The organism is Chryseobacterium sp. AG363, from assembly GCF_003610675.1.
Classification (GTDB): domain Bacteria; phylum Bacteroidota; class Bacteroidia; order Flavobacteriales; family Weeksellaceae; genus Chryseobacterium; species Chryseobacterium cucumeris.
The window spans coordinates 519,044-576,714 of sequence record NZ_RAQF01000003.1; the positions used below are offsets into that span (position 1 = coordinate 519,044).

A 57,671-nucleotide genomic window follows, 5' to 3' on the forward strand; every position below is an offset into this window, starting at 1 on the left:
CACGCAGTTTTCCCTGGTTGAGGGTGAGGCATACCGTCATTTCAAATTTGTCAGGATTAAGATTGTTGAGAAGTCCCAGTAATACTTTTTCCACGCCTCCCATTTCCATGGAACGGTGCCTGAACAAAATTTTTATTTTTTTTTCTAACATTATCCGAAGATTGATTGTAACGTAATTTTTATTTTTTTCTTAATACGGAAAGGCAGCTGATGCTGATACTGAAGCAGATCGAATATTTCATCTGCACCGGTATAATGTTCAGGAACTTTCTTTCCATTGATAGAGCTGAGCCCTCTTCGTTTCATGGTATTAAAAATCACCTGGGCAAAATATTCGTGGGATTTCTTTTTATTGTCATTCTGTGAAATTCCGCCCTGATGCGTTCTGTAAAGATAGTTCGTTTCATTAATAAACTGAACGTTTCCTTTTTCATACATTTTAAGATATAAATCCTGATCTTCCCCTATTTTCAGATTGGGATTCATTTTTTCCGTCTGTTCATAAACTGCTTTTCTGAAGGTTACAAAATGAGCAATCTGAATCGGGAAATTGAAAAAATAAGGATCTCCACTCGGTACCTGCATCGCAGATCTGAATGGAGCTATTGGATTCAGGTTCTGGTCACATGTCATAAACCTTGAATAGGTAAGGACTGTATTTTTTTTAGTCTGAAAAATCTCCATACATTTTTGAATAGCGGTTGGAGCAATGGCATCATCAGGATCCAGAAAACCACAGATTTCACCTTCGGCCATTTCAATCAGCTTACTTTTTGTTACACCTACACCGGAATTTTTTTCATTTTCAAAAAACCTGAATCTTTTGTCATCTGAAATCATTTCCCGGATTATTTTCTTCTCGTTTTCAGAAGAAGCATCATCTAAAATTACCGCTTCCCAGTCTGTATATGTTTGTTGAAGTATACTTTCAAAACAGTCTTTAAAAAAGATGGCATTGTTATAGTGTGCAATAAGAATAGAAAACTTCATTATTGTTCCTTGAATATTAAATCTTGATGATTAATTACAGTCGTATTTGATGGAATGTCTTTGTAAATAGTACATCCGGCTCCAATAATACAGTTATCTCCGATGGTAACTCCTTTTAAGACGGTTACATTACTTCCGAGCCAACAGTTACTACCGATCTTGATAGGAGCGGTGGTGAACTCAGATGAGAACAGCTTAAATTCCGGATGAGTCTGATAAGCATGATTGTGGTCGTAAAGCTTAACATTTTCCCCAAACAAAGTGTTGTCACCTATTGAAATGCTGTCAAGACAATTGATGGAACAAAAATTATTCATAAAAAAATGATCTCCGATTTCTAAAACGGCATTCTGCTGCACAAGAATATGTACATAATTTCTGAAACTCATGGAATTCCCAAGTGTAACATTTTTTAAATTGTCGTGCAGAACAAAATGATTACTGATCCCAAGCTTTATCCCTTTAAAAGAAACATTAGGGTGTTTTTTGAGACGAGAAATCTGGCTTTTCCGTTGAATTTTTGCTAAAATTTCATCAAGCATACCTGGATTTATTTTCACATTTGTAGTTTACAAATATAATTTGTTTTAAATAATTATAATAATAAATCTTATTTTTGTGCCTTAAAAATTAATACTTTATACCAAATAAAACAACTTTTCAGGTTGAGGTTGCTGAGTTTTGATAAAGTAAATCATTTGGTGTTCTGTGAAAATAAGTCAGATTACATTTACCCGATTTGTTGCCGCAATGGCAATTGTTATTTCTCATTTCAATAAAGATCTGTTCTTATACAAGATAGATTATATTTCCAATCTTTTTTTAAGGGCTAATGTAGGAGTAAGCTATTTTTTTATTCTTTCGGGGTTTATCATGATTATTGCTTATCACAGGAAAGATAAAATTGATTACCTGGAATTTTACAAAAACAGGTTTGCCAGGATCTATCCGCTTTATATGCTCGGACTTTTGCTCTATTTTATGACAAGATATGAGATGTTCGATTGGTATAAACTGATCTTATATGGTTTGGGTATCCAGAGCTGGATTCCGGGTGAAGCGATGATCCTGAATTTTCCAGGGTGGTCTATTTCCGTAGAGTTCTTCTTTTACCTGCTTTTTCCGTTTTTATATAATTATTTTTATGCCAGGAAAAACAAAATGATCTGGGTGTTTGCCATTGGTCTCTGGCTGATTACACAGGTGTTTTCTAATCTTTATCCGGTGTATGGAGCTTATGAAGGACCTCATACGAAAAGCCATGAGTTTCTTTACTATTTCCCTTTCTGGCATCTGAATGAATTCCTGATTGGAAATCTTGCAGGAATATATTTTGTGCAAAATTACAGGCAGAAAAATTATGATTACCACGTTATCGCAGTCTTTTTTCTGATTCTTCTGTCACTGATGTTTGTCCCGCTATTCTATCATAATGGTTTGATGGCTTTACTCTTTGTACCTGCCATTCTTTTAATTTCGGCAAATAACGGGAAAGTAAGCAGGATATTTTCATTAAAGCCGCTGGAGTATCTGGGGGAAATTAGTTATGGAATATACATCACTCATATTCCTGTGCTTTACCTTGTAAGGGAATTTTTACAATGGCAGAAGTGTACGCTCGGCATTGATATGGTATTTCTGATTTACATTATCGTTATGCTGTTGAGTTCCGCGGTCTTTTACCAGTTAATAGAAAAGCCGATGCGAAACCTGTTAAGAAAGATTCATTTTTCAAAGCGTTAGTTTTCAAATAATTTTTTTTTAACTAAATATTTAGTTAAATGTAGTGTCAGAACAAGTCATTTCTGAAATTGATATTGTACAGCCCTGAACGGATGCTTTTATAATCCGTAAACAAATACTTTGTGATCATCCCCCATTTTTTCAGAAGGGGAGCATTAGCAATCTGAAAGCTTCTGTAAACACGTTTGATATGAAGTTTAATATCTTCAGGAATGGTATTTTCATTTTCTGCCCACTGGTTCACTTCCTTCCATAATACAACGCGGGTTGAAGCCGGTTTTACTTCTCTGGAATCTACTTTGGTAATTCTGTTGTTCTCATGAACTCCTCTCACCGCTACAGCTTTGTCAAGAATTCCCGGATACAGATTCAGATAGTAGGAGAGTCGGAATAAAAATTCGGTGTCCTGATGAAGCTTTAAATGGGTTTTGAAAAAATACTCCATATTTTGTAGAGAACTTTTACGGATCGTCAGGGCATCAATACTGAAAAGTCCAAAAGTTCCTCTCATATTCAGTTGGCCCGGGAATACATCTTTAGGAGGATATTCTTTATACACTGTAGTGAGGCGGTCTCCAAAAACCTTATAATACTGTTCTCTGGCTTTTTCAGAATAATAATGAACTCCTATAGCCCCATAAACTCCATCTACCTCGTGATTGAGAAAAAGCTTTTTTTCGGCATCAAAACGGTTAGGAAGATAGTAATCATCTGCATCAAGGAAAGCAATGAAATCTCCTTCTGCCTTTTCCATTCCTAAATTTCTGCTGGCACCTGCTCCATGGTTTCCTTTATCAGGATGCTGATAAAGTTTTACCCTGTCATATTTTTCAGCGAGTTCCCGGCAAACCTGCAGGGCATTGTCCGGAGACTTGTCTTCTACCAGTACCACTTCATATACCTCTTCGAACTGAAGCGCGGAATCTACAGCCTGAGCGACATATTTTTCAGCATTGTAAACGGGAATGATGACTGAAATTTTCATTTTTTTCGGATTATGCTTTTAATTTAATTTTTAAATAATGGGTAACCTTTTTCTCTACAAAATAGTACAGAAGAGAGGCTACAATAATAACTAAAACAATTTTAAGAAGAAAAAAAGCAATGTTTAGATAACCTTCAACTTTGAATCTTTTTAAAACAATTTCTACAAAAGGATGTGATAGGTATAATGAATAGGAAATATCTCCCAGAAATATTAAGAATTTGTTTCCTTCAAAATGGAAAATATAATCAAAAGTCAGGAAAGAAAAAACAAACGTGGAGATCATTGCCAGTTTTACCCAATCATTGCCAATAGGAATGATGCTGAGTAAAACGAGTATAAATGAGGTTATTCCTATTACAGAAACTATTGCTGCCCATTTCTTTGGAACTGTATATTGGTTCAGTAAGAGAGCAAAGAGAATTCCTACAACAAAATAAAGATTGAGAGAATGGGTTACCATTTTCAGATATGGACTGTCAAAATGTACACAATATCCCAACATAGTTGTCAGAATGAAAAATCCTACGATGAAATAATACCTTTTTTCTTTAAAAAATAATGATAGCCCGAATATGAGATAAAAAAACATCTCAAAATTTAAAGACCAACCCAGGAAAAGCACGGGAAATTCCTTCTTTGTGGGAAGGAATAACAATGAATGGATAAGCTCATAAAGTCCTGCGCCATGAAAATAGAGGAAAAAACTGCCTCCGGGTATCATTATAGCAAAGGTCAAAAGATAATATAAGGGGACAATTCTGATCACCCTTCTTTTGTAAAATAAAGTGATCTGCTGAAAAGAATCTCTACTGAAATTTATTCTTTGCGTTGTGAAAGCCATGATAAATCCACTGATAATAAAAAACACGGGAACACCGATACTTCCTTTATTAAAAAGAATATCACCAAGATTCAGCCCGGGTAAGTTTATCGTTTCACGGAAATGAAAGCAGCATACCAATAATGCTGAAATTCCTCTTAAAATCTGGATATTATTAAGCTTCATAACAGATGAAAATCCTATCTTTTAAGAATTTTTTAAAGGTATTTATAGTTTTTAAATAGGCCTATTTGATATAAAAATTTTAATAACCTTGATTTTTTCAATTTGTCTATTTTGTCTAAAGAGTTCTTTGCGCTGAAATATAAATTAATTTTATCGATTAATTCTTCCGTCTGGAATTCAGAAAAATGAAAATTTTCTACAAGTGTTTTTCTTCTTTCTTCTTTTCTTAAAGACTGTGATTTGGGATCGGAGCTGATACCATCCTTATAAAAGCGGGATATAGATTGTTCAATAGGTCTATAAGTACAATTGTATTTGAAAATAGAAATTAAAAACCATTTCCAATCTGAACAAATTCTCAAATTTTCATCATAGAGACCTACTTTTTCAAAAGCACTTCTTTTTATAAATGTACTGGGATGCCAAATTGTTTCTTCAATCAAATCTAAAAACGAAATATTTTCTTTAGTAGGCCTAAGAACATCTTGATTTTCATCATCTACAATTAAATTACCGGAGATAATATCATCTGTGTGCAGTAATGGAGTTACTTTTTCTATAACTGATTCATTTAGCAGTTCGTCTCCACTGTTCAGAAAAAGAAGATATTCTCCAGTCGCTTTTGCAATTCCTTTGTTCATCGCATGATAAATCCCTTTATCAGGTTCACTTACCCAATAGTTTATTTTGGATTGATTACTTTCTATAAGTTCTTTGCTTCCGTCAGAACTTCCACCATCAATTACTATATATTGAAAATCTTTACCGGTTTGCCGAAATACACTATCCAGAGTTTTTTGTAAACCATTTCGGTTGTTGAAGTTTATCGTTATGATTGTAATGGATTTATTGAGCATATTTTTGAGTGTTTTTTTGTAAAATCTGTTTGTTATTGCGAAATAAAGGATTCTATATTGAATATGATTTTTTTAAATTATATTGTTTTTAAATCACATTCAATCATTTCTTTGCAAAGAGATTTTACGGTGTATTGTGGTTGCCAGCCGAGAATAGTTTTTGCCTTTGTAGGGTCACCAATCAGCAGGTCGACTTCTGTTGGACGATAATAATTAGGATCAACTTTTACAACTGTTTTACCTAATGGGAGTTGATAATTCGGGTTATTACAGCGTAATACCTTGGCAATTTCATTTTCCTGACTTCCTTCAAAAACCAGTTCTATTCCTACTTCTTCAAAAGCCATAATGAGAAAATCTCTTACCATGGTAGTTTCTCCTGTTGCTAAAACGAAATCGTCAGGTTTCTCCTGCTGCAACATTCTCCACATTCCTTCCACATAATCTTTAGCATGTCCCCAATCTCTTTGAGCATTTAAATTCCCCAGATATAAGCAATCCTGTTTGTTTTTTGCTATGTTAGCTACTGCCATAGTTATTTTTCTGGTAACAAAAGTTTCCCCTCTTCTGGGAGATTCATGATTAAATAAAATACCATTGCAGGCATACATTCCATAGGCCTCCCTGTAATTTTTTGTTATCCAAAATCCATAAATTTTTGCTGCACCATAGGGAGAACGTGGATAGAAAGGAGAGTTTTCATCATAAAAACCCTTTTCATTTTTATTGGATGGCATCCCGCCGTATAATTCTGAGGTAGAAGCCTGATAAATTTTCGTCTTATGGGTTAATCCTAAAATCCTGATTGCTTCTAATAAACGCAGTGTACCTAACCCATCTACGTTTGCAACATATTCGGGCATATCAAAACTTACTTTCACATGGCTCATGGCACCAAGATTATAGATTTCGTCCGGTTGTACCTCTTGTATGATTCTGATGATATTGGTAGAGTCTGTAAGATCTCCGTAATGTAATTTGAAATGCACGTTATTTTCATGCTGATCCAAATACAGATGATCAATTCTTTGAGTGTTAAAAGAGGAAGCTCTTCGTTTTACGCCATGAACTTCATAGCCTTTTTCTAATAGGAGTTCTGCCAGATAAGAACCATCTTGTCCTGTGATTCCTGTAATAAGTGCTTTTTTCATCATTTGTTTAAAAATTTTTCTTGATAAACTTGTTTTATTCCATCTTCCAGAGATATATCAGGAGACCAACCCATAGAATTAATTTTAGAGGAATCCATTAGCTTTCTGGGAGTACCATTGGGTTTTTCTGTATCCCAAACTATATTTCCTTCATATTGGGCAATATCTTTAATCTGCTTGGCCAGTTCTGATATAGAGATTTCCCTGGATGAACCTATATTCAGGTGACCGCTTTCATTGTAATTATTCATCAAAAATACACATGCTTTTGCAAGGTCATCTACATGTAAAAATTCTCTAAAAGGGCTTCCATCTCCCCACAAAACCACTTCCTTTACATTGTTTTGTTTGGCTTCAAAAAACTTTCTGAGCATAGCCGGCAAAACATGAGAATTATTTAGGTCATAGTTATCATTAGGCCCATAAAGATTAGTTGGCATTGCGGAAATGAAGTTACAATTATATTGATCCCTGTATGCATCACACATTTTTATTCCTGCAATTTTTGCTATGGCATAAGGTTCATTGGTTTGTTCTAAAAATCCACTTAATAGGTATTCCTCTTTTAAAGGTTGAGGTGCAAGCTTGGGGTATATACAACTGGAGCCTAAAAAAAGTAATTTCGTTACTCCATGTAAATAACTCTGATGAATTACATTAGACTCAATCATAAGGTTATCGTAAAGAAAATCAGCTCGGTACGTGTTGTTGGCGTGGATTCCTCCTACTTTGGCTGCAGCAAGAAAGACATATTCGGGCTTTTCGGTTTCAAAAAATGTTTGTACACTTTTTTGATCTGTAAGGTCTAATTCACTGGAAGTTTTGGTAATAATATTATTAAAACCGTTCGAAGTTAAGTTTCTTAAAATGGCACTTCCTACCATACCTCGGTGTCCGGCAATATATATTTTAGAGTTTGGGTTCATAATTGTAGTTGTAACGAATTTTATAATAAATTATTTTTAATAAATTATTGAAGCTTGATTTCAAAATTTCAGGAAAAGATTTATTTTTTTTAGGTAAACTATTTTTTAAAATTACATATTTACAATCTATTTTTGAGATTCTTTCAATATCATTTTCAATGATTTTTTGATGATAATTTTGATATAGCTCTTTCAGGGAATCTGAATTTTCCAAAGAATATCTGTCATAGTATTTTGCTAAGGTTTCGGGATTTTTATATTTAAAATTTGAAAAATGATAAAATACCAGAGGAGAATTATCCGGCATGCGGTATTTATTGTCTTCTGTAGCTACCAATCCTATTCTTTCATGCAGATTCCAGGGAGCGGCATTATACCCCATTTTACTGAGAATTTTTACATTTTTGAAGAAAACAGGGGAAAAATTCATCCAGATCTGATCTACAAATAACCCTTTTTCCGGTTGATTATAGCAAAGAGATAACAATCTTTCTTCCCACCAATCAAGAAGTTTTTTGGCATTTTCAGAATGGCCTCTTAATCCTATAAATCCCAGATTATATATACCAAAATTAAGAAAAGTGTTTTCTACAGGTTTATAGCCATCTAAAGGAATAGAACTCAGAATATGAGGGGTGAGCAAGATATCTGCGTTATCTTCAAATTCTGCATTCAGGATTGATAACTGATCAAATATTTCAATATCCGGATCGAAGTAATATATAAATTCCGTATTGGGATTTTTTGCTAATAAGTACTTGAAAAATGATGCTTTTACAGAGGTGTTAAATTCTATAATGTCATATTTCATCCATAATTCATCAAAATTCTTTATTCCAATATCTTTCATTTCTACAATTTCACATTGGAAAGAATCATAATCTATTTCGCTAGATTTTTCATCGCATAATCCTATTACAAATTTGAAGTTTTCACCATATTTATTAATAGAATTTTTTAAAACTTTAGCTTGTGCTAAATAGTTATTGGAGCAGATTGTGAAAGCTATATTCATAGGATTTTGGAAGTAAAAGTTGTTGAAATGTCTTTGTATATTGTAAAAAATAATTTACTTTCTGGAGTTTGATATTTTTCTATTTTTAATCTTTATTATTTTGTAAGACTTCTGAAATGAATTTATTTCCTAAGCTTCGATATTAAACGAAATAATTTTTTAGATAAATCTAATAGCCCCAGATCTTCAGTCATTTTTTTTAAAGCCAAAAGGAGTTTAAAAGTTTTTGATTCTTTTAAATTTCTTATTTCAATGGTTAATTCATTCACTTTGTTATAGTTAATGTCTAAGTGTTTTAAAAGTAATTTATTGAAGTCAGAGTTGGAAATCACTTTTTCAGCTTCATTATAGAAAAGCATCTGATATAAAATCATATGTTTCCTGTCCCGTGACATACTCGTTGCATGCTTCCTATACAAAGCCAGAGGAGCATTTAAAAAAATGAAATCGATGTTTTTTTGTGCAATTTGAATCCACAAAAGCCAATCTTCTTTCGCTTTTAGATTTTCATTAAAACGAATAGTTTCAAAAATAGACTTTGGAAACAAACCACAATGAATGGGAATTGTAAATGTGAGGTCCCATTGATACAGGATAGATTCAAAATTCAGTAAATCCTGAGATAGCTTGCAAAAGGGAGGCAATAACTCTTGCTTATTAGAATCGTCAAATAAACAAAAATTTGACACTATTATTGCTTCTTTGTCTTGTATCAGATTGAATGAATCTGAAAACTTGGTTTGAGCTAAGATATCATCTGCATCTAAAAACTGAATATAATCTCCGGTTGTGACTTCCAGAGCAGCATTTCTTGCAGAAGATAAACCTCCGTTTTCTTTGTGAAGATATTTAAAACGGCTATCTTTTTTTACCCATTTATCGGCTGTCTCTGCTGTATTATCAGGAGATCCGTCATCAACAATGATACATTCCCAATTTTCATAGGTCTGATCCTGAATAGACTGCAGGGATTCATCCAGAAAACGTGCTTGATTATAACAGGGGACAATGACAGATATTTTGGGATTCATTTTCATTTTTAATCAATTATTTTTTACAATGTGTTTTTTTAGATATATAGTGGTCACTATCTTTTTTGATAATGATTTCTGACACTTGGTACAAGGTACAAAATTATTTTTTCAGGAATAATCATGTTATAAGTAGGTTGAGTATAGCTTTTTCAAGTATTCCGTTGGAGATATTCCTGTAAAAAAGCTTTCAGTAAGTTCATTGAATTCAATAGTATAAAACGAACCTTCATCACTATCATCATACACAGCCTCTTTACCGAGATGACTCTCGAGCTGGCACAGTATTTCTGACAATGAATACTGATAAGGATAAGCAAGATTGATGATCGTATTGTTAAGGTCCATCATATTACTTCCTACAAAAGAGCCAATATCATCTATTCCGATCAGGATTCTTCCTGCATTTCGATGAAGAGTAAATCTTTTTTCCGAGATAACAGCATTACTTAGGAAATTGATCAGTGTATTGGGATTACCACCATGTCCCACTGCATTTCCTACCCGGAAGATAATATAGCTGACACAGTTTTCTGCAATGATCTTTTCTGCATTAAGTTTATGCTTTACATAAGGACTTTCCGTTTTGGAGGGATCATAAACACTGCAGGTAGAAAAATAAATAAGTTTTTTATGTGGATTTTCCTCAATACAGGAATGGAGAAGGCGTATTTCTCTTTCGAATGCTGAGGGATCCTTTTCAAGAGAATTGGAAACTCCCGATGCGAAAAAGATAACCTCATCTTTGTCATAAAATCTTACGGCATTTGCCAGCATTCCGTTACCAATAATCATATGCTTCTTGTATACTTAAGATGTTAGTTGTATCTCTTTTAAATCTTTCATGGTGATCAATAGATTTTAGAGCTTTTTAAAGATTTTAAATAACCCAATTTTATTTCCCAGTTTTGCCCATCTTGAATTTTTTACATGGTTTAATTGGTTGAGTACCTGTTCATATTTATTTTTCGGAACATAGCTTTGAAGAAAAAGATCTTCAACACTGATGTTTCTTCTTTCTGCCATTTTTATCAGCGCTACCCAATGCCAGAACAGTGCTTTCTCAGCATTTTTAGTCGTAGAAATACCACTATCATGGATTCTGTATAAGTATAGATCTTCATCAATATATTTTACAGGAGCTGTTTCGCACATTTTCATGTACCAGTCTTTATCTTCAGCAATTTTTAGAAACGGATCAATGCCGGAAGTCTTTTCGTATATCTTTTTCTTAAAAGTAGCAAAATGTGAAATCTCGCCGTTAAAATTATAGTAAGAGTAATTCAGCTCAGTAATCTGTTTCGCTTTATGGACCGATTTAGGATTAAGATGTTCATCGCAAAATACAAAATTGGAATATACCATACCCACTTCGGGATATTCAGAATATGCCTTTAAAATAACTTCCAAAGCATGAGTCGTTAACCCATCATCAGGATCTAGAAAACCACATATTTCAGATTCAGCAAGTTCTATTAATCTTCTTTTTGTATAACCGATTCCCTTGTTTTGGTCATTCTGATTGATTTTAAACCGGGAATCATCACCTATGATTTTTTTTATGACTTCAAGAGAATCATCAGTAGAGCCATCATCCAAAATTACCGCTTCCCAGTCTGTTTCTGTCTGAGCAACTAAGCTTTGGTAGCATTTTAAAAAAAAATGACCATTATTATAGTTGGCGATAAGTACACTGAATTTACTCATTTCGACTGTGTTTGTTCAAGATTTTTTTTAATGCATTCAAATACCCAAAACCGTGTTTTCTATCTGGTTCCAGGATGTTCCCTTCTGCCCATTCGTTCCAGGATTTTATAATTAAAAACTGTTCCGGATAACCCTTTTTATCTTCAAGATATCCTATAGCCTTTTCTACTTGCTGTTCAAACAGTTCCGGGGAATTGTTAGCTAAAATGATTCCTCTGTAGCCGCTTCTTGGAGTATTATCCCAATTGGGCAGGATACATGGATAGGTAGGAATATTGCTTTCTTCAAACTTTAAGTCGTTTACTACTGCCTTAGCATCCTGAATGTTAACTTTAGGCTGTTCTTTTTTCTTAATTCCTATTAATCCTTTTATCCTGTTTTTATAATATTGAGAGTGAGAAATATATTCTTTCTTCGCAATATGAGGTATCCAGGCCTTTTGAAATGCATTGGAGATCTTACTGTCATATCCCATAGATTTAAAATCCAGGTCATCACGGAGCTTATTGGATGCCATGATGTATAGATCATCAAATCCGTTTTTCCTGGCGAGCTCTCTGAATTTTGTAATATAGTGAGGATCCCCGTCATTTAAATGATTCGGATCATAGATAATGAAAAGAGGCTTTTTGTCTACTTTGATATATCTTTCATCTTTGAAGAAAGGCAGAAGATATTCGAAATGGGCAATTAAGTCTTTTTCATTAGGATAGATTTGTTCAGCAAGTATTTTTTCTGATAACCCATGCCATATTCCTGACCATGTTTCGTTGGCCCAGCAGAAACAAAAAGGGAAATCTGGTTTTCCTGATTGTAATACATCATTTGCCACGCGTTCCAGCAATTGTTTGCCGTTGCCAAACCAGTAGTGATAATAGATAAATCCATGTACTCCATAGTCTTTTGCCATCTGAGCCTGCTGTTCTCTTACTTCAGGAACACGCAGATCATAATACCCCAGATCTCCAGGATATATAGGTTGTTCGTGTCCTTCAAATAGAGGTTGGGCTTTGCTAACATTCGTCCATTCAGTAAATCCTTTACCCCACCATTCGTTATTTTCCGGAACAGGGTGGTATTGTGGTAGATAAAAGGCAATTGGTTTTATTCTTTTCATAATTGATTGGAAAATATTTTCTTAACGGATTCCAGATATTGTGTTCCGAATTTTAAGTCGGGTTCCAAGTGATTTCCTTCTGCCCATTCATTCCATGCATTGATAAAGACAAAGTTTTCATCTTCGGAATAGGGGGTGAAATCTGACTTAATATTGGAAAGCCACTTCTCAAAATATTCCGGTGATGAATCTTCGAGTATCAGAGTAGGGTTTTCTCCTCTTCTGGAAGTATTGTCCCATCCGGGGACAATAGAAGGATAGAGTTTGCAATGAAAATCTTTTTGACGGATTAAACTTTCTCCCATCCACTTATATGGAACGGAATTGAATTTCTTCTTTACTTCTTTTTTTATAATACGTCCCTTAATCTTGTCTATAATAGTTCTTTTTGGCGGGATTTGTCTTTCCTTAATCTCTTTGAAAACACTTTTTCTACGGATTCCAAAAGGTTCAAAATCAATTGCTGCATCAAAACCGTAAACTAACTGATCCCAATCTTCCTGATAAGAAAAAACCATATGACATATATACAATTCCATTCCTGCCTCTTTTGCTTTCTCACGCCAGCATTGGATGGTTTTCTGTACATTAGGTAAGATATTAGGTTTATAAATTACAATAATAGGCTTATTGTTGACTCTAATATATCTTGAATCCTTTAAAATAGGAATTAAAAAATTGATATGTTCTTCATTGTCCTGATCGGAATATTTTTGCTCAATCAATACTTCATGATCATTACCATCCCAACGTCTGGTCCAGTTTTCATTGGCCCAGCACAACATGAAAGGTAGGTCTTCTTTTGGATTTTTTAATTTCTTGTCAATTGGCTCATGCATTAAGCGTTTACCATTAAACCAATAGTGATAATAACAAAAGCCATAAATTCCGTATTCTTTGGCTAGCACTTCCTGTGCCATTCGGGCTTCTTCCAGCCTCAGATCATAAAAACCAAGGTCTGCGGGAAGATGTGGCTGGTAGTGGTTTTCAAATAAGGGTTTTGCTTTAGCTACATTTGTCCATTCTGTAAACCCTTTACCCCACCATTCATCATTTTCCGGGAACGGATGATATTGTGGTAAATGTATAGCGATTGGTCTTATTTTCATATTGATTTGCTTAAATTATCTATTAAATAAATATTTGATCGTTTGTTTCAAGGGTAAGACTTTTACCCATGAAGGATTGTTAAAGGAAAGTTTTATAACTTTTAATTTTGAAAAAAATCCTAAACGGTTAGTATAAGAATAGTGCTCGGTTGGCTTTGACTCAATAACTGATACCAATTCTTCATCTCTTCCATCCACATATTTTTCATGTTGAGGGATAGCTCGGATATTATGTTGTTTATTTTTACAAGAATCCTTAATCTTCGCTAGTTTTCTATTCCAACCTTGTGATGAATAGTTTTCCTGTAAATATGTTAATTGCTGTCTGGTGATGAGTTTCTTATAATTTTCATCTTTGATAATTCTCTCAACTTCTAACTCCCAGCTTTTCAGATCTTGCGGGTAGAATATTCCTTTTTGGTTATTATCATCAAAAACCTTATAAACGCTTGCAGGATTATAATGCAGCACAAAAGGAACTCCAGCCATTGCTGGTTCCAGAAGTGATGTGAAAGATGGTATAGGAAACCCTTCTAAATATAAGTCTGCAGTTTCAATGTATGGGTTAATATCTCTTGTAGGATGAATGAAAATTAATCGTTCATGGGTATAAATTTTCCTGTTGGGATTATTTAGTTCAATACCTACGATAGTAAAGACGACATGTTCAAATTTTTTTACAATTTTTAATGCTTCCTCATAGAAATTATATTCCTGATTGGGTTCATACTTCGATGCTCTGCCAATTGAAATAATATTGAATGTATTTTTCTCCGTCTTTTTTAATGAATATGACTCATCTACAGGTATTGGTAAAAAAAACTGATCTTGTACTGGAATATTTCGGTTTTCAGAATCCTTTAAAATGTTTGATTCTCTTATCTGAAGCAGAAAATCTGTAACAGGTGCACCCAGCCAATAGGTATGTTCAGCATGATTTAGGAAAAAGACAGGACTTTTTAATTTTTGAGAAGAAAAAACCAAAGAAGGGATTACATCATGTGGATGAATGTGCAAAATAATTCTGCTGAAATAATTCTCCTTCAATGTATCTACTATTTTTTGAGCTTTTTCAATGATGTTTAATTTTTGATCATAAACAAATAGATTATGATCAATATTATATTGATAAGATTTGGCTATATCAGAGACTTCCTGGAAATTCTGCCAGGTACTCAGCAGATAATGTTTACTGTTTTTATCATTTTCCATCCAGCTGAAAATAAGTTTTGAATGTCCCCCAATACTGCTGATTTCGGAAAAAAGATGTAATGTTTTATCCTCTGCGGTATCTTGAATATTTACATTGTCAAAATCTAAGCTTTTAAGAGCAATATTTCTGATGATTGATTCAAAACAATTAGAGGTGTAATATCCGGGAAAATTATACCATGCAGAATATGATGTTTTTTCTATATACATCAAACAATCATTAAACTTCTCTTCGTCAAAAAGAAGTTTAGCAATTTTTAATGTTTTAAGGAAATATTTTTTATTCTCTAATAGTCTTGACATGGACTAAAACTTATTTATAATCTCAATAATTTTATTTATTTCTTCAGTATCCATAACAGGAGAAATTGGTAGACTCAATACTTCAGCATGAATCTTCTCACTAATTGGAAAAGACAGATCATTCCAGACTTTATATGCTTCTTGCTTATGAGGTGGAATAGGATAATGAATTAGAGTCTGCACTCCATTTTCTGTAAGATAAGACTGCAGTTCATCTCTTCTTTCGGAGCGGATAACAAATACATGCCATACATGTTCATTTTCATCAGCAGGATATTCTGGGAGAATGACTGCTGGGTTTTTTATTTCGTGAATAAAACGTTTTGCAATCTCTCTTCTTATTCTATTTTCGTTGTCAATATACTTTAATTTAATATCCAAAACGGCAGCCTGAATTTCATCAAGCCTTGAATTTAATCCTTTATATATATTGACATATTTTTGATTAGAGCCATAATTGGCTAATGCTCTGATTGCTTTCATTAAATCATCATCATTCGTAGTGACAGCACCTGCATCCCCTAAGGCTCCTAGATTTTTGCCCGGATAAAAGCTGAAACCAGCTGCATCACCTAGATTTCCTGATTTTATTCCATTCCATTCTGCTCCGATTGCCTGTGCATTATCTTCTATAATTTTGAGGTTATGCTTTTGGGCAATTTCTTTAAGTGAATCAGAAAATACAACTCTGCCCTGAAGGTGGACGATGAGAATACCTTTGGTTTTTGAAGTTATTTTTTCTTCAATTTTAGAAATGTCAATATTATAGGTGTTAATTTCCGGCTCTACTAAAATTGGGACTAAGCCATTATCTGAAATAGCTAAAATAGAAGCAATATAAGTATTGGATGGAACAATAATTTCATCTCCGATATTCATTACTCCTAATTCTATATAGCCTCTCAAAATGAGTCTTAAGGCATCCAGGCCATTAGCAACACCAATAGTATGTTTAGCTCCTATATACTCTGAAAGATTTTTTTCGAAGTTTGAAAGCTGGTTACCCATGAGATACCACCCGGAGCGGAAAACTTCTAAAAGTTTGGCTTCTATCTCGTTTTGATATTGTAAGTTTACCTTTTGTAAATCAAGAAATTTAATCATAGTTTAAAGTTTAATTGAATAAAAATCTAAGGCAATTCCTCTTGCTCCCATATTTTCTTTCTGCTGAATGAGCCCTTCGTTTAAATATTTGCCTTGGTTTTCTGTAGAAATTCCAAAACTGTAATATTTTCTATCATTGAATTTTTCCAAAAGAAAATGATTTATAAAATCTAATGCTCCTGCCTTTCTTCCTTCTGGAGATGCTGCCATATATTGAGTATGAATGACATTTCCGAAATCAAAAATAACAATACCAGCTAAAATCCTGCCATCCTTATTGGCTTCGAAAAGTCTTATATTTTCTGGAAATTTTTCTTTTAAAAGAGTGATTTCCCCTATTGTATGTACGGGTTTTGTGTCAAATTTCTGAAGAACAGAGGAAAGTAAGTTCCAATATTCTTCAAAGTTTGTATTTTCTGTAATAATTACGTTATTTTCTTTACATTTTCTTACTAATTGCCTTTTTGTTTCTGAAAATCGGATAGGATGAGAAAGGTCAATAACAGATGATATATCTCTTCTAAAAAGGTTAGCTTCATTACGGAAAAGAGCATATAAATCTTCTTCAGAGGGACATTTATGAAAAATATGAGGAACAGTTTTGTATATTATTTCATTGAAAGAAAGAGCAGAATAATATTTCTTTACTTCAGCAAAAATCTCTAGAACGTCAATTGCCTTTATAGCATGTGATAAGATTAACGACCCAAAAGTTAAGCCACCATGAGAAATAATCTGTGTTCCGGATTCATTTGCAGGTAATAACGCTACAATTTTATTATTCTTAAAAATGAGTAGTGAATGGTCTTTGAAACGGTCAGAGTGATATTCCATAAAATCTCTGTCAAAAAAGAAAAGTCCGTTTTTACTTTCAATTATGAAATGATTCCATTGATCATAATAATCTTTTCTGTATTTTTTTATTTCAATAGCCATCTTATAAATTTATGGACATGATTATGTTAGAATCTGCAGAATCTTGTTTTACAAAACCTGCTTTCTCATAAGCTTTTATAGCTCTGGTATTTTCAGTTATAACCTTTAAATAAAGACTTTTTAAATTAAATTCTTCTTTAGCAAATTTAAAAATGTGTTTGAAAATTTCAGCACTTAATCCTTTTCCCCAATATTCCTTTTCTCCAATATATCCGAAGTATTCGGCTGCCCCATCATCAATATTTATATTTTTAAGACCGACAACTCCGATAATATGATTGTTGTAGCGGATACCTTTGACCCAATATGTTGGATTTTGATTGAGTGAAGCAAACCATGTTTGCTGATCATCTTTTGAAAAATCAGGAGTACTTGTTAAATGTTTAATTTCTGGCTCATTGAGCCAATCCCAGGATTTACTAAGTATTTCCGGAGTATATTCTACAAGGGTAAGTTGATGAAAGCTTATGAAGTCTTCATAATTTCTGATATAATCTTTTTCATTATAAGTATGTGAAGCTAGTACAAGGCAAATAGCTCCTGAAGAAAAATTAATTTCTGAAGCCCAGATCCCGGGAGGAATATGTAGCCCTAAATAAGGACGGTTAAGAAAAACCTGTCTCTTAAATTTTCCATCATCTAAAGAAACTTCGAAACTGCCACTTGCTGCAATCAGAAATTGATGACATTCTTTATGGGAATGAGCTCCTCTGCTTTCACCTCCGGCAATATCATATAAATAGAAAACTCTTTTTACATTAAAGGGAAAAGATGAATTGTTTTCAACCACTGTAAGGTTGCCTTCATCAAAACTGATTTTACCTAAATCAATAACATTACAGTCAAATACAGAAATATTATTTTTCATCAGTCAGTATTTTAAATTCTTTGAAATCTCTTATATAGTCACTTTCATTGTACTCTCTGTCGGATACAATAAGAGCTAGTGAGTTGGTCGAAAAGTTTTCCAATCTTCGCCAAAACATATTAGGAATATACAGTCCATAGTAAGATCTGTTTAAAGAAAATCTTTGCTCCTCTTTTCCATTATGGATTACAACATCAAAACTTCCTGAAAGCGCAATAATAAATTCTTGCTGTTCTTTGAAGGCATGGCTTCCCCTAACTTCTCCGCCGGGAACATCATATACCCAGTATGTTCTCTCTATTTCAAAAGGTAATTGATTAGGGTACTCAAAAAAGGATAAATTTCCTCTTTTATCATATATTTTAGGAAGTTTTATTATTTTAGGAATCATGGCGTTTGTACTTTGTATTCAAAAGTGGGTCTTGTTACTCCGGGATAAATATGCATCATTGTTCCAACTTTTACATTTTCTACTTCAAATCCAATAAAGTTATCAACCCCCAACAGGAGAATTTTTTGATCCTTTCCAAAATAAAGTCTGAAATAATAATTTCCGGCATTTAAAAGTCCGGCTGGTATATCAAATTCTACAGTATATTCTCCAATTTTTGAATCACTATTAGAAACAGGGTTTCCAACGTGGAAAATTACCAACTCTTCATAATTTTTCAACTCAAATGTTGTATCGAGTGTAATATTCGGGCAGTAATTATGAAATACAAGTTTCACATGTACTCCGGAATCAATATCTAGTAACTCTCCTTTAATAGGACTTACGAGAAATTCTTTTATTCTTATATTTTCATTCCCAATGGCTTCGTCAAGATTGCCATTGTAAATGTAAGAACTTTCTGTTGCACTGCTTTTTTGATATTCAATGATAGTACTAAGGATATCACCTTGGTAATTAATCTGACCCTGGTTTAAAAGAATTCCTTTTGAACATAATTCTTTAACGGCAGTCATGTTATGACTAACAAAAAGAATAGTTCGTCCTTCTCCTCTTGTTACATCATTCATTTTACCAAGACATTTTTTCTGAAATTCTGAATCCCCTACCGCTAAAACTTCATCTACGATAAGGATTTCAGACTCTAAATGAGCTGCTACTGCAAACGCCAGGCGGACATACATCCCTGAAGAATATCGTTTCACGGGAGTATCTATATATCTTTCAACGCCTGAAAAATCAACAATTTCATCGAATTTCCTTGTAATCTCTTTTCTTGTCATCCCAAGAATAGCTCCATTAAGAAAAACGTTTTCCCGTCCCGTCATTTCCGGATGGAAGCCTGTTCCTACTTCTAACAGTGATGCAATTCTCCCTTTTGTATATATTCTTCCTGTTGTAGGTTTTGTAACTTTACTTAAAACCTTGAGCAGAGTTGATTTCCCCGCACCATTTCTGCCGATAATTCCAACAGCATCTCCTTGTTGGATTTCAAAATTAATATCACGAAGAGACCACACATAGTCGGATAATCCTTTTGTTGTTCTATCATTGGCTTCACCAATTTTCAGATAAGGATCTTCTTTTCCTCTTACTTTATGCCAGAACCTGTTAAGATCATGAGAAAGAGTACCTGTTCCGACTTGTCCAAGGCGGTATTGTTTGGATATATTTTCTGCTTTTAAAGACAGCATATTCTTAAATGATTTAAAATTAATAAAAAAGTTTACCAACAAAGGTTATACAGTATCCATAAAGGTTTTTTCAACCTTATTGAAGACAACAATTCCTATCATTAAAAGGATAAGAATAATAACAGTACTAATTCCCAGCATGGTGGGAGAAAAGTCTCCAACGCCTATCCAAGCATATTTAAAACATTCAAAAATACCGGTTAAAGGATTATAATAAGCCAGGTTTTTAAAAAATCCTGGTAATGAGGAAACAGGATAAATAACCGGAGTTGCATACATATATAAACTTACACCAAAGCCCAGTAGCATTGCAAGATCTTTATACTTTGTAGTCAGTGAAGAAAAGATCATCCCAACTCCCAAGGCAAAAAGTGCCATTAAGAATATTAGGAAAGGAGTTGCAAGAATCCAGATATTAGGATGAACTTCTCCTTTACTATAATAATATGCCCAGGCAAGAATGAATAAAATAAGCTGTACTCCAAACCGCATCAGATTAGAGATAACAATGGATAACGGAGTAACCAGTCTTGGAAAATAGACTTTTCCGAAGATGCCGGCATTCCCGGTAAAAGTAGAGGAGGTGGCCAGTAATGAGGAAGAAAAGTAATTCCAAAGAGTAACACCAGCCAGATAAAAAAGGAGCGGTGGAGCTCCATCTGTAGGTAATTTGGCAATTCTTCCAAAAATAACCAGATAGACAATGGTCGTTAAAATGGGATTGATAAAAAACCAGATCGGCCCTAAAATAGTCTGCTTAAAGCTGGATACAAAATCTCTTTTTACAAACATATAAACAAGATCTTTGTATCTCCAGACTTCCTTTAGCTTCAAGTCAAATAACGAATGATCGGCATCAATCGTTTCTGTCCACTTTTGTTGTGGTTCATTCATCTGTGTAAGTTTTTGCAAATTTATAATAATTAATTATTACCGTGTATATTAGTTTATAAATTTTCATAGTCAATAAAACTAAAAATCAACAACTAATATATTGATATTTGTCGGTATGAACAAAAACTATTGGCCATAAAGCCAATAGTCTATGAATTTTATAAATTATATTTGTTATTTTCCGATAAGTTGTTTCAGGTATTCGCCGTATCCACTTTTGCCATATTTGGTAGCCGTTTCAAGCAGTTTTTCTTCACCAATGAATTTATTTCTGAAGGCAATTTCTTCTATACAGCCAATTTTAAACCCTTGTCTTTTTTCGATGACACTTACAAATTCTGAAGCGTCGTGAAGAGAATCAAAAGTTCCTGTATCCAGCCATGCCGTTCCTCTGTTCAGAACAGCTACCTCAAGCTTTCCATTGCTTAAATAAACATTGTTGATATCTGTGATTTCCAGCTCACCTCTTGCTGAAGGTTTAATATTTTTAGCGATTTCCACTACATTGTTATCGTAAAAATAAAGACCTGGAACGGCATAGTTTGACTTAGGGTTTAAAGGCTTTTCTTCAATAGAAACAGCTTTCAGATTTTTGTCGAATTCCACTACACCATATCTTTCCGGATCTGCTACGTGGTAGGCAAAAACAACTCCTCCTTCAGGATTGGTTTTATTTTTCAGTAAGGTTCCCATTTCAGAACCATAGAAGATATTATCTCCCAATACCAGCGCTGCAGGGTCGTTACCAATAAATTGCTCGCCCAGAATAAAAGCTTGTGCTAAACCGTCCGGGCTTGGCTGTACAACATATTCTATATTACAGCCGATTTGCGAACCGTCGCCTAAAAGTTTGATGAAACCTGCCTGGTCGTGTGGAGTTGTGATGATCAGAATATCTTTGATTCCTGCTAAAAGAAGTGTGGAAAGCGGATAGTAGATCATGGGTTTGTCGTAAACAGGCATCAGCTGCTTGCTTACGGCAATAGTTAGAGGGTAAAGTCTTGTTCCGGAGCCTCCGGCTAATATTATTCCTTTCATGTTTTGGTGCGTATTACGCTATTTCTTTTGTGTTATAAATCGATTTATTTTGCTACTTCTGGTGTGTTATAAAAGACTGAAATGAATGATGTCAGATTCTATACTTGTTCCTTTAATAGCTGGAGATTTAGCTGTATTGCTTGCTGTAGTAATCCTGATAATTTCCTGAAGTCACATTTTCAAGCCATTCTTTATTTTCAAGATACCAGTCGATGGTTTTTGCTAATCCTTCTTCAAAGGTAACTGAAGGTTTCCAGCCTAAATCTTTATTCAGTTTTGTTGCATCAATAGCGTAACGTTTGTCGTGACCCGGTCTGTCTTTTACAAAAGTGATCAGTTTTTCTGAATAGCCTTCCGGTCTTTCCAGCTTGGCATCCATTTGTTTGATCAGTTCTTTGACAAGATCAATATTCTGCCACTCGTTGAATCCTCCGATATTGTAAGTCTCACCGGTTTTTGCTTCATTAAATATCTGATGAATCGCCTTGGCATGGTCAATGACAAACAACCAGTCTCTGGTATATTTTCCATCACCGTAAATAGGAAGCGGTTTCTCGTTGATGATATTCGAAATACAAAGGGGAATGAGCTTTTCAGGGAAATGATTCGGGCCGTAGTTGTTGGAACAGTTCGATACGATGAAAGGCATTCCATAAGTATTTCCGTAAGCTCTTACCAAATGGTCAGAAGCTGCTTTGGATGCGGAATACGGAGATTGAGGGTCGTAGGATGTCGTTTCTAAAAAGAATCCTGTTTCGCCTAAACTTCCATATACTTCGTCGGTAGAAATATGATAGAAAAGATTATTTCTTTTTTCATCCGGGAATCTGCCGTGGGTATGATCAGGATTTAATGTCCAGAATTCCTTACAAAGATTCAGAAGATTAGCGGTCCCGTTTACATTCGTGTTGATAAATGCCATTGGATCTGTAATACTTCTGTCTACATGACTTTCTGCGGCTAAATGTACAACCGCATCCGGATTGTATTTTTTGAAAACTTTTCTAAGTTCTTCCGGTTTTGTAATATCTGCTTTTTCGAAAACATAATTAGGTTCATTTTCAATGTCCTTTAAGTTTTCCAGATTTCCGGCGTAGGTAAGAGCATCAAGGTTGATGATTGTAGTATCCGGATTGTTTTTTACAAATTCTCTTACAACATGGGAACCGATAAACCCGGCACCTCCTGTAATGATAATGTTTTTCATTGATTTATTTTGAGATGGTCTTTCTTCCTATACTTTTATAATGAAATCCGTTTTGCTCAGGGATTTCCAATGGATACATATTTCTGCCGTCAAAAATGACTTTGTTTTTCATTTTTTTAGCCATCAGTTCAAAATTAGGGTTTTTGAATTCAGGCCATTCTGTAGCAATAAATAGTGCGTCCACATCTTCCAGTGCATCATACATTCCTTTGGCGTATTGTATTTTGTTGCCAAGAAGTTTTTGAACATTGCTTTCTGCAACAGCATCATATGCTACAATTTCCGCGCCTTTCTCCAATAAAAGGGCAATATTGTCTAAAGATGAAGCTTCTCTGATGTCATCTGTATTTGCTTTAAAGGCAAGTCCCCACATGGCGATTTTCTTCCCTTCAATATTCCCTCCGAAGTATTTTTCAATTTCAGACACTAAAATAACTTTCTGGGTGGTATTTACATTTTCGGTAGCTTCCAGGATCTGGAAATTAAAATCTTCCTGTTTCCCGGATTTTATAAGTGCTTTTACGTCTTTAGGGAAGCAGCTTCCTCCATATCCGATTCCAGGGAATAAAAATCTGTGCCCGATTCTGTCATCACTACCCATTCCCAGTCTTACCTTATCCACATCTGCACCTACCTTTTCACAATAGTTGGCAATTTCATTCATGAAGGTGATTTTTACTGCTAAAAATGAATTCGCTGCATATTTGGTAAGTTCCGAAGACTTCTCATCCATAAAAATGATGGGAATTCCGGTATTGGTAAAAGGCTGATATATTTTAGACATAATATCTTTAGCTTTTTCTGAGCTTGCCCCTACAACGACTCTTGAGGGATTCATAGAGTCTTCAACAGCAAATCCTTCTCTCAGGAATTCAGGATTTGAAACTACATCAAAAGGAATGCCTGTTTTAGAAGAAATTGTTTCTCTTACTCTGTCCGCAGTTCCTACGGGAACAGTACTTTTATTGACAATGACTTTGTATTCAGTCATCATCTCGCCAATATTATCGGCTACCTGAAGTACATAAGACAAATCTGCAGAACCGTCTTCTCCCGGAGGAGTAGGCAATGCCAGATATATAACTTCGCTTTTGTCTAAAGCTTCTTTAAGATTGGTAGTAAAAAATAATCTTTCGGACTGGATGTTTCTTAAAAACATTTCTTCAAGGTTCGGCTCATAGATGGGAACAATGCCGTTTTTCATACCTTCTACTTTTTTTTTATCAATATCAACACAGTATACTGAATTGCCAAGTTCTGCCAGAGTAGTTCCTGTAACTAATCCTACATAACCTGTTCCTACAATCGTTATATTCAAAATGTTTGTTTTTAAATTCTAAAGACAAAAGTAATAAAAATACTGTCATGGTATCTAATCAACTATATAGAGTTCAGTAACTTTTATATAATGACAGGGTTAACAATAATTTGAATTACAAATATTAATTTTTTTTGTAATATTGTATGTATGATAACCATTAATTATTCATGAAATGCAATTTAATTCTTCTTTAACAAAAATATTTTGTCTTTTAGTGTTCTCTCTAAATAATATTTATGGGCAAATAAATGATGCTAAAACAAATGACTCGTCTCGACGTTTGAAAGATCAGCAAGAACAATTGTTGGCGGATGGTAATATAACATATAAGTTGGTCTTTAATGATGGAACAATAGTGCCATTTGGGCAGCTAATTTATGATACTGAAAGAGAATCGGTGCGTAATCAGGATTTAAAAAATAGAGAGGATAGTAAAAAACTAAGCTACTTATCCGTAAAATTATCTATGCCCTGGAGACTGAAAAACTGTGAGGGTACATTTAGTACTTTACTTTTTGATAATAAACAAGAGGCTGTGAATGCTGCTTATAATAAATATAAAACAGGAAAATGTTCTGGGAAATAAGTCTTATGTTATATTGTGCTGTTTAAATTAATCTTGATAATGTAGCTATTGTTTGATTTGTAGGTATATGATATTGCCTACAAACTAGTTGATATATAATAACATATTTTGTGTTTTTAGAAAAAAAGCTTATATTTGCAATGGATTTACGGAAAAAATGGGAAGGCTTCGGAAGAAAGCCTTTTTTCGTACTGTAAATCAAGATAAAAATATATGGAGTTTAGAAAAAGAATTGAAGAATTATTAAATGAATTCCTTGAGACCAGAAAAGATCTGTTTCTTATTGATCTTAAAATTTCTGCAGGGGATGATATTACAGTGATTTTGGATGGTGATAACGGAGTTTCTTTGCAGGACTGCCTTGATGCAAGCCGTGCGATTGAATTTAATATGGATCGTGAAGAGCATGACTTCAGCCTTCAGGTGATGTCGGCAGGACTGAGCGAGCCATTATCCACACCAAGACAGTTCAGTAAAAACATTGGAAGAGAGATTGAGGTGATGCTGGAGGATTCTTCTAAAATTGAAGGAGAATTGTCAAAAGTAGACGATGAGAAGATCACACTTGTTCTACGTTACCGAAAGCCGAAAGATATAGGAAAAGGAAAAGTAGATGTGGAGGAGGAGAAAGAAATTTCTTATCCTGAGATCAAAAAAGCATTAGTAGTAATTAAATTTTAAAAAGAAAAAAGAATAGATGGATAATATAGCGTTGATTGAATCCTTTGGTGATTTTAAAGACGAAAAAGGGATCAGTAAGATTGATCTTATGGCAATTATTGAAGATTCACTGAAAACTCTTTTAAGAAAGAGATTTGATTCAGATGATCATTTTGATGTGATTGTAAACCCGGATAAAGGAGATTTTCAGATATTTTTGAATAAAACAATTGTAGAGGACGAAATGTCTGAAGATGATGATTTGGAGATAGAAATCTCTGAAGCAAAGAAGATTGACCCTACCTTCGAAGTAGGTGAGGACTTTACAATGGAAATTCCTGTTGCACAATTGGGAAGAAGAAATATTCTTACCCTTAAGCAAATCCTTGCTACAAAACTTCAGGAACACAATAATGCAATGCTGTACGAACAGTTTAGAGATAAAATTGGTGAAATCGTTGTAGGGGAAATCCACCACATCCGTCATAAGCACGTGATTTTGCTGGATGATGAAGGAAATGAATTTATTTTACCAAAAGAAAACCAGATCCCATCCGATTTCTTTAAAAAGGGTGAGAATATCAGAGCTATTGTTGAGACAGTAGATTTTAAAGGTTCTAAACCGCAGATTATTATTTCCAGAACTGCACCTAAATTCCTTGAGAAGTTATTAGAGCTGGAAATTCCTGAAATCCAGGACGGAACAATTATCCTTAAAAAGGTAGTGAGAATTCCTGGTGAAAAGGCGAAGATTGCAGTAGATGCTTATGATGACAGAATTGATCCGGTAGGAGCTTGTGTTGGAGTGAAAGGATCCAGAATTCATGGCGTTGTAAGAGAGTTGAGAAATGAAAACATCGATGTTATTCAGTGGTCTAAAAACCCTGAGATTTTGGTGAAGAGAGCATTAGGAAACGTTACTATTAACAAAATTGAAATCAATGAAGAGACCAATTATGCATTGGTATATACTCCAGTTGAGGAAATTTCTAAAGTGATCGGAAAACAAGGTCAGAATATCAGACTGGCTTCTTGGTTGACAGGATATGAGATTGATGTATACAGAGAGTCCAGCGAGGATGATGATGTTGAATTGAAAGAATTTAACGATGATATCGAGCAATGGATTTTGGATGAGTTTAAGAAAGTAGGACTTACGACTGCAAAATCAGTATTGGATAAAGAAACTGAAAGTCTTTTAAATATGGTAGACCTTGAAGAAGAAACCATCGAAGAGGTTAAACGTATTCTGAGAGAAGAATTTGAAGATTAAGATTTTAAATAAATTTTAATAAACAGTAAAAAAGAAATACTTTAATTTTAAAAATTAAAAACAGTAAATAATATAAATGCCAAAAATTAGATTAAATAAAGCGGTTAAGGAATTCAACATTTCGATGTCCAGATTAGTAGAGTTTTTACAGTCAAGGGGTTTCGAGGTTGAAAGCAATCCTAACGCTCAATTGGAAGAAGCGGCATATTCTGCATTGGAGGCTGAGTTTGCTAAAGACGGCGAACAAAGAAAGGCTTCCCATGAGGTGGTGATCACTAAAGTTCCGGAAGAAAAACTGGAAATTGAAGAAAAGAAAACCCCTGAAGTGATAAGAGCTAAAGCAAATAAACCAGAAACTAGAATTTTAGGTAAAATAGATTTGGAACCTAAGAAGCCTGAAGCTGAAGAGATTCCTGCAGCTCCTGCAGTTCCTGTGGCTCCTGTTGCGACACCGGTTGAAGAAAAGAAAGAAGAAATCGTGAAAGAAGAACAACCGGAAGTTAAAGCAGCGCCTGAAAAACAGGAATTTAAAGTTTTGGATAAAATTGATTTGTCTCAAATAGAATCTAGAAACAGACCTGTGAAAAAAGACAAACCAAAAATGGAGGAGAAAAAAGAAGAAGTTAAACCTGTGGAAACAGTAAAGGAAACTCCAAAACCAGCGGTTGTAGAGGAGAAAAAAGTAGAAACTCCAAAAGTTGAAGCTGAACCTGAATCTCAGGAACCACAAAAAATTGAGACAGTATATCAGAAACTTGACGGTCCTAAGATCGTTGGGGAAAAGATTGACTTAACTCAGTTTGCACCAAAACCAGGTGCTGGAGCAAAAAAGAAAAGAAAGAGAATTGAAAAACCTGGTGGCCAGAATAACCAACAAGGTCAGGGGAATAATCAAAACTCAGGAAATAACAACAACCAAGGTGGACAAGGCCAAGGAAACCGTCAGCATAATAATAACGGTGGACAGGGACAAGGTGGAAACCGCCAGGGTGGTCAGGGAGGCCAGGGAAATCGTCCTCAAGGTCAAGGTGGCCAAGGTGGAAACCGTTTTGGAAATAACCAGGGTGGTGGAAATCGTCAAGGTCAAGGTGGTGGCTTCAAAAAAGGAGGTCAGAACAACAGACCTGGACAAAGAGTTATGCCAGTTGAGCTAACTGATGAGCAAGTTAAAAACCAGATCAAAGAAACATTAGAAAAACTTACTAATAAAGGAGGGAAATCTAAATCTGCAAAACACAGAAAAGACAAGAGAACTTTCCGTAGAGAGCAGGATGAGCGTCAGCAGGAGCTTGAAGCACAAGACAGAACTCTTAAAGTAACAGAATTCATCACAGTAGGTGAATTGGCAAGTTTGATGAATGTTTCCCCAACTGAAGTAATTTCTGCTTGTTTCTCATTAGGTGTAATGGTTACCATGAACCAAAGACTTGAAGCCGATACCTTATTATTAGTAGCAGATGAATTCGGTTATAAAATTGAATTCTCAGATGCTGATCTTGAAGATACGGATGCAGAAGATGAAGTAGATACCGAGGAAAGCCTATTACAAAGAGCTCCTGTAGTTACTGTAATGGGGCACGTTGACCATGGTAAGACTTCATTGTTGGACTACATTAGAAAAACAAACGTAATTGCCGGTGAATCCGGAGGAATTACTCAGCACATTGGTGCTTATAACGTGAAACTGGAGAACGGTCAGAGAATTACTTTCTTAGATACACCAGGTCACGAAGCCTTTACTGCAATGAGAGCGAGAGGTGCACAGATTACGGATATTGCAATTATCGTAATTGCGGCCGATGATGATGTAATGCCACAAACAAAAGAAGCAATTGCTCACGCACAGGCTGCAGGAGTACCAATGATTATTGCTATCAACAAAGTAGATAAGCCGAATGCAAACCCGGACAACATCCGTCAGCAGTTATCAGGATTAAATCCACCGGTTTTAGTAGAAGAATGGGGTGGAAATGTTCAGGCACAGGAGATCTCGGCTAAATTCGGTAATAACGTAGATGTATTGTTGGAAAAAGTTTTATTACAGGCTGAAATGCTTGAGTTGAAAGCGAATCCTGACCGTGCAGCAAACGGAGTTGTTATTGAAGCATCTTTAGATAAAGGTAGAGGTTATGTAGCAACAATGTTGGTACAGACCGGAACTTTAAGAGTAGGTGATTATGTAGTAGCAGGTAAAAATCACGGGAAAGTAAAAGCTTTGCTTGATGAAAGAGGAAAAAATCTAAAAGAAGCTGGGCCATCAATTCCTGCAACAATCTTAGGTTTGGATGGAGCGCCTACTGCAGGTGATAAATTCCGTGTGTATGCTGATGAAAGTGAAGGTAAAGCAATTGCCAATAAGAGAGAGCAGCTGCAGAGAGAATTATCAATCAGAACCAAGAAGCATACAACCCTTGAAGAATTGGGTAGACGTATTGCTTTAGGAGAATTCAAAGAATTGAACATTATCCTTAAAGGAGACGTGGATGGTTCTGTAGAAGCTCTTTCTGATCAGTTACAAAGATTATCAACAGAAGAAATCAGTGTTAAAATTCTTCACTCAGGTGTTGGACAGATTACAGAATCTGATATCAACTTAGCTGCAGCATCCGATGCTATTATCATTGGATTTAACGTGAGAGCAGGTGCTAATGCTAAAGAACTTGCAGATCGTGAGGAAATTGAAATCAGAACGTATTCTGTAATCTATAAAGCAATTGATGAAGTAAAAGAAGCGATGGAGGGAATGCTTTCTCCGGAAATTCAAGAGCAGGTGATTGGTAATGTTGAAATCCGTGAGGTTTTCAAGATTTCTAAAGTAGGAACAATTGCAGGTTGTATGGTTCTTACCGGAAAAGTAACGAGACAGTCTAAAGTACGTTTATTAAGAGACGGTATTGTTAAATTTGATGGAGAACTTGAAAGTTTGAAACGTTTCAAAGATGATGTTAAAGAAGTAACGAAAGGTTACGAATGTGGTCTGAATCTGAAAGGTTATAATGACATCGAAATCGGAGATATCCTTGAAGTATACGAAGAAGTAGCGGTCAAGAAAAAACTAAAATAAATATATCCTAAATATGTGAAAACCACTTTTTTATAAAGTGGTTTTTTTATTTTTCAAACTCATTTAATTTGTAATCATTCTAAATAATTTTTTTTGAATTATTAATAATTTGTTAAAATGAATAAGGCTTGTGAAAAAATTATTTTTTATTGAATAAAAACTGTCTATTATTATTAAATCTTATTTGTTTTGTGTAAATTTTAAATAAAACAATAAAAAAAATAGTCGTTTAAACGTTAGTTTAATTTGTGGATGTTAATATTTATTAACATATTTGCCCATTAAATATATTAAAATTTGTTAATATGAATGTTAAACTACGTGTATTGAGTGCAGGAGCATTGTTCTTTATGGGAGCAGTAACTTATGCGCAGACAACAAAAAAAGACACTACTCAAACAAAGCAAATTGATGAGGTAGTTGTACAAGGTTATAGAACCGTTTCTAAGAAAACTGCTGTCGGTGCTAGTCAGCAAATAAAAGCTGAAACTATTGAAAGTAGAGCGCAATCCAATGTATTAAATGCTGTTCAAGGTCAGTTAGCTGGTGTTAATATTAGCGCAGGTAGTGGACAGCCAGGTGCTAAGCCTACTGTAATTATTCGTGGGGTAGGTACTCTATCTGCAAGTACAGATCCTCTATATGTAATTGATGGTTTCCCATCCAATAGTGATGCGTTCAGAAACTTGAATAGTTATGATATTGAAACTTTTGAAGTACTGAAAGATCCTGCTGCTCTTGCTGAATATGGTAACAGAGGATCAAACGGGGTAATTGTTATTACCACAAAGAGAGGTAGTTCAACAGGAGGAAAACTTAGTTTCCACTATAACTCTCAAACAGGTGTTAATTTCTTACAAAAAAATAAATATAATATTGCTAATTCCAGAGAGTTACTTACTTTGGAGAAAAGACTAAACACTGGTAAGGGTGTTGATATGACCGATCAGGAAATTAATGATTTTAATATCAATACAGACTGGTTAGATTATTTTTACAATCCAGGCATTTTTACAGCTCATAACCTGAGTGTAGAAAGTGGTAATGAAAGAGTACGTACTTTTACAACTGCTGGATATTTGAACCAAGATGGTACTCTTGCAGGAACTTCTTTGCAGAGATTTACATTACGTAACAACATCAGCGGTAAAAGTGAAAACAAAAAATTTGATTACTTTATCGGGATGGCAGCTGTTTTCTCAAAGAATAGCGACCAGCCTTCTGAAGGAGATGCAGAAGCGATCAACCAAAACCCTATCTTGGGAGCTCAGATGGGTGTGCCTTACCTAAGCCCAAGTATGTATTCTAACGGATATCAACTATTCCAGGATTATGCTTCGTCAGGAGGAAGTTTATTATACACGCCATTATTCCTGATTGATAAAGTTGAAACTTTCTACAGGAGATTTAATGATTACAGATTTGACGTTAACTCTGAATTATCTTATAAAATCTTACCTGGATTGGTTGCGAGAACTCGTACCAATGCACAGTTGATTTATCAAAGACTGGTTTCTGTACAAAGACCTGAAAGTTTTAACAGCCTTTTATTCTCTCCTACACAAGGGGTTCCTTCTTATTTAGGTGGTGCTTATAATGGTACAGAATCTATAAATAATAATTATAATTTCTCATTTAACCAGTTGGCTCAATTAGGGTATACTAAGAGTTTCGGAAAACATACATTCAACTTAACTGGAAACATGGAATATAACATGTACCAGTTCCAACAAAGTATCCAAACTCAAAGAGGTTTAAATCCTAAGAACTATGTTCCGGATACTGGACAAGGATATGTAACTGATACAGCTGCAAATGACTGGTATGTTCCAACAATTTCAAATGTGAAATCCAGACTAGATCTTCTTTCATATTTTGGATCTTTCGATTATGACTTTAATAAAACCTATGGTATCGTAGCATCCATCAGAAGAGATGGAACAAGCCGATTTGGTGACGATAGAAAATGGGGTACATTCTGGTCTGTAGGAGGTAGATGGAATATCGACTCTGAATCTTTTATGGATAATGTTAGTTTTGTAGATGTATTAAAACTGAGAGGTTCTTATGGGGTTATTGGTAACCAGCGAGTTGTTGCTGGAACAATATACCAGGGACTTAACCCTCCTAAGTATTATGATGTATATACACCAATTACTACTGCAGGAGGAAGTTATAACAGTGGTTTCGGTATGGGAATTGCCTTTGGAGATCCACTTCTTCAATGGGAATCTACTAAACTTTATAATGTTGGTATAGATTTCGAATTCTTTAACAGAAGATTGACCGGTTCATTTGATAAATACGGTAAAAAAACAGAGAATATGTATTATACTGATCCAATGGCTCCTGTATTGGGAACTGGAGCTATCGATCATAATACTAATATGTTTTTATATAACAGAGGTTATGAATTAAGTTTAAACTATACAGCTCTAAAAACAGAAGACTTAACACTTAATATTAGAGCTAACGGATCTATTAACAATCAGGAGCTAGGAGGTATTGCTGGTGGAGGATACATCGATAGTGGAACTCAGTTTATTGTGAGACAACAAAACGGAATGCTTCCTTTCATGCCATATGTATATCACTATCTAGGTGTGAACCCTGCAAATGGAGAATTGCTTTTCGAAGATGCTAATGGTAATCCAACAGAAAACCCAACATTCGCTGATAGAAAGACAAGAAAGTATAATTACCTTCCGAAATATCAAGGAGGATTTGGATTCGATGTAAATTATAAAGGATTCTATGCTTCAACAACATTTACTTATGTTGCAGGTATTGAAAGATTTGATGGAGACTGGTCAACAATGTATGCGGGAGATAACATCGGACAGTTTAATGTATCTCGTGATTTGTTAGATTCTTGGACACCAACTAACACTGGTGCATCTCTACCTTCACTTACTGCTGCTAACAGAAGTCTTGATGCTTCTTCAGATAGATTCCTTGTGGATGCATCTTATTTAAGATTGAGAAATGCTCAAATAGGATACAAAATTCCTAAAAGAATGCTAGATGGAACATTCTTAAGTTCAGCTTCTATTTATGTACAAGGAGAAAATCTTGCAACTTGGACTAAGTGGAGAGGTTATGATGCGGAAAGTAATCGTAATAGTGATGCCGCGAATTATCCTACGGCAAAAACGTTTACTATAGGATTTGACTTTAGATTTTAAACTTTAATTAAACTTTTATGAAAAAATATATTAAATTCTCAATAATAGCATTAAGCGTACTATTCGTGTCTTGTGAAGACAAACTAGAGACGTTTGCTCCTGGTGCTATGACAGAAGATGTAGCTATACAAACAAGCGCAGATTTATCATATTTATTGAATACATCTTATAACCAGCTTACAAACCGTGCAGAAGCTGCTGATGTATCAGTATTTACCGATGAAGTAGGTATTGGATTTGCCAATGGAGGACAAGGGAAATCTACAGAATACATATTTACAATGAATCCTGGATCTGATCTTCCGGTTTCTTTATGGACTAACTCTTATTTTGCTTTAGCAAGAATTAACAGAGTTATTGCTTTAGCTGATAAAATCGCTCCAAAAGATGCTGCAGATGCAATTACTTTAAAAAATCTAAAAGCACAGGCGTTGACATTGAGAGCGTATGCTCACTTATTGATCATGTCTTATTTTTCTACAGATTTGAAAAATGATAGCGCATTGGCTGGTATTCTTGCTGATCGCGTATTTTTACCAGAGGAAAAAACTAATCCTAGAGCTACCAATGGTGCATTTTATTCGTTAATTCATGCGGATTTAAATCAGGCTATAACTACTTTTACAGCTAACCCAGTTGCATTTAACAGTGTTTATGCTAATATATGGTTTGCAAAAGGTCTTAAAGCAAGAGCGTATATGTACAAAGGTGATTATACAAATGCTGAAACATTTGCAAATGATGTAATCAATAACTCACCTGTTAAATTGGCAACGCAAGCTGAATATAGAAGTTTGTTTTTCTCTGATAATCAACCTTCTACTTCAGAGGTGATTTTTAAACTTAAGAGAACAGCTAACCAAAATAACCAGCTTACAAACCTGCATAATTCTTGGGTTTCTGTAAGACCTTCTGCTGCAGGATCTCCTTTTTATGAGGTAAGTAGAGCTTTGCATAATAAAGTTAACCCAGGTAACTTATCTGCAGCTACATTATCTACTACAATCCCTGATGTTAGAGGAAATATTTTAATTGCTCCTTCTTCAACCGTAGATGCAAGTTATCAGACTTCTGCAAACTATCTGCAAAGTGACAGACTTATTATTAACAAACACGGTGGTGTGGTTACAGGATCTACTACGTGGGCTACAACTGCTACCAACGCTAATAATAATGACTTCAAGATCATGAGAGTATCTGAAATGTACATGATTAAAGCTGAAGCAAGAATTGCTGCTGGAGACCTGACTGGTGCTGCTGCCGCAATTAAGGCTGTTCGTGATGCAAGATATGGATCTGCACAAACTGCTCCTGTTTATACATCAGCTCAACAAGCTTGGGGAGGTGTTTTAGATGAGAGACGTATTGAGTTTGCTTTTGAAGGTTATAGATATTTAGATTTAAAGAGATTAGGTACTCTTGCTAATAAAGGTATCGACAGAGATCCGGCTGACTATTCTTCGTCAACTGTGAATATCCCTGCCGCTGCTCCTAGCAATCTTCCATTAACTAGTTTCAAATGGACATTACCTATTCCTCAAAATGAGATAAATGTTAACCCAGGTATTCAACAAAACCCTGGTTATTAATCATACAATAATCATTTTATATAGAACCCCTGTTCAAAGCAGGGGTTTTTTATGTCCTTTTATTTCTTATTTTTGCTGTACAATAATGAATAATGAAGTACATCCTTTTCATACTCTTCTCTTTAGGTTTTGTAGCCAAGGCTCAGGTCGTTAATAAAGCAGAAACAAAACCTCAGCCTAAAAAAGAAGACACTCTTGTAATAGATTCCGGGAAAAAAGATTCCCTGAAAATTTTCAAACCTACTATAAATGATTATCAGTATCAGACCCAGTTTTCTGAAAAGAAAGTTTTTGATACGGTAATGACTTTTGATAAGACCTATATCTTTTCGCAACACAATAATAAAGATAACTTCGGAAGAGTACAGCCTGCCAACATTGGTTCAGGATTTAATCCTCTTATATTTGAAGTTAATGATGAACAAAATCTTTCTTTATTGCCATCCAACAAATCTTACATGATTATTGGAGCAAATGATGTGAAATATTATGACGTAAAAACACCTACAGCTACATTCTTATATCATAATGCTATGCGAAACGGGGCGGCTCTAAAATCCACCTATACTCAGAATATCGGAAAAAGATTCAATTTTGCGCTTGAATATATGGGGCTTCGTTCACAGGGACTTTACAGAAACTCCTTGTCAGCTAACAACAATACTTTATTTTCAGGACACTATGTTTCAAAAAATGGAAACTATGAGCTTTTTGCCCATTATCTTCACCAGAATGTAAATAATCAGGAAAGTGGAGGGATTACTGAAGATAACCTGTTTCAGAGTGGAGACAGCAATTACAGTAACAGACAAAACGCACAGGTAAATCTGGCCTCTTCAAGTTCACAGTTTTCTTACAGAAGATATTATCTGAGCCATCAGTTTACTCCATTCAATTCTGAGAAATTTCCTTTCAGCATAAGACATATTATTTCTCATCAGGGAAACAAATATTACTATAACCAAACTGCTTTGGAGCCGTATTGGTATGACGCTCCTACAGATTTAGTAAGTGGCTTTCCATTGACAACCAAAAAATATTCTGAGAATTTCAGCAATACCGTAAGTCTGATTTTTAATAATGAAAAATTCAAACTGGATGCCGGGGTACGTTATCAGATGATTAAATTCGGGATAAGAGATGTTGTTGCACTTAACAACGTGCCTTTTCCTGGTGAGCTGAAAGAAAACAGAATCGGAGCTGTAGGAAACCTGCAGGTAAAACTTTGGGACAAAATTCAGTTGAATTCGTTTCTGGAATTTTCAAACGGAAGCCAGTTTAAAAGTTATCTGAAGACAACCAATAATCTGAAGTTTGAACCTATCAAAGATTATTTCGTTAATGCCAAAGTAAACTTCCAGAGTGCCTATCCTTCATTCAATTATCTATTGAATACTTCTGTTTATAATAACTTCAATTATTATCTTGAAAATGCGAAGAATCAGTCTGTAATGGAAGTAGGAGGAAGCATCAATCTGAAATGGTTTAAAACAGAGATTTTCGCCAATTATTTCAGAATCGATAACTATACTTATTTTGACAGCAACGGAAGTCCGAAACAAAGTGACAATTCAGTAAATATATCTCAGATTGGAGGAGATGCTACTTTCAGCTTCAACAAATTCCACCTGAATACAAGAGTGCATTTCCAGAATACTTTAACGAATAAAGAACTACTTCCAATGCCGGGCTTCATCGGTAGAGCCAATTTCTTCTATCAGACCCAGGCTTTCAAAAAAGCAGCAGAAATTCAGGCAGGGGTTAAAGTATATTACTTCTCTAAATTCGCTTCAAGAGAATATTTCCCTGTTCTTAATGAATATATTCTTCCAAGAGCAGATTCATTTTCAATTGGAGGGCAGCCTATCGCCGATATTTATATTAATATGAAAGTGAAAAAAATGTTCTTTTTCATAGAAGGACAGCAGATAGGAACTGTTATTTCCAATAACAAAGCATATGCATTTCCACATTATCCGGTGTATGATTTCAGATTGAATATCGGAATTGTGTGGTATTTGTTCAACTAAAAACGATACAGGTTGAAAACAATTAATAAAATATCATTTAACGATATAGAAAGTATTCCTCAGCTGGTAAAAGATTTTTTAAATCAGAAGATTGAGGGGTTTGAAAATAATACATTTTCCTTAGATCATTTCAGGCAGCAGATTCATCTGAAGAAAGATTCTTTTACCTCTGAAAAAAGAAGCATTTTAGCTGATGTGTTTGAAGCACAGTTAGAAACTCTTTCTCTATCTTCAGAGCAGAAAGAAAATCTTGAGAATCTTAAACAGCCCAACACGTTTACGATAACAACAGGGCATCAGTTGAATCTGTTTTCAGGACCTGTTTTCTTTGTGTATAAAATTCTTCAGACCATAAAAACATGTACTTATCTGAAAGAAAATTTTCCGGATTTTAATTTTGTTCCGGTGTATTGGATGGCTTCGGAGGATCATGATTTTGCAGAGATCAATCACTTTAAAACCGAAAATAATTATTACGAAACCAATGAGAAATCCGGAGGTCCGGTAGGAAGAATTGAAATCAGTGATACCTATTTTATTTCGGAATTTGAAAAAGAATTCAAAGATTCCATTTTCGGTACAGAGCTGATTTTAATGATGAAGGAAGCTTATAAAGCTGGAAACACTTTAACGGAAGCTATTAAGATTCTTGTCAACCGTCTTTTCTCAGAATTCGGACTTTTGATTCTGGATGGAGATTCTAAGGAACTTAAAAAACAGATGAAGGAGATTTTTGAAGATGAACTTCTTCATTTCAGCTTACAGAAAACTTCTGAAGATAAAGTCAAGTTTCTGACAGAGAAATATGGGAAGGTTCAGGTAAACCCTCGTGAAATAAATCTTTTCTACCTTTCTGAAACGAGAGACAGAATAGAATTTAACGGACACAAGTATAATATTGTAGATAAGCCTATCCAGTTTACAGAAGAAGAAATTCTTGTCGAATTGGAAAACCATCCTGAAAAATTCAGTCCGAATGCGCTAATGCGTCCGGTATATCAGGAAAATGTACTTCCTAATTTATCCTATATCGGAGGAAATGCCGAAATCATGTACTGGCTGGAATTGAAAGATTATTTCTCAAAAATTAATATTCCTTTCCCAATTCTGATTCCAAGAAACTCTATGCTTTTCCTGAAAGAAAAAACATTGGGAAAAATTGAGAAACTAGATCTTAAAATAGAAGATTTTTTCCAGAACTTCTCGGTACTTACCAATCAGAAGATTTTAAAAGATAATCCCATTGTAGAATTACTTGAAGAGAAAGAAGAATTATTGATTAGTAATTTTTCTGCATTGAGAGCTTCAGCAGAAACTACTGAGAAATCCTTCGGGAATATGGTAAAGGCAGAAGAAGTACGACAATTAAAGTCATTCAAAAGAATGAAAAAACGTCTGCTTCATGCTGAAAAAATAAAACAGAATGAGTTGCTGGAAAGACTTGAAAATCTGTTTTTAGATGTTCATCCCGCAAAAACATGGCAGGAAAGAGTGTATAACTTTAGCGTATTCTTTTCAGATTATGGCTATTCGTGGCTTGAAAATTGTTTGGAAGAAATGGTGGTTCAAGATTCAAAATTAATAATTGTTGCCATTTAATTTTAAAGAAGTATTTTTGTAAATTATAATTATCGAATATGATAAAGAGGTTTTTTATTCTATCCAGTTTATGTATGGTTTTGGGAGTTTCAGCTCAGAAATCACATACGGTTGTGCAAGGTGACAATCCTTACAACATTGCCAAAAAGTATGGAATGACTGTAGATGAATTGCTGAAGCTAAACCCAAAACATAAAGATGGCAAACTGGCGATCGGTGATGTTTTAACTATAAAATCAGATAAAGCAGCCACTCCGGTTGTGACAAAAACGACTCCTGCAGAAAAAGTAACTTCAACAGCAAGTACTTCTTCTCTAGGTAAAATTGTTTTACTGCCAAAACAAACGATTTATGGCATCACAAAACAATATAGAATTTCTGAAACTGATCTGAGAAAACTGAATCCTGAACTGGATTCTCACATGAAGATCGGAGATGAGATTACTTTGCCTCTTGCCAGTATTAAAAAGTATGGTGGTGCTCAACAGGCTGTAACACCGGAAAAACACGTTGAAACTCCTGTAGAAAAAGCAACCGCAACAGCTGCTACATCTACATCTGCTAGCACTCCAGCAGCAGAAGGAGAATCTTATGTGATTCAGGCTAGAGATAATTATTACAGAATTACAAAACAGTTTGGCATTAGCCAGCAGGACCTTTATGCTTTAAATCCAGGATTGGAAGAAAAAGGACTGAAACCTGGGGATACCATTAAAATAAAAAGAACAAATACGACTGCCAATACTGATACCGTTGCAGAAACTACAAATCCAAAAGCAAAAATGGATTCAGGGAACGAAAAATCAACAGCTGCTTCCAATGTTGCAGTTGGTGATGATTATGTAACCTATACAGTGCAGCAGGGAGATACAGTATTCTCTATCGTTAATAAATTCGGTGTTTCTATTGATGAGCTTATCGCTCTCAACCCGGATCTTTCACACGGTTTGAAAACCGGAATGGTTCTAAAGATCAAAAAGCAGGATGCAGCTTATATAAAGAAAAATGGTGATGCTTTAAGCGTTATCCTGATGCTTCCTTTCGGATACAGTACCAATGAAACTCAGTATAGAGCAATGGCACTTGACTTTTTGACAGGAGCTAAGCTTGCTATTGAAAGAAATGCAAGAGGAGGACAAAAACTGGATATCAAAGTTGTAGATTCAGGAAATGAAGCTTCATTCAAAAACTCTTTGACACAGATTAATCCTGATAATACAGATCTTATTATCGGACCTTTCTTTAAGTCCAATGTAATTGATGTTCTTGATTTTACCAAAAATCAGAAAATCCCGGTTGTAGCACCATTTGCTAACTCTCCGGAACTCTATAACTACAGCAACTTGATTATTGTCGAAACCAATAATCAGACCTATGCTGATAAGATTGTAGAAGAAGTAAAAGGTGTGTACTCAGATCAGAAGATATATATAGTGGCGGATGCTAAAAAAGAAGATGCCAACTATATCAAAGCAGGACTTGAAAAAGCAGTAAAAAATCCTAATATTATTATTGTTAATTCTCCGGCAGATATTCAGCCGGATCAGAATATGATGACAGGGCAGTCTGCACCGGTTATTGCCATTTTAGCGAATGATGATAATGCTGCAGGAGATGCTTTTGCCAGCAGAATGATTGCTATTTCTAAAGAAGTACAGGGTATCAAAGCGTTCAGTATGTTCTATTCTCCTGTTTTTGAGAAGAAAGTGGATGAGCTGAGCCAGGCAAGTCTTGTATATCTGATGGATAGAAAGATTAACACAGACGGTAGCTTTGAGAAAGAAATTCTGGCAGCTTATAAAACTAAATACTGCAAAACCCCACCAAAATATGCTATTGTAGGGTTTGATGTGGTAAATGACATGTTGACCAGAGAGAATAAAAAAGGAGAAATCTTTAAGCAGATGAATAAAGTTCAGACTCAGCTTGCTACCAAATTTGAGTTTGTAAAATCTAAAGCTAACGGTGCATATGTAAATACAGGTTACAGAGTAATCAGGTTAGTACCATAAATGATTTATAGCACTTAGAACGAATATTGTTAACATTATAGTTATATTTGCATAATATTTAATTCAATACATGAAAGCACTTGTATTTCCAGGGCAGGGTTCTCAGTTCGTAGGAATGGGAAAAGAATTGTATGATTCTAGAAAAGATATTAAAGATCTGATGGAATCTGCCAATGAAATTTTAGGTTTCGACATTCTTTCCATTATGTTTAACGGTACGGATGCGGATCTTAAGAAAACAGAGGTTACCCAGCCTTCAATATTTATACATTCAGTAGCAGCATTAAAAGCAGTAAATGGTCTTGGTGCCGAAATGGTAGCAGGACACTCTTTAGGAGAGTTTTCAGCTTTGGTTGCCAACGGAGTTTTATCCTTCGATGATGGTTTGAAATTAGTTTCTGAAAGAGCGAAAGCAATGCAGGAAGCTTGTGATGCAAATCCAAGTTCTATGGCAGCTATCTTAGGATTAGACGATGCTAAGGTTGAAGAAATCTGTGCACAGATCAGCGGAATTGTTGTTCCTGCAAATTATAACTGCCCGGGGCAATTGGTTATTTCAGGAGAAACTCCTGCAGTAGAAGAAGCTTGCGCAAAACTGAAAGAAGCAGGAGCTAAAAGAGCGTTGCTATTGCCAGTAAACGGAGCTTTCCACTCACCATTGATGCAGCCTGCACAGGAAAGACTGGCCGCAGCTATCGAAAAGACAAAATTCAGAAAAGCAACTATTCCTGTATACCAGAATATCACGACAACAGCGGTAACCAATCCTGATGAGATCAAACAAAACCTGATCGCTCAGCTTACCGGTCCAGTAAAATGGACACAGTCTGTTCAGAATATGATTAAAGATGGTGCCTCTAACTTCGTGGAAGTAGGACCAGGAAAAACCCTTCAGGGATTGATCAAAAAAATTGACGGATCAGTAGAAGCTACTTCTGCAATCTAAACAAAAAATATGAACGCGATATTTTCACCGGGCAAGCTTATGCTTACTTCAGAATATTTCGCAATAGATGGAGCTCTTGTCTTAGCGGTACCTACCAGGCTGGGACAAGAGTTTTTCTTTGAAGAAAAACAAGATGGAAAATCCCTTGTTCTTTGGGAAGCCTATCATCAGAATAAACTATGGTTGAAGGCTGTCATTGATTATAAAACCTGGCAGGTCTTAGAAACCAATATTCCATCAAGTGCTGAATTTATTACCAAAACATTACAGAATGTTCAGCTGCTTTCTAATAGTAAATTCAAAACTGATCTTACTTACCATTTAAAAACCAATCTTCAGTTTCCAGCGGATTATGGGCTTGGAAGCAGTTCTACGCTGATGAATAATCTTGCGGAATGGGCAGAGATTAATCCTTTCCATCTTAACTCTATCAGCTTGGGAGGAAGTGGATATGACATTGCAGTTGCAAAAGAAAAGTCCGCAGTGCTTTTCCAAAGTAAGCCTGAGATAAAATATGAGAAAGTAGATTTTAGTCCGTCCTTTAAAAATGAACTGATTTTTATTCATTTAAATCAGAAGCAGGATAGCAGAGAGGGAATCAATTTTTACAAGTCCAAAAAGAAGTCTCCGAAATTGGTTGACGAATTTTCAGATCTTACAAAAAAAATATTGTTATGTCATGAATTGGAAAATTTTTCCGAATTAATGATGACTCATGAATATAAAATTGCCGATTTTCTTGAAATTCTCACAGTTAAGGAAAGGTTATTCTCAGATTGCCCTTCATTTGTCAAAAGTTTAGGCGCATGGGGGGGAGATTTTGTAATGAGTGCCAAATTTGGGGACTATAAGAACTATTTTTGGGAGAAAGGTTTTACAACTATTTTTGAATGGGAAAATATAATTGATTTGTAATCAGGTATTTATAATCCTGTTTTTTTATTTGCCATTCTGACTTATATCAGTATATTTAAACCACCTTTAACAAATAATTAATATTATTTTTGTTGAAAGCAATAAAGAAATAGAAAATATAAGTAAAATGAAAAACACTAAAATCATCCAGGATTTAGAGAAATTAGGGATTAAAGGAAACTATGAAGTAGTGTATAATCCTTCTTATGAAGAATTATATCAGGCTGAAGTTTCTCCTGAAAATCAGGGGTTTGAGAAAGCTGAGCTTACAGAATCAGGCGCAGTATCAGTAAAAACAGGAATTTTCACAGGTCGTTCACCTAAAGACAGATATATTGTTCAGGATGATGTTACAAGAGACACAATTTTCTGGGATGGTAAAGTAAACTTACCTACAACAGCAGAAATTTTCGGGTCTTGTAAAGAACTAGTGCTGAACCAGCTTGCAGAATCTAAAAAGATTTATGTAGTAGATACATTCTGCGGAACGAATGCGGATACGAGACTTAAAGTAAGATTTATCGTTGAAGTGGCATGGCAGGCGCATTTTGTTACTAATATGTTTATTCGTCCTTCTCATTACGAACTTGAAAACTTCGGTGAGCCGGATTTCACAGTAATCAACGGATCAAAGACTACCAACCCGAACTGGGAAGCTCAGGGATTAAACTCTGAAAACTTCATTATGTTCAACCTTACTGAAAAACTACAGATTATCGGAGGTACATGGTACGGAGGTGAAATGAAGAAAGGGATGTTTGCTATGATGAACTACTATCTTCCATTAAAAGGTATGGCTTCTATGCACTGTTCTGCTAACGTAGGAGAAAAAGGTGATGTAGCTTTATTCTTTGGTCTTTCAGGAACTGGTAAAACAACTTTATCAGCAGATCCTAAAAGATACCTTATCGGTGACGATGAGCACGGATGGGATAACAACGGAGTATTCAACTATGAAGGTGGATGCTACGCTAAAGTTATCGACTTATCTGCAGAAAAAGAACCGGATATCTTCGCTGCCATCAAGAGAGATGCTCTTCTTGAAAACGTTGTTGTTAACAATGGAGTAGCAGATTATACAGACGGATCTATCACTGAGAACACAAGAGTTTCTTATCCAATCTATCATATCAACAAAATTGTATTGCCTTCTAAAGCAGGTCATGCCAAAAAGATTGTTTATCTTTCAGCAGATGCATTCGGAGTACTTCCTCCGGTTTCTATCCTGAATGAAGATCAGGCGCAGTACCACTTCCTTTGCGGTTATACCTCAAAATTGGCAGGAACTGAAAGAGGAATTACAGAACCTCAACCATCTTTCTCACCTGCATTTGGTGAAGCATTCCTTACCTTACACCCGACAATGTATTCTAAAACATTAATCGGCAAAATGAAAGAGCACGGCGCTAAGGCTTATTTGGTAAACACAGGTTGGAATGGTACCGGAAAGAGAATTTCTCTTAAAGATACCAGAGCAATTATTGATGCCATCATTGACGGTTCTATTGATAATGCTCCTAAAACTCAGGTTCCAATTATGAACCTTGAAATTCCTACTGAATTGCCAAACGTTTCTACAGGTATTCTAGATCCTAGAGATACTTATGAGAGCGCTTCAGAATGGGAAGAAAAAGCAAAAGATCTTGCTTCAAGATATATCAAGAACTTTGAGCAGTATTGTGATACTGAAGAAGGTAAAAAATTAGTAGCTTCAGGACCTCAATTGCAGGAACAAACTATCTAATAGTTGCCAATCAACATACAAAAAGCCTCATCAGTGATGAGGCTTTTTTTTTATTCATATTTTTTACAGTTTTCAATCAGTTCGTTCTGTTCATCCAGTTTTAGGACGGTTGATTTGATTGATTCTTCAGTGAGGTATTTTATAATCATAAAGTGTTTTGAAGAAAAGTAAGACTCTTTGTCCAATATTTTATCTAAATACTGCGGGGTAGTGAAGGTCATCCCATATTTTGTTTTGTCGGAAAATTCAATACTTACTTCTATAGCATCAGATTCAATATTTTCAATTTCATCATCAATATGAATAGAAGTTATTTCCGGTTCATTGTTTAAACTAAAATAAAAATCAGAATACCACCTCAGTTTTCCTTCGTCATTCCAGATTCTTATATTTTCCGCATTTTTTTCTTCAACGATATAGTTTTTTCTTTTCGTCAATTGCCCGGAATATATTCCAATGTCTTTGCAATAAACCTTATCTTTTATCTTCATAAATTACTCTGATACTTATCCATAATTATCTGTAGAAATCTGTGCAATTCATGGGAAAAGGATAAGTAACAAAATTACTTCAAGCTTAATAAAGCCAGCCTATATCCATCCATTCCAAAGCCTGATAAAACGGCATCTGTATTGGCTGCCGTTACAGATTTCTGTCGGAATTCCTCTCTTTTATAAATGTTACTGATATGTACTTCTACTTTTGGCTTGCGAATGTTTTTCAAGCAATCAGCAATAGCATAAGAATAATGAGTAAAAGCTCCGGGGTTAATTACTAAGGCATCAAAATCATCCTCCTGAAGTCTGTTGATAAGTTCTCCTTCAATATTAGACTGGTAATATTTTAATTCATGGGTCTGGAACTCGGATCTTAAATTTTCCAAATAGCTTTCCATAGAAACATTTCCATAGATTTCCGGTTCTCTTGTGCCTAACAGATTGAGGTTAGGGCCGTTGATGATCAAAACTTTCATACCATAAAATTAAAAACTTTTTTCAATTAAAGATCAAAAATTTCTGGACAGATTTAATTTGTTGTATTGAATTATTGATAATGATATTTGTCATGTTTAAGAAAGTGGCAAAGCTTGTAACTCTTTATTGTGATGGGTTTTATTAAAAAATTACGTTAATTTTTGAAAATTTATCATGAAAAATAAATAAGTCTACTTGTTTTGTAGACTAAAAGTTTTTAGCTTTGCAACCATATTTCGATCGGCTTATAAAGAAAGATGGAGGGAACTGACCCTATGAAGTCTTGACAACCTACCCGTGGGGCAAGGTGTTACGTTCAGCCTTTTAAGGAAAAATAAGCATTTGGTTTATCGTATTTATCGATGCCCTTTGCTGATTTTTCTGCAAATGGCTAAATTTTAATATATGATAACTAAAATTGATTATGATTAGCAAAAATTTATTCAATTCTAAAGCCTGGATACCTCCCGTTGCTGCTTTTTTTCTGGGAGTAACCAGTGTAAGTGCACAGAATTCCAGACCGAAAAAAGATAGCCTTCATGAAAAGGAGATTGATGAAGTAGTAGTGGTGGCTTACGGAAAAGCTAAAAGAAACAGCTATACCGGCTCTGTAGCGACCATTTCAAGTGATAAGATTAATAACAGACCTGTAACCAATATCACCAAAGCATTGGAAGGCCAGGTTGCGGGGATTCAGACCACCAGTGCATCAGGACAGCCAGGTGCGGTTTCTACCATCAGAGTCAGAGGTATTGGTTCCATCAGTGCTTCCAGTGATCCTTTATATGTAGTGGACGGAATTCCTTTTGATGGAAACCTGAACTCCATTAGCCCAAGCGATATTGAATCTATAAGTGTTTTAAAAGATGCTACAGCAAGTGCTTTGTATGGTTCAAGAGGAGCCAACGGGATTATTATCATCACTACAAAATCAGGGAAAAAAGGAGAAGCCAGAGTTAATTTTAATATCAGTCAGGGATTCTCAGGACGAGCTGTCAAAGATTATGAACAGGTAAACACGGATCAATACTTTCAATTATATTGGGAAGCATTAAGAAACGGATATCAGTCCAGTAAAGTTTCTTCTCAGCAGGCTGCTCAGATGGCAACGGATAATCTTGTTTCTACCCTTGGAATTAATCCATATGGAACTGCTTATCCAAAACCGGTGGGAACAGATGGGAAATTATTGCCTGGTGCATCACCACTCTGGAATGACGACTGGAGAGATGTTTTACAGAGAGTGGCATCAAGAAACCAGATGGATCTTGATATCAGCGGAGGTAGTGATAAAAGTAATTACTTCTTTTCACTAGGGTATCTGGATGATAAAGGGATGGCGATTGAATCCGGTTTTAAAAGATATAATACCAGATTAAAAATCAATTCGGAAGTGAAGAAATGGTTAAATGTTGGAGTCAACTTAAGCTATACCAACAGTATTCAGCAGGCACCAACTTCTTCAGATTCCAAGGCGAGCAATATCATCAATGCCGCAAGGTTTATTCCTTCTTTCTATCCTTATTATGAAAGAAATGCTGACGGAACTTACGTTTTAGATGCTGACGGAAATCCGATTTATGATTTTGGAAAGTACAGGCCCACAAATGCACTTCAAAATCAGAATGCGGCTGCAACTTTACCATTAGACAAAAACGAAAATAAAGAAGATAACTTTTCAGGAAAAGGATTCATGGAATTCACTTTCCTGCCGGAACTGAAATTCAAAACAAGCTTCTCAGTTGATTTGGTGAATTATAACGGTCATTATTATTCAAATCCATTACTTGGGCAAGGAGCGGAAATTGGAGGTTCAGTGACGAAAACCAATACCAGAACACTATCTTATACAACCAGTAATATCCTTACGTACGATAAAAAGTTTGGAAAGCATCACGTTAATGCACTGGCAGGACACGAATTCTACAAATACGATTATCAGACGATTTCAGGAACAAGAAGTCAGTTTTCACTGCCTTATTACTATGAGCCGGATGCTGCTTCTCTGCTGGGAAGTTTCAGTGGAAACAGTAATAAATTAAGCTTATTGAGTTTCCTTGGAAAAGTAGAGTATGACTACAATAATACTTACTTTTTATCTGCATCGGGAAGAGCAGACAGCTCTTCGAGATTTGAAAAAGATAACAGATGGGGGAGATTCTGGTCAGTAGGAGGTTCATGGAAAATATCCAATGAAGAATTTATTAAAAGCCTGAATGTATTCAATCAATTGACATTGCGTGCCAGTTACGGAGGACAAGGAAATGATAAATTACTTAGACCTAACGGACAGCCGCTTTATTATGCTTATCAGGAGCTGTACAGATTTATCAGCCTTGGCGGAGAACCGGGTACAACTCTTGAAAAGACTTCCACTAATAATGTGAAATGGGAAACCAACCTTAATTTAAACGTAGGATTGGAATTCGCTATTTTGAATAACAGAGTTAAAGGGAATATCGAATACTTCAAAAGAAAAAGCCAGGATCTTCTGTTTAATATGCCGGTGGCACCATCGTTGGGTATCAGTGATTATCCTGCCAATATCGGAACCATTCAGAATACAGGATTTGAATTTTCATTGTTCACAACACCTATTAAGAATGATGATTTCCAATGGAATGTTGATGTTAACCTAAGCACTTTAAACAACAAAGTAACCAAATTACCGGGAGGTTCTCTTGTGGTGGGAACAAAGTTATTAACGGTAGGAGGTTCTGTATATGATTTCTTTATTCCGGAATGGGTGGGTGTAGATCCAAGCAATGGAAAACCATTGTGGAAAACAGTTTCTACCGATGCTAGTGGAAATTCAGTGGAAGGAACTACTTCGGAATACTCAAAAGCAACAAAACTACTGCAAGGTTCCGCATTGCCGAAACTGACAGGAGGAATCAGTACAAGCATTACCTATAAGAATTTTGACTTTTCAGGATTACTGACATTCAAAATCGGGGGTAAAATTTTAGATACCGATTATACTTCCATCATGCATAACGGAAGTGCCGGAGGACGTGCGTGGAGTTCTGAAATACTGAACAGATGGACACCGGATAATCCATATACAGATGTTCCCGCATTGAGCACAACAACAAATAACTGGACATCAACCTCTTCAAGATTCCTGTATTCAGGTACTTATGCAAGACTTAAAAATGTAAGCTTAGGATATACACTTCCTGAGGATTATTTTGAGAAAATAGGATTGAAAAAATTCAGAATTTATATCCAGGCAGAAAACCTTCTGACCTTCTACAAACATAAGGGAATGGATCCTGAGCAGGCGTTGGACGGAACAACGTATTACAGATATCCTGCAATGAGAACGATCACTTTTGGTCTTCAGGCAACACTTTAACCTTTAAAATTGAAACAATGAAACAATTAAAATATCTATCGTTTGCTCTTATCGGATTTTTGTCGCTAGCAAGTTGTGAAAGTGAGCTGGATACAGCTCCTACTGATCAGGCCAGCAGCGTAGAAGTTTTCAAAACAGCCGAAAGTGCCGAAACAGTGGTGAATGGTACCTGGGCAAAATTTAATAATGATGGAACAACCTATGCCAATATCGGGTATTCCACTGTGTTGAGAGCCAGTGATGCCATGGGAAGTGATGTGGCAGTACTGACTAATAAATATGGTTTCGCTTCTGCCTATGCCTTTACAGAAATGGTGAACAGTACAGCAAGCCGCCCGCTGTTTATCTGGACGATGTTGTATTCCACAATTAATAATATGAATAATGTGATTACAAGAATTGATGGAACGGAAGGCAGCCAGGAGAAAAAGGATCAAGTGAAAGGACAGGCAAAAGCCTTACGTGCTTTCTGTTACCTGAATCTGGCGAGCTTTTATCAGTTCAGCTATCTTAAAGACAAATCAGCATTGACAGCCCCGATTTATACAGAACCTTCCACAACAAGCACAGTAGGGAAGAAGAGAGCAAGCCTTGAAGAAATCTATACATTGATTAAAAGTGATCTTACTGATGCAGACAATCTATTGAAAACTTATACAAGAAATAATAAAGATAAGATTAATCGTGCTGTAGTCAACGGACTTCTTGCCAGAACTTACCTGAATACAGGAGAATGGAGCAAAGCTTCAGCATCAGCAAAAATCGCAAGGGAAGGATTTTCTCTCATGGCTCCGGAAAAATATAAGGATGGATTCAATGATATCAACAACGCAGAATGGATCTGGGGACATGCACAGACCCAGGAACAGTCTGATGAAAGTTATGCCTTCCATTATCTGGATGTATCTTCCTCAGGAAGTTATTATTACAGCTTTATGGCGGATCCTTATTTTAAAGACCTTTTTGATACTAATGATATCAGATCTCAATTGTTTTCATGGGACGGACAGAAAGGTAGAGAAGGATTGCTGAGGTATGCCAAGTTTAGATTTAAACCCACCCTTATCGCAGATATTGTGTACATGAGAGCTGCAGAAATGTACCTGATCGAAGCTGAAGCCGAAGCTAGAAACGGAAATGTTTCTCAGGCAGTAGCCGTATTGAACCAATTGAAATCAGCAAGAAATGCCAATATTTATAATGGGTCGTTATCACAAAATGCTGTGGTAGATGCAGTGTTGATCGAGAGAAGAAAAGAATTATTCGGAGAAGGATTTTCCCTTTCAGATATTATCAGAACGCAGGGTACAGTAGTAAGAAAACCGTTTGTAGATGCTGATGGAAAACCTATAAAAGTTCAGATTACTACACCGGACGGAACTGTGAAAACAGTAGACGGTAAAGGGCATTCTGTTCTTGATTTCCCGGATAAATCTGCTTTTACACCCAATAGTAATTATTATTTATTCAGTATTCCACAAAGAGAATTTGAGAATAACCCGAATTTATAAGATTTAGTCCATAATTAGATTGATTTTTTTAAGCCACTGCTTTTGCGGTGGCTTTTTGTCTTTAAGAATTTTTGTATAAGTCATTGAAAAGTATCCACTCTCCAATTAAAGATCTTGTTATTTTACGGGCAAAGTTTTTCTTTTCTCAAAAATGGAAACTAAACCTTCATTAAAAATAATCTTATTACCATCTATTTTACCATTAGTTACTCTCCTTGTATACCAATTTTTTGAATCTGGAGATTTTCCAAATTGTTCTAGTTGGATGATATTATTTTTTATTCTATACTTTCCTCCATAATAAACAGAATTTTTTCCTCTATGCTCATCAAATTTTCCAAAATACATAAGTGATTCATTCTTGAAAAAACCATCATTATGAAAAATAATTATCCTTGGATTCTTCATTTCTCCTTCATTGTAATATCTCCCCTCAAAGACCTGAACATAATATGTGGTAGTATCAATTTTTTTTAAATCTTCTTCAGAAGGTTTTTCTTTAAATGAATATTGTACTTTATCATTTAATAAGGGTTCATCATATTTATCTTTTTCTATTTTGTATAGTTTTTGTCCACAGCTGTTTAAAAATACCATCATGCAGAGTATTGAAAAAATATATTTAATCATAATCAAAAATTTTTTATTTGTATGCTATAGTGGAAAGGTCAGGTTGTTTCACTTCATTTTTATTGAAGCGAACAAAAGGTGATCAAGAGAATATTTCATATATGCTTTTTGATGTTGAGTTATTTTTTATTTTCAATGATATGAATTTTATTTTTATCATAAAGGACTGGTATAGTATTTGTGAATAAGTTTTTCCGTAAAGAATATTGGGTAAATGCTCAATAAATAATTCATTTTACAAAAAATCTCTACCTTTGTACCATGAACCTCTTAAGATGGATACTGGCAATTTATTTCATGGCGCTATCATTGATGCCATGTGCTGATGTGTCTCATCCACAGAATTCCGGGAATAAAATAGTTTCCCTGAGTGTTCAGGAAAACCATTCAAAAGAAAAAGGAGATATCTGTTCTCCGCTGTGTGCCTGCAGCTGTTGTCAGATAACAGTTTCAGCATTTAAGATGGATCCTTTACTGGAGATTCCCGAGCAGATTCCTGCTTACTTTTCAAAGAAGATTTTATTCCACAAAAACGACTTTGCTTATCAGGTTTACGATCCTATCTGGCAGCCTCCTAAAATTTAATTTTTATTGATTTTTAGAAAGTTATGCTTTCTGGTACTTATTCGTGCTTGAAACTTTGCAATACCATTGCAGAGTTTTTCAGGATATTTTTGCTGCAGTATTTTATACTGTGTGCATTCACTTTTCAATAAAAATTAAATACAAATCGTGTTAGATAAAATTATAAAATTCAGTATCAAAAACAAGGTGATCATTGGATTGATGACGTTGGTGCTGATCATCTGGGGAACATGGAGTGCCACCAGATTACCGATAGATGCTGTACCGGATATCACCAATAACCAGGTACAGATTATTACCGTATGTCCTACATTGGCAGGACAGGAAGTGGAACAGCTGGTGACCTTTCCTATTGAACAGAGTATTGCCAATGTTCCCGATATTCAGGAAACAAGAAGTATTTCAAGATTTGGGCTTTCTGTGATTACAGTAGTGTTCAAAGAAAATGTAGATGTTTACTTTGCGAGACAGCTTATCAATGAACAGCTTAAAAATGCTGTAGAAGAAATTCCCAAAGGTGTAGGAACTCCCGAGCTGGCTCCCGTAAGTACGGGTCTTGGAGAAGTCTATCAGTATATTCTTCACCCTAAAAAAGGAAGCGAAAAGAAATACAATGCCAAAGAGCTCCGTACCATGCAGGACTGGATCGTTCGCAGACAACTGAACGGAACACCGGGAGTAGCGGAAATCAACAGTTTCGGAGGAGAATTAAAACAATATGAAGTGGCTATTGATCCCAATCGCTTAAAGGCAATGGGAACAAGTATCACTGAAATTTTTACAGCGCTCGAAAAAAACAATCAGAATACAGGAGGAGCTTATATTGATAAAAAACCCAACGCCTATTTCATCCGTGGAATTGGTTTGGTTACCTCTTTGGAAGACATTAAAAACATTGCGGTTAAAAATGAAACAGGAAGCGTTCCGATTTTTATAAAAGATGTTGCTGATGTTCGTTTAGGAAGTGCCGTTCGCTACGGAGCCTTGACTTATGATGGAAAGGTAGATGCTGTGGGTGGAGTAGTCATGATGCTGAAAGGGGCTAATAGTAATGAAGTGGTCAGCAATATCAAAGCAAAAATTCCGACCATTCAGAAATCTCTTCCTGATGATGTTATTATAGAGCCATTTCTGGACAGAACAGACCTTGTAGACAGAGCCATCAATACCGTACAGAAAAACCTCATCGAAGGAGCACTGATCGTTATTTTCGTTCTTGTCATTTTTCTTGGAAACCTGAGAGCCGGGCTTATCGTGGCTTCGGCCATTCCGCTTTCCTTGTTATTTGCTTTAGGAATGATGAATGTTTTCGGGGTAAGCGCCAATCTGATGAGTCTTGGAGCCATAGACTTCGGGTTGATTGTAGATGGTGCCGTGATTATTGTAGAAGCAACCCTGCATCATTTAGGCGTAAGGAAATCGACCTGTGCTTTAACACAGTCTGAAATGGATGAAGAAGTATTCCTTTCTGCCTCAAAGATCAGAAGCAGTGCGGCTTTCGGAGAAATCATCATTCTTATCGTATACATCCCGATTCTTACTCTTGCAGGCGTAGAAGGAAAAATGTTTACTCCAATGGCAAAAACAGTAGGATTCGCCATTCTGGGAGCATTGATTCTTTCCCTGACTTATATTCCGATGATGAGCGCTTTGTTTTTATCTAAGAAAATATCCCACAAAGAAACCTTCTCTGATAAAATGATGAACCGTTTGCAAAAGGTATATCAGCCCCTACTGCAGAAAGCTATCAAAGTAAAATATATTATCGTGTCAGCAACGGCTGTCGTTTTCCTTATCTCTGCTTTTATCTTTAAAAATATGGGTGGGGAGTTTATCCCGCAGCTGCAGGAAGGAGACTTTGCATTCCATTGTATTTTACCGCAGGGGAGCTCACTGAGTCAGAGTATAGAAACCTCCATGCAGGCATCAAGAATTATCAAACAGTTTGATGAGGTGAAAATGGTCGTTGGGAAAACCGGTTCTGCTGAGGTTCCTACAGATCCTATGCCTCCTGAAGCAACCGATATGATCGTAGTATTAAAACCGCAAAGTGAATGGAAAACCAAGAAATCCTACAACGAACTCGCGGATGAGATCAGTGAAAAACTGGAAACCATTCCAGGAGTATTTTTTGAGAAAAACCAGCCTATTCAGATGCGTTTCAATGAGTTGATGACCGGGATCAGACAGGATGTGGCGGTAAAAATCTTTGGAGAAAACCTGGATTCTTTAGCGATGTATGCGGATAAAGTCGGTAAAATCATTCAGACTGTAGATGGAGCTACGGCACCTCAGATTGAAAGGGTGAGCGGTCTTCCACAAATCAACGTTCAATATGACAGAACAAGAATAGCCAATTACGGATTGAATATCGAAGATGTCAATAATGCAGTAAGCACAGCCTTTGCAGGAAAAGCTGCCGGACAGGTATTTGAAAATGAAAGACGTTTTGATCTGGTTGTCCGCCTGGACAGTCTTCACAGAACCGATATTTCAGATGTGAATAACCTGATGATAACATCCGCCAGCGGAGCTCAGATTCCATTGTCACAGGTGGCTAATATAAGTTATAAGCTGGGGCCGGCACAGATCAGCCGTGAACAGGGAAAACGGAGAATTGTGATCGGGTTCAATGTAAAAGACCGTGATGTGGAAAGTGTGGTGAAAGATATTCAGGCAAAACTGGAGAAGGTGAAACTGCCTTCTGGTTACTACTTTACCTACGGAGGTCAGTTTGAAAACCTGCAGGAAGCAAGCCAACGTCTGATGATCGCTGTTCCGGTATCATTGCTTCTTATTTTTATGCTGCTGTATTTTACTTTCCGCTCATTCAAGCAGGCTGCATTGATCTTTACAGCGATTCCTATGAGTGCGATCGGTGGTGTATTTGCCCTTCTTGTAAGAGATATGCCTTTCAGTATCAGTGCCGGAATCGGGTTTATTGCTCTTTTTGGAGTAGCGGTATTGAACGGAATTGTTTTGATCGGAACATTCAATCAATTAGAAAAAGAAGGTGAAACGGATATTCTGAAAAGAGTCTTTGAAGGAACGAAAACCAGATTGAGACCGGTATTAATGACGGCTACCGTAGCTTCATTGGGATTTTTGCCAATGGCTATTTCCACCGGAGCCGGAGCTGAGGTACAGAAACCTTTGGCGACAGTAGTAATTGGGGGTCTGGTAACGGCAACATTCCTTACATTATTCGTTTTACCGATGCTGTATATCATTTTTAACACAAAGATTTTGAAAAGAAAAAATAATAATACGGGAATGTTTACAGCAGTTCTTGTTGTAGGATTGATGATGCTGGGACAGACTTTTAAAGCACAGTCCAGACCTGTTTCTGTGGAACAGGCGGTAGAGCAGGCTGTGAATAATAACTTAACCCTGCAGTCAAAAGACTTAAGTATTAAATCTGCCGAAGCATTAAGACCAACAGCAAAAGAACTTCCGAAACTAAGCTTTGAAGCTCAGCTTGGACAATACAACAGCCCGAAGTTTGACCAGTCGTTTGCGATCTCACAGAGTATTCCTTTTCCGACAATTTTTAAAGCAAGAAAAGATTTAATCAGTGAGAATATTAAAAGCAAGCAGATTGATAAGGAGATTACAGCCAATGAGCTGATAAAACAGGTGCGTACCTACTATTACCAGATTGAATACCTTCAGTATAACAAGGCCCAGCTGACCAGTCTGGATCAATATTATGAAGAGTTTATCAGAATTGCGACCGTGAGATTTAAAGCAGGTGATATCAAGAAAATAGAAATCAGTACTGCAGAAACCCAGAAAGGAGAAATTGATCTGCTGCTCAGACAAAATGAAGTTTATCTGAATAACGCTTACAAGAATTTAAAAACCCTGATGAACACTTCAGAAGATATTGAGGTTCCGTTTAACAAAGATTATGCTCCTTTAAAAGCAGAAAATGTCCTCGACAGTGCTGTGGTTGCCAACAATCCTACGGTAAAAGCTTTTTACCAGGAAATGGAGATCGCCGAAAAAAATAAGAAAGTTGAAAAATCCCTCGGACTGCCAGATTTCAGTTTGGGATACACCAATCAGTCTTTGATAGGTCTGCATACCATTAACGGACAGGAGAATTTTTATAATTCAGGAAAACGTTTTCAGTCAGCAACAGTAGGAGTAGCAATACCGTTAACATTTGGAGCGACGAAAGCAAGAATTCAGGCGCTCGAATATGAAAAACAGGTCGCTGAAACCAATGCTAAAATGCAGCAGAAACAGCTTTCTGCTCAGTTGGAAAATGCCTTCAGCCAGTATCAGCAGGATTTACAGCAGTATGATTACTATACAAGCCAGGCATTGCCTAACGCAGAGAAAATTGTAAAAGCAGCTCAGCTAGGATATAAAACAGGAGAAATTTCCTATGTGGAATATCTTTTTGCCCTGCAGACTGCCACAAATATCCAGTTGAAATATCTGGAATCCATCCAGCAGGTGAACCAATCTGTAGTTACTATTAACTCCATTATAAACAAATAATATGAAGTCGCTGCTTATAAAACTTTATGCCGTATCAATAAAAACAATGGCATACAGCATCAGACAAAATACATTTTTACTTATGAAACTCAAATATAATATCATCCCTCTCGCCCTGATCTCAATCTTACTAACAAGCTGTGGAAAAAAAGAAGCTTCGGAAGAAAAAGCTCCTGAAAAAACAGAACAGAAAGAACAGGCTCACGAAGAAGCTCCACAAACAATAGCTTCCCTTACAGAAGAGCAGATGAAGTCTGTAGGAGTGGCTTTAGGAAATGTAGAAATGAAAGAGTTGACATCTACCATAAAAGCTAATGGTTTGCTGAGTGTACCCAACAGCAATAAAGCAACCATCACTTCTCTGTATGGAGGAATCATCAAAACCATCAATATTCAGGTGGGAAGTATCGTAAAGAAAGGACAGGTCATTGCCACCATTGCCAATCCGGAATATATCCAGCTTCAGGAAGATTATCTGACTACCAACAGTAGAATAACCTATGCAGAACAGGAATACAGAAGGCAGAGAGAGCTTTTTGATAATGATGCAGGCGCAAAGAAAAATCTTCAGAGTGCCGATGCTGAACTGAAAACACTAAGAACAAAAAGAGCATCCCTTCTAAAACAGCTTCAGATGATGGGAATAAGCCCTGGAAAAGTAAGCAATGGAAATATGAAATCCGGTTTGGTGATTACAGCACCCATCAGTGGAACAATCAGCAGTATTACCGCACAGATCGGAAGCTATGTGGATATTTCTTCTCCTGTTGCTACAGTAATTGATAACGGTTCTATTCATCTCGATCTTCAGGTTTTTGAAAAAGATCTTCCTAAAATGAGAGTAGGACAGATTGTTCATTTTAAACTGACGAACAATCCGGAAACCGAATATGATGCAAGAATTTACAGCATAGGATCTTCTTTTGAAAACGAAAGTAAAACCATCTCTATGCATTGTGAAGTGATCGGAAACAAATCCGGTCTGATTGATGGAATGAATATCACCGGAATTGTAAGCCTTGATAAAAGCACAACTCCTGCAGTTCCTACAGAGGCCATTGTAGAAGCAGATGGGAAATATTTTGTATTTGTCCAGACCGATAAAAAAGCGGAGGAAGAACACAAAGAAAAAGGAAAACCTCATCCGAAAACCTTAAACTTTGAGAAAATAGAAGTGGTAAAAGGAACTTCCGATATGGGATATACCGCGATAACTCCGGTAGGAAATATTCCTGACAATGCAAAAATAGTAGTAAAAGGAGCATTTTTTGTGAATGCAAAACTGGTAAATTCCGGAGAACACGAACATTAATGAAAGCTACCGGAACCAGTAAATTGTCGATTTTAATCCTTACATTAGAGCTGTTTACGTAATTTTTTATTGAATGAAAACGGCTGGAAAAGTGAAAATGATCTCACCGAATTTTAATAAATAACCCGATTATGTTATTAAACAAAAAAATATCAGTCTGGTATTTCATCCGTGAAATAAAAACCCAAATTCTGTTGATGGGAATATTTTCCGTCACTATTGATCTTTTGGACGAATTGCCATGGTTTCGCAAGATCTCACTGCCTTTAAATATTCCGGCACTCCTGGGAACAGCAGTATCATTACTGCTGGCCTTCCGTACTTCCCAATCCTACGAAAGATGGTGGGAGGCAAGAACAGTTTGGGGTGCTGTTGTCAACGATTCCAGAACTTTTGTGAGACTGATCATTCAGTTTATGCCGGCAGGAGAAAATAAAGTAATAAAAAAGTTTGCCGAAAGACAGATCATCTGGACTTATGCACTTGGAGAATCACTGAGAAAACTTCCATTTTCTGAAAAAGTTCAGCAGTATCTGGATCAACATCAGATCAAAGCAGCCAACATTCCCAACGCAATTCTGGACGAACACTCCAGACAGCTGAAAGAAATTGCAGCTTCCAAAGGACTGACCGATTTTCAACAGATGCAACTCAATGATATCATTACAAGACTATGCGACAGTATGGGAAAATGTGAAAGACTGAAGAATACAGTCTTTCCACGCTCATACAGTGTTTTAGTTCATATTCTGATCTATGTTTTTGCCGCCATCCTTCCGTTTGGACTCGATGATTCGCAGCTGTTGGTAGAAATTGCCATTACTTTCCTGGTTCCGGTGACATTCATTGCCATTGAAAAAACATCCATCATTATGCAGGATCCGTTTGAAAATAGTCCTGTAGATACACCCATGACTTCTCTGGCACGGACCATAGAGATCAATATCAGACAGATGATCGGTGAGCAGAATGTTCCCCCAAAAAAAGAAAATACATCTTATTATGAAATGTAATTAAACCAT

The 57,671-nt window shown here is 35.7% G+C and carries 46 protein-coding genes and 1 riboswitch (1 of these 47 cut by a window edge); of the genes, 19 read left to right on the top strand and 27 right to left on the bottom strand.

Going from position 1 to position 57,671, the window contains the following annotated elements:
* The 3 genes in view from DEU39_RS15265 to DEU39_RS15275 are tightly spaced (each overlapping or abutting the next) and all read right to left on the bottom strand, a layout consistent with a single transcriptional unit that may run on beyond the window.
* On the bottom strand, nt 1-151 hold the beginning of the coding sequence (locus DEU39_RS15265) for a glycosyltransferase (RefSeq protein WP_062673403.1). The gene continues 1,004 nt to the left of window position 1, outside the view; the window shows 151 of its 1,155 coding nt (coding positions 1-151); it begins with the start codon at nt 149-151; the stop codon falls past the left edge of the window.
* Nucleotides 151-990 carry a glycosyltransferase family 2 protein gene (locus DEU39_RS15270; RefSeq protein WP_120232523.1) on the bottom strand — a complete coding sequence of 280 codons (840 nt, stop codon included), beginning with the start codon at nt 988-990 and terminating at the stop codon, nt 151-153. The genes DEU39_RS15265 and DEU39_RS15270 overlap by 1 nt, the downstream gene beginning before the upstream one ends.
* Entirely contained in the window at nt 990-1,550 is a 561-nt protein-coding gene (locus tag DEU39_RS15275; protein ID WP_228432335.1) for an acyltransferase, read from the bottom strand. Before DEU39_RS15275 ends, DEU39_RS15270 begins: the two co-directional genes overlap by 1 nt.
* A 148-nt stretch (nt 1,551-1,698) precedes the next feature.
* Between DEU39_RS15275 and DEU39_RS15280 the strand changes: the two genes are divergently transcribed.
* Entirely contained in the window at nt 1,699-2,733 is a 1,035-nt protein-coding gene (locus DEU39_RS15280; RefSeq protein WP_147367597.1) for an acyltransferase family protein, read from the top strand.
* A 46-nt stretch (nt 2,734-2,779) separates the two neighbouring features.
* Here DEU39_RS15280 and DEU39_RS15285 read toward each other — a convergent pair whose 3' ends face one another.
* The 21 genes from DEU39_RS15285 to DEU39_RS15385 form a co-directional block, all read right to left on the bottom strand.
* Nucleotides 2,780-3,718: a glycosyltransferase family 2 protein gene (locus DEU39_RS15285; protein ID WP_120232525.1), complete on the bottom strand. Its 939-nt coding sequence runs from the start codon at nt 3,716-3,718 to the stop codon at nt 2,780-2,782.
* Between the two features lie 10 nt (nt 3,719-3,728).
* Complete coding sequence (locus tag DEU39_RS15290; RefSeq protein ID WP_120232526.1) at nt 3,729-4,727, bottom strand: acyltransferase family protein; 999 nt, start codon at nt 4,725-4,727, stop codon at nt 3,729-3,731.
* Nucleotides 4,728-4,759: 32 nt separating this feature from the next.
* Nucleotides 4,760-5,584 (bottom strand): glycosyltransferase family 2 protein, encoded by an 825-nt coding sequence (locus DEU39_RS15295; RefSeq protein WP_062673415.1) that lies wholly within the window; start codon nt 5,582-5,584, stop codon nt 4,760-4,762.
* Nucleotides 5,585-5,661: 77 nt separating this feature from the next.
* Nucleotides 5,662-6,735 carry a GDP-mannose 4,6-dehydratase gene (gene gmd, locus DEU39_RS15300; RefSeq protein ID WP_062673796.1) on the bottom strand — a complete coding sequence of 358 codons (1,074 nt, stop codon included), beginning with the start codon at nt 6,733-6,735 and terminating at the stop codon, nt 5,662-5,664.
* Complete coding sequence (locus DEU39_RS15305; protein WP_062673417.1) at nt 6,735-7,661, bottom strand: GDP-L-fucose synthase family protein; 927 nt, start codon at nt 7,659-7,661, stop codon at nt 6,735-6,737. Before DEU39_RS15305 ends, gmd begins: the two co-directional genes overlap by 1 nt.
* Nucleotides 7,645-8,676 (bottom strand): hypothetical protein, encoded by a 1,032-nt coding sequence (locus DEU39_RS15310; RefSeq protein ID WP_120232527.1) that lies wholly within the window; start codon nt 8,674-8,676, stop codon nt 7,645-7,647. Before DEU39_RS15310 ends, DEU39_RS15305 begins: the two co-directional genes overlap by 17 nt.
* 122 nt (nt 8,677-8,798) lie before the next feature.
* Nucleotides 8,799-9,707: a glycosyltransferase family 2 protein gene (locus DEU39_RS15315; RefSeq protein WP_228436796.1), complete on the bottom strand. Its 909-nt coding sequence runs from the start codon at nt 9,705-9,707 to the stop codon at nt 8,799-8,801.
* Nucleotides 9,708-9,833: 126 nt separating this feature from the next.
* Entirely contained in the window at nt 9,834-10,502 is a 669-nt protein-coding gene (locus tag DEU39_RS15320; protein WP_120232529.1) for an NAD-dependent epimerase/dehydratase family protein, read from the bottom strand.
* Between the two features lie 66 nt (nt 10,503-10,568).
* A complete protein-coding gene (locus tag DEU39_RS15325; protein ID WP_120232530.1) occupies nt 10,569-11,414 on the bottom strand; it encodes a glycosyltransferase family 2 protein in 846 nt (281 codons plus the stop codon).
* Nucleotides 11,407-12,531: a glycoside hydrolase family 99-like domain-containing protein gene (locus tag DEU39_RS15330; RefSeq protein WP_183037427.1), complete on the bottom strand. Its 1,125-nt coding sequence runs from the start codon at nt 12,529-12,531 to the stop codon at nt 11,407-11,409. The genes DEU39_RS15325 and DEU39_RS15330 overlap by 8 nt, the downstream gene beginning before the upstream one ends.
* Nucleotides 12,528-13,640 (bottom strand): glycoside hydrolase family 99-like domain-containing protein, encoded by a 1,113-nt coding sequence (locus DEU39_RS15335; RefSeq protein WP_120232531.1) that lies wholly within the window; start codon nt 13,638-13,640, stop codon nt 12,528-12,530. Before DEU39_RS15335 ends, DEU39_RS15330 begins: the two co-directional genes overlap by 4 nt.
* 15 nt (nt 13,641-13,655) lie before the next feature.
* Complete coding sequence (locus tag DEU39_RS15340) at nt 13,656-15,155, bottom strand: glycosyltransferase (RefSeq protein ID WP_120232532.1); 1,500 nt, start codon at nt 15,153-15,155, stop codon at nt 13,656-13,658.
* A 3-nt stretch (nt 15,156-15,158) separates the two neighbouring features.
* Nucleotides 15,159-16,259 carry a DegT/DnrJ/EryC1/StrS family aminotransferase gene (locus DEU39_RS15345; protein WP_120232533.1) on the bottom strand — a complete coding sequence of 367 codons (1,101 nt, stop codon included), beginning with the start codon at nt 16,257-16,259 and terminating at the stop codon, nt 15,159-15,161.
* A gap of 3 nt (nt 16,260-16,262) precedes the next feature.
* Complete coding sequence (locus DEU39_RS15350; RefSeq protein ID WP_120232534.1) at nt 16,263-17,195, bottom strand: GNAT family N-acetyltransferase; 933 nt, start codon at nt 17,193-17,195, stop codon at nt 16,263-16,265.
* Nucleotide 17,196: 1 nt separating this feature from the next.
* Nucleotides 17,197-18,063 (bottom strand): GNAT family N-acetyltransferase, encoded by an 867-nt coding sequence (locus tag DEU39_RS24805; RefSeq protein ID WP_120232535.1) that lies wholly within the window; start codon nt 18,061-18,063, stop codon nt 17,197-17,199.
* The gene (locus DEU39_RS15360; RefSeq protein WP_120232536.1) at nt 18,053-18,454 is read right to left on the bottom strand and encodes a sugar 3,4-ketoisomerase; all 402 of its coding nucleotides are present in this window, start codon (nt 18,452-18,454) and stop codon (nt 18,053-18,055) included. The genes DEU39_RS24805 and DEU39_RS15360 overlap by 11 nt, the downstream gene beginning before the upstream one ends.
* On the bottom strand, nt 18,451-19,707 hold the full coding sequence (locus DEU39_RS15365; protein WP_120232537.1) for a polysaccharide ABC transporter ATP-binding protein: 1,257 nt from the start codon (nt 19,705-19,707) through the stop codon (nt 18,451-18,453). The genes DEU39_RS15360 and DEU39_RS15365 overlap by 4 nt, the downstream gene beginning before the upstream one ends.
* Before the next feature lie 45 nt (nt 19,708-19,752).
* The gene (locus DEU39_RS15370) at nt 19,753-20,601 is read right to left on the bottom strand and encodes an ABC transporter permease (RefSeq protein WP_120232538.1); all 849 of its coding nucleotides are present in this window, start codon (nt 20,599-20,601) and stop codon (nt 19,753-19,755) included.
* Nucleotides 20,602-20,775: 174 nt separating this feature from the next.
* A complete protein-coding gene (gene rfbA / locus DEU39_RS15375; protein ID WP_062673445.1) occupies nt 20,776-21,639 on the bottom strand; it encodes a glucose-1-phosphate thymidylyltransferase RfbA in 864 nt (287 codons plus the stop codon).
* 127 nt (nt 21,640-21,766) lie between these two features.
* The gene (rfbB, locus tag DEU39_RS15380) at nt 21,767-22,846 is read right to left on the bottom strand and encodes a dTDP-glucose 4,6-dehydratase (protein WP_120232539.1); all 1,080 of its coding nucleotides are present in this window, start codon (nt 22,844-22,846) and stop codon (nt 21,767-21,769) included.
* A 4-nt stretch (nt 22,847-22,850) separates the two neighbouring features.
* Nucleotides 22,851-24,164, bottom strand: coding sequence for a UDP-glucose dehydrogenase family protein (locus tag DEU39_RS15385; RefSeq protein WP_120232540.1), 1,314 nt, complete (start codon nt 24,162-24,164; stop codon nt 22,851-22,853).
* Nucleotides 24,165-24,339: 175 nt separating this feature from the next.
* Between DEU39_RS15385 and DEU39_RS15390 the strand changes: the two genes are divergently transcribed.
* From DEU39_RS15390 to pckA, 12 genes are all read left to right on the top strand, one after another.
* Entirely contained in the window at nt 24,340-24,753 is a 414-nt protein-coding gene (locus DEU39_RS15390; protein WP_120232541.1) for a hypothetical protein, read from the top strand.
* Between the two features lie 213 nt (nt 24,754-24,966).
* A complete protein-coding gene (gene rimP / locus DEU39_RS15395) occupies nt 24,967-25,434 on the top strand; it encodes a ribosome assembly cofactor RimP (RefSeq protein ID WP_034691441.1) in 468 nt (155 codons plus the stop codon).
* A gap of 16 nt (nt 25,435-25,450) precedes the next feature.
* Entirely contained in the window at nt 25,451-26,686 is a 1,236-nt protein-coding gene (nusA, locus tag DEU39_RS15400; protein ID WP_002982960.1) for a transcription termination factor NusA, read from the top strand.
* 76 nt (nt 26,687-26,762) lie between these two features.
* Nucleotides 26,763-29,750: a translation initiation factor IF-2 gene (gene infB / locus DEU39_RS15405; RefSeq protein WP_062673450.1), complete on the top strand. Its 2,988-nt coding sequence runs from the start codon at nt 26,763-26,765 to the stop codon at nt 29,748-29,750.
* A gap of 305 nt (nt 29,751-30,055) precedes the next feature.
* Nucleotides 30,056-32,935: a SusC/RagA family TonB-linked outer membrane protein gene (locus DEU39_RS15410; protein ID WP_120232542.1), complete on the top strand. Its 2,880-nt coding sequence runs from the start codon at nt 30,056-30,058 to the stop codon at nt 32,933-32,935.
* A gap of 17 nt (nt 32,936-32,952) precedes the next feature.
* The gene (locus tag DEU39_RS15415) at nt 32,953-34,524 is read left to right on the top strand and encodes a RagB/SusD family nutrient uptake outer membrane protein (RefSeq protein WP_120232543.1); all 1,572 of its coding nucleotides are present in this window, start codon (nt 32,953-32,955) and stop codon (nt 34,522-34,524) included.
* A 92-nt stretch (nt 34,525-34,616) separates the two neighbouring features.
* Nucleotides 34,617-36,554: a putative porin gene (locus DEU39_RS15420; protein ID WP_120232544.1), complete on the top strand. Its 1,938-nt coding sequence runs from the start codon at nt 34,617-34,619 to the stop codon at nt 36,552-36,554.
* Nucleotides 36,555-36,566: 12 nt separating this feature from the next.
* A complete protein-coding gene (bshC, locus tag DEU39_RS15425) occupies nt 36,567-38,153 on the top strand; it encodes a bacillithiol biosynthesis cysteine-adding enzyme BshC (RefSeq protein WP_120232545.1) in 1,587 nt (528 codons plus the stop codon).
* Nucleotides 38,154-38,191: 38 nt separating this feature from the next.
* Complete coding sequence (locus DEU39_RS15430) at nt 38,192-40,165, top strand: LysM peptidoglycan-binding domain-containing protein (RefSeq protein WP_228436798.1); 1,974 nt, start codon at nt 38,192-38,194, stop codon at nt 40,163-40,165.
* A 70-nt stretch (nt 40,166-40,235) separates the two neighbouring features.
* Complete coding sequence (gene fabD, locus DEU39_RS15435) at nt 40,236-41,111, top strand: ACP S-malonyltransferase (RefSeq protein WP_079240177.1); 876 nt, start codon at nt 40,236-40,238, stop codon at nt 41,109-41,111.
* 9 nt (nt 41,112-41,120) lie between these two features.
* Entirely contained in the window at nt 41,121-42,026 is a 906-nt protein-coding gene (locus tag DEU39_RS15440) for a GYDIA family GHMP kinase (RefSeq protein ID WP_120232547.1), read from the top strand.
* 127 nt (nt 42,027-42,153) lie between these two features.
* Nucleotides 42,154-43,770 (top strand): phosphoenolpyruvate carboxykinase (ATP), encoded by a 1,617-nt coding sequence (pckA, locus tag DEU39_RS15445; RefSeq protein WP_062673465.1) that lies wholly within the window; start codon nt 42,154-42,156, stop codon nt 43,768-43,770.
* 50 nt (nt 43,771-43,820) lie between these two features.
* Here pckA and DEU39_RS15450 read toward each other — a convergent pair whose 3' ends face one another.
* Together DEU39_RS15450 and DEU39_RS15455 are read right to left on the bottom strand one after the other, a co-directional pair.
* Nucleotides 43,821-44,261 (bottom strand): hypothetical protein, encoded by a 441-nt coding sequence (locus tag DEU39_RS15450; protein ID WP_120232548.1) that lies wholly within the window; start codon nt 44,259-44,261, stop codon nt 43,821-43,823.
* A 74-nt stretch (nt 44,262-44,335) separates the two neighbouring features.
* Nucleotides 44,336-44,743 (bottom strand): type II 3-dehydroquinate dehydratase, encoded by a 408-nt coding sequence (locus DEU39_RS15455; RefSeq protein WP_120232549.1) that lies wholly within the window; start codon nt 44,741-44,743, stop codon nt 44,336-44,338.
* A gap of 243 nt (nt 44,744-44,986) precedes the next feature.
* Nucleotides 44,987-45,085: riboswitch (SAM riboswitch) on the top strand.
* An 83-nt stretch (nt 45,086-45,168) separates the two neighbouring features.
* Here DEU39_RS15455 and DEU39_RS15460 point away from each other — a divergent pair.
* Nucleotides 45,169-48,102 (top strand): SusC/RagA family TonB-linked outer membrane protein, encoded by a 2,934-nt coding sequence (locus DEU39_RS15460; RefSeq protein WP_120232550.1) that lies wholly within the window; start codon nt 45,169-45,171, stop codon nt 48,100-48,102.
* Between the two features lie 17 nt (nt 48,103-48,119).
* A complete protein-coding gene (locus tag DEU39_RS15465) occupies nt 48,120-49,613 on the top strand; it encodes a RagB/SusD family nutrient uptake outer membrane protein (RefSeq protein WP_120232551.1) in 1,494 nt (497 codons plus the stop codon).
* A gap of 117 nt (nt 49,614-49,730) precedes the next feature.
* Here the strand turns inward: DEU39_RS15465 and DEU39_RS15470 are convergent, their stop codons facing one another.
* Nucleotides 49,731-50,243 carry a hypothetical protein gene (locus tag DEU39_RS15470; RefSeq protein WP_147367598.1) on the bottom strand — a complete coding sequence of 171 codons (513 nt, stop codon included), beginning with the start codon at nt 50,241-50,243 and terminating at the stop codon, nt 49,731-49,733.
* Nucleotides 50,244-50,504: 261 nt separating this feature from the next.
* On the opposite strand from DEU39_RS15470, the gene DEU39_RS15475 reads away from it, so the two are divergent.
* From DEU39_RS15475 to DEU39_RS15490, 4 genes are all read left to right on the top strand, one after another.
* Entirely contained in the window at nt 50,505-50,828 is a 324-nt protein-coding gene (locus DEU39_RS15475) for a DUF6660 family protein (RefSeq protein WP_120232553.1), read from the top strand.
* A gap of 147 nt (nt 50,829-50,975) precedes the next feature.
* Nucleotides 50,976-55,337 (top strand): CusA/CzcA family heavy metal efflux RND transporter, encoded by a 4,362-nt coding sequence (locus DEU39_RS15480; protein WP_120232554.1) that lies wholly within the window; start codon nt 50,976-50,978, stop codon nt 55,335-55,337.
* A gap of 82 nt (nt 55,338-55,419) precedes the next feature.
* The gene (locus tag DEU39_RS15485; RefSeq protein ID WP_062673799.1) at nt 55,420-56,649 is read left to right on the top strand and encodes an efflux RND transporter periplasmic adaptor subunit; all 1,230 of its coding nucleotides are present in this window, start codon (nt 55,420-55,422) and stop codon (nt 56,647-56,649) included.
* A 131-nt stretch (nt 56,650-56,780) separates the two neighbouring features.
* Nucleotides 56,781-57,662, top strand: a complete 882-nt coding sequence (locus DEU39_RS15490; RefSeq protein ID WP_120232555.1) for a bestrophin family protein — start codon at nt 56,781-56,783, stop codon at nt 57,660-57,662.
* The last annotated feature ends 9 nt before the right edge of the window (nt 57,663-57,671 follow it).

Bases quoted from the DNA above. Each gene is read 5' to 3' on its own strand.
- DEU39_RS15270 (WP_120232523.1), bottom strand. From the start codon at position 990: ATGAAGTTTTCTATTCTTATTGCACACTATAACAATGCCATCTTTTTT.
- DEU39_RS15285 (WP_120232525.1), bottom strand. From the start codon at position 3,718: ATGAAAATTTCAGTCATCATTCCCGTTTACAATGCTGAAAAATATGTC.
- DEU39_RS15290 (WP_120232526.1), bottom strand. From the start codon at position 4,727: ATGAAGCTTAATAATATCCAGATTTTAAGAGGAATTTCAGCATTATTG.
- DEU39_RS15295 (WP_062673415.1), bottom strand. From the start codon at position 5,584: ATGCTCAATAAATCCATTACAATCATAACGATAAACTTCAACAACCGA.
- gmd (WP_062673796.1), bottom strand. From the start codon at position 6,735: ATGAAAAAAGCACTTATTACAGGAATCACAGGACAAGATGGTTCTTAT.
- DEU39_RS15305 (WP_062673417.1), bottom strand. From the start codon at position 7,661: ATGAACCCAAACTCTAAAATATATATTGCCGGACACCGAGGTATGGTA.
- DEU39_RS15310 (WP_120232527.1), bottom strand. From the start codon at position 8,676: ATGAATATAGCTTTCACAATCTGCTCCAATAACTATTTAGCACAAGCT.
- DEU39_RS15315 (WP_228436796.1), bottom strand. From the start codon at position 9,707: ATGAATCCCAAAATATCTGTCATTGTCCCCTGTTATAATCAAGCACGT.
- DEU39_RS15320 (WP_120232529.1), bottom strand. From the start codon at position 10,502: ATGATTATTGGTAACGGAATGCTGGCAAATGCCGTAAGATTTTATGAC.
- DEU39_RS15325 (WP_120232530.1), bottom strand. From the start codon at position 11,414: ATGAGTAAATTCAGTGTACTTATCGCCAACTATAATAATGGTCATTTT.
- DEU39_RS15330 (WP_183037427.1), bottom strand. From the start codon at position 12,531: ATGAAAAGAATAAAACCAATTGCCTTTTATCTACCACAATACCACCCT.
- DEU39_RS15335 (WP_120232531.1), bottom strand. From the start codon at position 13,640: ATGAAAATAAGACCAATCGCTATACATTTACCACAATATCATCCGTTC.
- DEU39_RS15340 (WP_120232532.1), bottom strand. From the start codon at position 15,155: ATGTCAAGACTATTAGAGAATAAAAAATATTTCCTTAAAACATTAAAA.
- DEU39_RS15345 (WP_120232533.1), bottom strand. From the start codon at position 16,259: ATGATTAAATTTCTTGATTTACAAAAGGTAAACTTACAATATCAAAAC.
- DEU39_RS15350 (WP_120232534.1), bottom strand. From the start codon at position 17,195: ATGGCTATTGAAATAAAAAAATACAGAAAAGATTATTATGATCAATGG.
- DEU39_RS24805 (WP_120232535.1), bottom strand. From the start codon at position 18,063: ATGAAAAATAATATTTCTGTATTTGACTGTAATGTTATTGATTTAGGT.
- DEU39_RS15360 (WP_120232536.1), bottom strand. From the start codon at position 18,454: ATGATTCCTAAAATAATAAAACTTCCTAAAATATATGATAAAAGAGGA.
- DEU39_RS15365 (WP_120232537.1), bottom strand. From the start codon at position 19,707: ATGCTGTCTTTAAAAGCAGAAAATATATCCAAACAATACCGCCTTGGA.
- DEU39_RS15370 (WP_120232538.1), bottom strand. From the start codon at position 20,601: ATGAATGAACCACAACAAAAGTGGACAGAAACGATTGATGCCGATCAT.
- rfbA (WP_062673445.1), bottom strand. From the start codon at position 21,639: ATGAAAGGAATAATATTAGCCGGAGGCTCCGGAACAAGACTTTACCCT.
- rfbB (WP_120232539.1), bottom strand. From the start codon at position 22,846: ATGAAAAACATTATCATTACAGGAGGTGCCGGGTTTATCGGTTCCCAT.
- DEU39_RS15390 (WP_120232541.1), top strand. From the start codon at position 24,340: ATGCAATTTAATTCTTCTTTAACAAAAATATTTTGTCTTTTAGTGTTC.
- rimP (WP_034691441.1), top strand. From the start codon at position 24,967: ATGGAGTTTAGAAAAAGAATTGAAGAATTATTAAATGAATTCCTTGAG.
- nusA (WP_002982960.1), top strand. From the start codon at position 25,451: ATGGATAATATAGCGTTGATTGAATCCTTTGGTGATTTTAAAGACGAA.
- infB (WP_062673450.1), top strand. From the start codon at position 26,763: ATGCCAAAAATTAGATTAAATAAAGCGGTTAAGGAATTCAACATTTCG.
- DEU39_RS15410 (WP_120232542.1), top strand. From the start codon at position 30,056: ATGAATGTTAAACTACGTGTATTGAGTGCAGGAGCATTGTTCTTTATG.
- DEU39_RS15415 (WP_120232543.1), top strand. From the start codon at position 32,953: ATGAAAAAATATATTAAATTCTCAATAATAGCATTAAGCGTACTATTC.
- DEU39_RS15420 (WP_120232544.1), top strand. From the start codon at position 34,617: ATGAAGTACATCCTTTTCATACTCTTCTCTTTAGGTTTTGTAGCCAAG.
- DEU39_RS15430 (WP_228436798.1), top strand. From the start codon at position 38,192: ATGATAAAGAGGTTTTTTATTCTATCCAGTTTATGTATGGTTTTGGGA.
- fabD (WP_079240177.1), top strand. From the start codon at position 40,236: ATGAAAGCACTTGTATTTCCAGGGCAGGGTTCTCAGTTCGTAGGAATG.
- DEU39_RS15440 (WP_120232547.1), top strand. From the start codon at position 41,121: ATGAACGCGATATTTTCACCGGGCAAGCTTATGCTTACTTCAGAATAT.
- pckA (WP_062673465.1), top strand. From the start codon at position 42,154: ATGAAAAACACTAAAATCATCCAGGATTTAGAGAAATTAGGGATTAAA.
- DEU39_RS15450 (WP_120232548.1), bottom strand. From the start codon at position 44,261: ATGAAGATAAAAGATAAGGTTTATTGCAAAGACATTGGAATATATTCC.
- DEU39_RS15455 (WP_120232549.1), bottom strand. From the start codon at position 44,743: ATGAAAGTTTTGATCATCAACGGCCCTAACCTCAATCTGTTAGGCACA.
- DEU39_RS15460 (WP_120232550.1), top strand. From the start codon at position 45,169: ATGATTAGCAAAAATTTATTCAATTCTAAAGCCTGGATACCTCCCGTT.
- DEU39_RS15465 (WP_120232551.1), top strand. From the start codon at position 48,120: ATGAAACAATTAAAATATCTATCGTTTGCTCTTATCGGATTTTTGTCG.
- DEU39_RS15470 (WP_147367598.1), bottom strand. From the start codon at position 50,243: ATGATTAAATATATTTTTTCAATACTCTGCATGATGGTATTTTTAAAC.
- DEU39_RS15475 (WP_120232553.1), top strand. From the start codon at position 50,505: ATGAACCTCTTAAGATGGATACTGGCAATTTATTTCATGGCGCTATCA.
- DEU39_RS15485 (WP_062673799.1), top strand. From the start codon at position 55,420: ATGAAACTCAAATATAATATCATCCCTCTCGCCCTGATCTCAATCTTA.
- DEU39_RS15490 (WP_120232555.1), top strand. From the start codon at position 56,781: ATGTTATTAAACAAAAAAATATCAGTCTGGTATTTCATCCGTGAAATA.